Origin of the sequence: Corallincola platygyrae (genome assembly GCF_039544265.1) — a bacterium.
Classification (GTDB): domain Bacteria; phylum Pseudomonadota; class Gammaproteobacteria; order Enterobacterales; family Neiellaceae; genus Corallincola; species Corallincola platygyrae.
In genome coordinates this window covers 516,697-574,367 of the sequence record NZ_BAABLI010000008.1, presented here as the reverse complement: position 1 = coordinate 574,367, position 57,671 = coordinate 516,697, and the positions used below count along the sequence as shown (strand labels likewise).

At 50.0% G+C, this 57,671-nt stretch carries 51 protein-coding genes (2 of these 51 only partly in view); 31 read left to right on the top strand and 20 right to left on the bottom strand.

Features of this window, described 5'->3' with window-relative positions:
* Positions 1–1,827, top strand: partial view of a penicillin-binding protein 1C gene (gene pbpC, locus ABEA14_RS07975; RefSeq protein ID WP_345339385.1) — the 3' portion only. It extends 453 nt beyond the left edge of the window; 1,827 of the gene's 2,280 nt are visible here — the last part of the coding sequence; its start codon lies off the left edge, out of view; it ends in the stop codon at positions 1,825–1,827.
* Here the strand turns inward: pbpC and ABEA14_RS07970 are convergent, their stop codons facing one another.
* The 3 genes from ABEA14_RS07970 to ABEA14_RS07960 are packed head-to-tail and all read right to left on the bottom strand — an operon-like array spanning position 1,828 to position 3,158.
* A complete protein-coding gene (locus ABEA14_RS07970) occupies positions 1,828–2,253 on the bottom strand; it encodes a hotdog fold thioesterase (RefSeq protein WP_345339383.1) in 426 nt (141 codons plus the stop codon).
* On the bottom strand, positions 2,250–2,618 hold the full coding sequence (locus tag ABEA14_RS07965; protein ID WP_345339382.1) for a hypothetical protein: 369 nt from the start codon (positions 2,616–2,618) through the stop codon (positions 2,250–2,252). Before ABEA14_RS07965 ends, ABEA14_RS07970 begins: the two co-directional genes overlap by 4 nt.
* Before the next feature lie 27 nt (positions 2,619–2,645).
* Positions 2,646–3,158 (bottom strand): LEA/WHy family protein, encoded by a 513-nt coding sequence (locus tag ABEA14_RS07960; RefSeq protein WP_345339381.1) that lies wholly within the window; start codon positions 3,156–3,158, stop codon positions 2,646–2,648.
* Positions 3,159–3,359: 201 nt separating this feature from the next.
* On the opposite strand from ABEA14_RS07960, the gene ABEA14_RS07955 reads away from it, so the two are divergent.
* Together ABEA14_RS07955 and ABEA14_RS07950 are read left to right on the top strand one after the other, a co-directional pair.
* Positions 3,360–3,719 (top strand): energy transducer TonB, encoded by a 360-nt coding sequence (locus ABEA14_RS07955; protein WP_345339380.1) that lies wholly within the window; start codon positions 3,360–3,362, stop codon positions 3,717–3,719.
* 152 nt (positions 3,720–3,871) lie between these two features.
* On the top strand, positions 3,872–4,525 hold the full coding sequence (locus tag ABEA14_RS07950) for a 7-cyano-7-deazaguanine/7-aminomethyl-7-deazaguanine transporter (protein WP_345339379.1): 654 nt from the start codon (positions 3,872–3,874) through the stop codon (positions 4,523–4,525).
* Positions 4,526–4,624: 99 nt separating this feature from the next.
* On the opposite strand, the gene ABEA14_RS07945 is transcribed toward ABEA14_RS07950, so the two are convergent.
* Positions 4,625–6,166 carry a methyl-accepting chemotaxis protein gene (locus tag ABEA14_RS07945; RefSeq protein WP_345339378.1) on the bottom strand — a complete coding sequence of 514 codons (1,542 nt, stop codon included), beginning with the start codon at positions 6,164–6,166 and terminating at the stop codon, positions 4,625–4,627.
* A 227-nt stretch (positions 6,167–6,393) separates the two neighbouring features.
* A complete protein-coding gene (locus tag ABEA14_RS07940; RefSeq protein ID WP_345339377.1) occupies positions 6,394–7,359 on the bottom strand; it encodes a M14 family metallopeptidase in 966 nt (321 codons plus the stop codon).
* 263 nt (positions 7,360–7,622) lie between these two features.
* Between ABEA14_RS07940 and ABEA14_RS07935 the strand changes: the two genes are divergently transcribed.
* The 5 genes from ABEA14_RS07935 (at position 7,623) to ABEA14_RS07915 (ending at position 12,106) form a co-directional block, all read left to right on the top strand.
* Positions 7,623–7,940 (top strand): hypothetical protein, encoded by a 318-nt coding sequence (locus tag ABEA14_RS07935; protein ID WP_345339376.1) that lies wholly within the window; start codon positions 7,623–7,625, stop codon positions 7,938–7,940.
* 64 nt (positions 7,941–8,004) lie between these two features.
* Complete coding sequence (locus ABEA14_RS07930) at positions 8,005–8,376, top strand: hypothetical protein (RefSeq protein ID WP_345339375.1); 372 nt, start codon at positions 8,005–8,007, stop codon at positions 8,374–8,376.
* A 478-nt stretch (positions 8,377–8,854) separates the two neighbouring features.
* The gene (locus ABEA14_RS07925) at positions 8,855–10,066 is read left to right on the top strand and encodes a serine hydrolase domain-containing protein (protein ID WP_345339374.1); all 1,212 of its coding nucleotides are present in this window, start codon (positions 8,855–8,857) and stop codon (positions 10,064–10,066) included.
* A 128-nt stretch (positions 10,067–10,194) separates the two neighbouring features.
* Complete coding sequence (lepB, locus tag ABEA14_RS07920) at positions 10,195–10,857, top strand: signal peptidase I (protein WP_345339372.1); 663 nt, start codon at positions 10,195–10,197, stop codon at positions 10,855–10,857.
* Between the two features lie 232 nt (positions 10,858–11,089).
* Positions 11,090–12,106: a zinc-binding dehydrogenase gene (locus ABEA14_RS07915; RefSeq protein ID WP_345339371.1), complete on the top strand. Its 1,017-nt coding sequence runs from the start codon at positions 11,090–11,092 to the stop codon at positions 12,104–12,106.
* Between the two features lie 127 nt (positions 12,107–12,233).
* Here ABEA14_RS07915 and ABEA14_RS07910 read toward each other — a convergent pair whose 3' ends face one another.
* The 3 genes from ABEA14_RS07910 to ABEA14_RS07900 form a co-directional block, all read right to left on the bottom strand.
* Complete coding sequence (locus ABEA14_RS07910; RefSeq protein WP_345339370.1) at positions 12,234–13,103, bottom strand: hypothetical protein; 870 nt, start codon at positions 13,101–13,103, stop codon at positions 12,234–12,236.
* Positions 13,104–13,310: 207 nt separating this feature from the next.
* A complete protein-coding gene (locus ABEA14_RS07905; protein ID WP_345339369.1) occupies positions 13,311–14,021 on the bottom strand; it encodes a TSCPD domain-containing protein in 711 nt (236 codons plus the stop codon).
* 27 nt (positions 14,022–14,048) lie between these two features.
* Positions 14,049–16,214 (bottom strand): adenosylcobalamin-dependent ribonucleoside-diphosphate reductase, encoded by a 2,166-nt coding sequence (locus ABEA14_RS07900; protein WP_345339368.1) that lies wholly within the window; start codon positions 16,212–16,214, stop codon positions 14,049–14,051.
* 450 nt (positions 16,215–16,664) lie between these two features.
* Between ABEA14_RS07900 and ABEA14_RS07895 the strand changes: the two genes are divergently transcribed.
* The 10 genes from ABEA14_RS07895 to bshA all read left to right on the top strand — a co-directional run bounded on the left by ABEA14_RS07895 (position 16,665) and on the right by bshA (position 30,132).
* Positions 16,665–18,011 (top strand): isochorismate synthase, encoded by a 1,347-nt coding sequence (locus ABEA14_RS07895; RefSeq protein WP_345339367.1) that lies wholly within the window; start codon positions 16,665–16,667, stop codon positions 18,009–18,011.
* Positions 18,008–19,906 (top strand): 2-succinyl-5-enolpyruvyl-6-hydroxy-3-cyclohexene-1-carboxylic-acid synthase, encoded by a 1,899-nt coding sequence (gene menD / locus ABEA14_RS07890; protein ID WP_345339366.1) that lies wholly within the window; start codon positions 18,008–18,010, stop codon positions 19,904–19,906. Before ABEA14_RS07895 ends, menD begins: the two co-directional genes overlap by 4 nt.
* The gene (gene menH, locus ABEA14_RS07885) at positions 19,899–20,696 is read left to right on the top strand and encodes a 2-succinyl-6-hydroxy-2,4-cyclohexadiene-1-carboxylate synthase (RefSeq protein ID WP_345339365.1); all 798 of its coding nucleotides are present in this window, start codon (positions 19,899–19,901) and stop codon (positions 20,694–20,696) included. The genes menD and menH overlap by 8 nt, the downstream gene beginning before the upstream one ends.
* Positions 20,689–21,534 (top strand): 1,4-dihydroxy-2-naphthoyl-CoA synthase, encoded by an 846-nt coding sequence (gene menB / locus ABEA14_RS07880; RefSeq protein WP_345339364.1) that lies wholly within the window; start codon positions 20,689–20,691, stop codon positions 21,532–21,534. Before menH ends, menB begins: the two co-directional genes overlap by 8 nt.
* Before the next feature lie 47 nt (positions 21,535–21,581).
* Entirely contained in the window at positions 21,582–22,532 is a 951-nt protein-coding gene (gene menC, locus ABEA14_RS07875) for an o-succinylbenzoate synthase (RefSeq protein WP_345339363.1), read from the top strand.
* Positions 22,520–24,019, top strand: a complete 1,500-nt coding sequence (gene menE, locus ABEA14_RS07870; protein WP_345339362.1) for an o-succinylbenzoate--CoA ligase — start codon at positions 22,520–22,522, stop codon at positions 24,017–24,019. Before menC ends, menE begins: the two co-directional genes overlap by 13 nt.
* 202 nt (positions 24,020–24,221) lie before the next feature.
* Positions 24,222–26,177, top strand: coding sequence for a DUF4382 domain-containing protein (locus ABEA14_RS07865; protein WP_345339360.1), 1,956 nt, complete (start codon positions 24,222–24,224; stop codon positions 26,175–26,177).
* Between the two features lie 190 nt (positions 26,178–26,367).
* On the top strand, positions 26,368–27,483 hold the full coding sequence (locus ABEA14_RS07860) for a phosphoserine transaminase (RefSeq protein WP_345339359.1): 1,116 nt from the start codon (positions 26,368–26,370) through the stop codon (positions 27,481–27,483).
* 98 nt (positions 27,484–27,581) lie between these two features.
* Positions 27,582–28,748: a 3-phosphoglycerate dehydrogenase family protein gene (locus ABEA14_RS07855; protein WP_345339358.1), complete on the top strand. Its 1,167-nt coding sequence runs from the start codon at positions 27,582–27,584 to the stop codon at positions 28,746–28,748.
* Between the two features lie 244 nt (positions 28,749–28,992).
* Positions 28,993–30,132, top strand: coding sequence for an N-acetyl-alpha-D-glucosaminyl L-malate synthase BshA (gene bshA / locus ABEA14_RS07850; protein ID WP_345339357.1), 1,140 nt, complete (start codon positions 28,993–28,995; stop codon positions 30,130–30,132).
* Positions 30,133–30,138: 6 nt separating this feature from the next.
* On the opposite strand, the gene ABEA14_RS07845 is transcribed toward bshA, so the two are convergent.
* Positions 30,139–30,654, bottom strand: a complete 516-nt coding sequence (locus ABEA14_RS07845) for a YbjN domain-containing protein (RefSeq protein WP_345339356.1) — start codon at positions 30,652–30,654, stop codon at positions 30,139–30,141.
* Between the two features lie 260 nt (positions 30,655–30,914).
* Between ABEA14_RS07845 and ABEA14_RS07840 the strand changes: the two genes are divergently transcribed.
* The 5 genes from ABEA14_RS07840 (at position 30,915) to ABEA14_RS07820 (ending at position 34,881) form a co-directional block, all read left to right on the top strand.
* On the top strand, positions 30,915–31,121 hold the full coding sequence (locus tag ABEA14_RS07840) for a hypothetical protein (protein WP_345339355.1): 207 nt from the start codon (positions 30,915–30,917) through the stop codon (positions 31,119–31,121).
* Positions 31,102–31,674 carry a PDZ domain-containing protein gene (locus tag ABEA14_RS07835; RefSeq protein WP_345339354.1) on the top strand — a complete coding sequence of 191 codons (573 nt, stop codon included), beginning with the start codon at positions 31,102–31,104 and terminating at the stop codon, positions 31,672–31,674. Before ABEA14_RS07840 ends, ABEA14_RS07835 begins: the two co-directional genes overlap by 20 nt.
* 148 nt (positions 31,675–31,822) lie before the next feature.
* The gene (locus ABEA14_RS07830; protein WP_345339353.1) at positions 31,823–32,149 is read left to right on the top strand and encodes an antibiotic biosynthesis monooxygenase family protein; all 327 of its coding nucleotides are present in this window, start codon (positions 31,823–31,825) and stop codon (positions 32,147–32,149) included.
* A gap of 106 nt (positions 32,150–32,255) precedes the next feature.
* Complete coding sequence (locus ABEA14_RS07825) at positions 32,256–34,409, top strand: cation:dicarboxylate symporter family transporter (RefSeq protein ID WP_345339352.1); 2,154 nt, start codon at positions 32,256–32,258, stop codon at positions 34,407–34,409.
* A 16-nt stretch (positions 34,410–34,425) separates the two neighbouring features.
* Positions 34,426–34,881, top strand: coding sequence for a methylglyoxal synthase (locus ABEA14_RS07820; protein WP_345339351.1), 456 nt, complete (start codon positions 34,426–34,428; stop codon positions 34,879–34,881).
* Between the two features lie 79 nt (positions 34,882–34,960).
* Here the strand turns inward: ABEA14_RS07820 and ABEA14_RS07815 are convergent, their stop codons facing one another.
* From ABEA14_RS07815 to ABEA14_RS07800, 4 genes are all read right to left on the bottom strand, one after another.
* A complete protein-coding gene (locus tag ABEA14_RS07815; RefSeq protein ID WP_345339350.1) occupies positions 34,961–36,004 on the bottom strand; it encodes a GMP reductase in 1,044 nt (347 codons plus the stop codon).
* A 171-nt stretch (positions 36,005–36,175) separates the two neighbouring features.
* Positions 36,176–37,585 carry a Re/Si-specific NAD(P)(+) transhydrogenase subunit beta gene (gene pntB / locus ABEA14_RS07810; protein WP_345339349.1) on the bottom strand — a complete coding sequence of 470 codons (1,410 nt, stop codon included), beginning with the start codon at positions 37,583–37,585 and terminating at the stop codon, positions 36,176–36,178.
* A 12-nt stretch (positions 37,586–37,597) separates the two neighbouring features.
* A complete protein-coding gene (locus ABEA14_RS07805) occupies positions 37,598–39,154 on the bottom strand; it encodes a Re/Si-specific NAD(P)(+) transhydrogenase subunit alpha (RefSeq protein ID WP_345339419.1) in 1,557 nt (518 codons plus the stop codon).
* A gap of 282 nt (positions 39,155–39,436) precedes the next feature.
* Positions 39,437–39,637 carry a hypothetical protein gene (locus ABEA14_RS07800; RefSeq protein WP_345339348.1) on the bottom strand — a complete coding sequence of 67 codons (201 nt, stop codon included), beginning with the start codon at positions 39,635–39,637 and terminating at the stop codon, positions 39,437–39,439.
* Between the two features lie 175 nt (positions 39,638–39,812).
* On the opposite strand from ABEA14_RS07800, the gene upp reads away from it, so the two are divergent.
* Positions 39,813–40,442: a uracil phosphoribosyltransferase gene (gene upp / locus ABEA14_RS07795; protein ID WP_345339346.1), complete on the top strand. Its 630-nt coding sequence runs from the start codon at positions 39,813–39,815 to the stop codon at positions 40,440–40,442.
* A gap of 76 nt (positions 40,443–40,518) precedes the next feature.
* Here the strand turns inward: upp and ABEA14_RS07790 are convergent, their stop codons facing one another.
* From ABEA14_RS07790 to ABEA14_RS07780, 3 genes are all read right to left on the bottom strand, one after another.
* Entirely contained in the window at positions 40,519–41,730 is a 1,212-nt protein-coding gene (locus tag ABEA14_RS07790) for a uracil-xanthine permease family protein (protein WP_345339345.1), read from the bottom strand.
* 169 nt (positions 41,731–41,899) lie between these two features.
* Positions 41,900–42,391 carry a cupin domain-containing protein gene (locus ABEA14_RS07785; protein WP_345339344.1) on the bottom strand — a complete coding sequence of 164 codons (492 nt, stop codon included), beginning with the start codon at positions 42,389–42,391 and terminating at the stop codon, positions 41,900–41,902.
* A gap of 167 nt (positions 42,392–42,558) precedes the next feature.
* The gene (locus tag ABEA14_RS07780) at positions 42,559–46,008 is read right to left on the bottom strand and encodes an acyl-[ACP]--phospholipid O-acyltransferase (RefSeq protein WP_345339343.1); all 3,450 of its coding nucleotides are present in this window, start codon (positions 46,006–46,008) and stop codon (positions 42,559–42,561) included.
* Between the two features lie 120 nt (positions 46,009–46,128).
* Here ABEA14_RS07780 and ABEA14_RS07775 point away from each other — a divergent pair, with 120 nt between their 5' ends.
* Together ABEA14_RS07775 and ABEA14_RS07770 are read left to right on the top strand one after the other, a co-directional pair.
* Positions 46,129–46,860, top strand: coding sequence for a helix-turn-helix domain-containing protein (locus ABEA14_RS07775; protein WP_345339342.1), 732 nt, complete (start codon positions 46,129–46,131; stop codon positions 46,858–46,860).
* Between the two features lie 130 nt (positions 46,861–46,990).
* On the top strand, positions 46,991–48,658 hold the full coding sequence (locus ABEA14_RS07770) for a flagellar assembly protein A (RefSeq protein WP_345339341.1): 1,668 nt from the start codon (positions 46,991–46,993) through the stop codon (positions 48,656–48,658).
* Positions 48,659–48,665: 7 nt separating this feature from the next.
* On the opposite strand, the gene ABEA14_RS07765 is transcribed toward ABEA14_RS07770, so the two are convergent.
* Entirely contained in the window at positions 48,666–49,535 is an 870-nt protein-coding gene (locus tag ABEA14_RS07765) for an SMP-30/gluconolactonase/LRE family protein (RefSeq protein WP_345339340.1), read from the bottom strand.
* Positions 49,536–49,668: 133 nt separating this feature from the next.
* Here ABEA14_RS07765 and ABEA14_RS07760 point away from each other — a divergent pair, with 133 nt between their 5' ends.
* A complete protein-coding gene (locus ABEA14_RS07760) occupies positions 49,669–50,382 on the top strand; it encodes a pseudouridine synthase (protein ID WP_345339339.1) in 714 nt (237 codons plus the stop codon).
* Between the two features lie 9 nt (positions 50,383–50,391).
* Positions 50,392–51,255, top strand: coding sequence for a DUF3530 family protein (locus ABEA14_RS07755; protein ID WP_345339338.1), 864 nt, complete (start codon positions 50,392–50,394; stop codon positions 51,253–51,255).
* A 16-nt stretch (positions 51,256–51,271) separates the two neighbouring features.
* On the opposite strand, the gene djlA is transcribed toward ABEA14_RS07755, so the two are convergent.
* Genes djlA through ABEA14_RS07740 form a run of 3 tightly spaced genes read right to left on the bottom strand, consistent with a single transcriptional unit; the run spans position 51,272 to position 53,789 of the window.
* On the bottom strand, positions 51,272–52,111 hold the full coding sequence (gene djlA / locus ABEA14_RS07750) for a co-chaperone DjlA (RefSeq protein ID WP_345339337.1): 840 nt from the start codon (positions 52,109–52,111) through the stop codon (positions 51,272–51,274).
* A gap of 14 nt (positions 52,112–52,125) precedes the next feature.
* Positions 52,126–52,794 (bottom strand): N-acetylmuramate alpha-1-phosphate uridylyltransferase MurU, encoded by a 669-nt coding sequence (gene murU / locus ABEA14_RS07745; protein ID WP_345339336.1) that lies wholly within the window; start codon positions 52,792–52,794, stop codon positions 52,126–52,128.
* On the bottom strand, positions 52,791–53,789 hold the full coding sequence (locus ABEA14_RS07740) for an aminoglycoside phosphotransferase family protein (RefSeq protein WP_345339335.1): 999 nt from the start codon (positions 53,787–53,789) through the stop codon (positions 52,791–52,793). The genes murU and ABEA14_RS07740 overlap by 4 nt, the downstream gene beginning before the upstream one ends.
* Positions 53,790–53,937: 148 nt before the next feature.
* Here ABEA14_RS07740 and lptD point away from each other — a divergent pair, with 148 nt between their 5' ends.
* The 3 genes from lptD to pdxA all read left to right on the top strand — a co-directional run.
* Positions 53,938–56,226, top strand: a complete 2,289-nt coding sequence (gene lptD, locus ABEA14_RS07735) for an LPS assembly protein LptD (RefSeq protein WP_345339334.1) — start codon at positions 53,938–53,940, stop codon at positions 56,224–56,226.
* An 80-nt stretch (positions 56,227–56,306) separates the two neighbouring features.
* Entirely contained in the window at positions 56,307–57,617 is a 1,311-nt protein-coding gene (gene surA, locus ABEA14_RS07730) for a peptidylprolyl isomerase SurA (RefSeq protein ID WP_345339333.1), read from the top strand.
* 3 nt (positions 57,618–57,620) lie between these two features.
* Positions 57,621–57,671, top strand: partial view of a 4-hydroxythreonine-4-phosphate dehydrogenase PdxA gene (pdxA, locus tag ABEA14_RS07725; protein WP_345339332.1) — the beginning only. It continues 966 nt past the right edge of the window; 51 of the gene's 1,017 nt are visible here — the first part of the coding sequence; it begins with the start codon at positions 57,621–57,623; the stop codon falls past the right edge of the window.

Genomic DNA, 57,671 nt, shown 5'->3' with positions numbered 1-57,671 from the left:
TACCTGAATCTGGCCCCCTTTGGTGGCGCTTACGAAGGGGTTGAAAGCGCCAGTTACCGCTACTTTGGCAAATCCGCTGCTAACTTAAGCCGCGCCGAGGCAGCACTGCTCGCGATTATGCCCCAGGCCCCCAGTCGTTATCGTCCAGATCGTTATCCTGAACGCGCCCGCCAAGCCCGTGACAAGCTGGTGCAACGGCTGGTAGACGATGGCGTCTGGCCAGCAGATGCTATCACCGAGGTAGCGATGGAGCCGGTACTAGTGCAAAGTCAGTTCAGACCCATGTGGGCGCCGCTTTTGGCTCGAAAACTGGTGAACCAACATCCTCACCAACCATTAATCAAAACCACCATCGAACTGCCTCTGCAGCAAGCTCTGCAACAACTAGCCGTTGATTACCTGAGCCAATATCCCAAATACACCGGGTTAGCCATGATGGTTTGGGATAACCAGGCGCATGCTGTTGTTGGTTACCTGGGCAGTGGTGAGTTTGGCTCGGAGCAACGTTTAGGTTACGTCGATATGGCTCAGGCGAATCGCTCGCCCGGCTCGGCATTGAAGCCGTTTATCTACGGCCACGCCATTGACCTGGGCCTGATACATTCCGAAAGCCTGTTAGTGGATGCCCCCAGGCTGTTCAGTGCTTATCGACCGGCCAATTTTAGTGGTGGGTTTGTTGGACCGGTGAGCGCCTCTGATGCGCTGACCCGCTCACTGAACGTGCCTGCGGTTGAGCTGCTGGCCAATATATCACCAACCCGATTTTACACTTGGCTAAGCAATGCCGGGGCGCGCCTGACACTACAGGAGCAACCCGGTTTACCACTGGCGCTTGGCGCCGCCGGTATTAACCTGGAGCAATTGGTCACTTTGTTTGCGGCTCTAAGCAGCCAAGGCCAGCTTTACCAGCCCCGCTATCAAGCTGAACAACCAGTGAAAAATCGCCAATTGCTATCACCAGAGGCCGCCTGGATCAGCTATGAAATACTCAGGAGCCAGCAACGCCCGGATCAACCCTTCAGCAGTGATGTTACAGGAAAGCGCAATAACCTGGCTTGGAAGACCGGCACCAGTTATGGTCATCGCGATATGTGGGCGATAGGCACCACGCCGAAATACACCATAGGAGTATGGGTGGGCAGACCCGATGGCACTCCCATGCCCGGTCATTACGGTGCCAAAACAGCGACACCACTATTGATGCGGGTCAGCAGGCTGCTCGATGATGACTCATCGCCACCACTCGCACTGGAGAAAGTAGCCAAAACCAACATCTGCTGGCCACTGGGTCTGGCCCAATCCGCTACCCCGCCCACTCTCTGTTATCAGCAGCGCCAGAGCTGGCACATTCGGGGACAACTGCCCCCGACCTTATTGAGTGTTGATGACAACAGTGAGCCGTTGCGGCAACAGGTTTGGTTTACCGAAAAAGGTAAAGCCACGATGCAGCGATGTGAAGACGCGGTGAGTTCAGAGAGTGTCGCTCTGTGGCCGCGTCTGGCTGAATCCTGGGTTCCTAAATCTCAGAGGCGCGCTCAGTTGCTACCCGACAAACAATGCGACGAGCAGCCGATTAGCCGGGCGATTGATATCACTTACCCCAGAGCAGGCTCACGGCTGCAAATCACAGGGGCCAGTGAGCCACTGGTGATTAATGCCAAGGTGCTCGGAAGTGGAGTTAAGTACTGGTATATCAACGGTACGCTGACGGCGTCGGGGAGTGAGAATCAACAGATGATTTCGTTATCGCGATTAGGCCAGCAGCAGTTGTTGGTGCTGGATGATCACGGCAACAGCAGCATCTCTCAGTTCGAATTGATTGAGTAACTATGTTGGCTCGGGGATAACCGCAAGGGTCAGTCGCACGCTGCAACAGAGCCTCTGATGCTCGTCTTCGACATCTATCTGCCAGAGCTGGCTGGTACGCCCCAGATGGATCGCAAAAGCGACACCGGTCACTTCACCACTGGTTACTGATCTCAAATGGTTAGCACTCACCTGCTGTCCCACCACAACCATGCCTTCGGCAGCAGCAAGGTAACCCGCCATACTGCCTAAGGTTTCCGCCAGGGCAATTGACGCTCCACCATGGAGTAATCCCATCGGTTGGTGGGTTTTGCTATCCACCGACATGGTGCCAACCAAAGTATCGTCACCAAGCTCGGTAATCTCTATCGCCAGATGCTCAGCCAGGGTGTTTTTATTAAATTGATTCAGTTGCGCCAACGTCGCAGGTTTGTTCCAGATACTCATGACTGTTGCTCCAACCACTCCAACGCCTCTCTACGACTGGTAAACACATCCAGGTGCCAGGGATTCTTTTTAGGTTGCTGCTGTAACACCTTCATCGCTGCGTAGCTGGCTTTACTGTATACCAGAACCGCCATGGCACTGATCTCTGGTAGGTCTGCCAGTTTTTCCTGTGCTTCAAAGGTATAGGTGTACTGATTGGCTTTATTGATTAGCAGTTTAAGTGGAGCTGAAAAGTTGTCTAACAGACAGGCATGGTAGGCTTCAACGTCTGCCAGGGTCATTTCGACACCTTCATCAACAATCACTTCAGCCAGATGCTCTGAGAGCGGAATAATTGAGAGAACCGAAGTTCGTAATACAGCCATAACACCTGTCCTATCTCGATGGTCGAGCTAGATCTTCTTCGGCTTCATATCGTCCAATGTTAGTTCGCCACTGTTTTCGAACGGCACCTTAACGGACAAGCCCAGGCTGGTATGAAGGTATCCTGTCACTTCATAACTCAGCGCCTTGTCCTGCTCATTGATAAACTTGAGCAATACTCCAGCACCCTTAAACATATTGGTAGTCAGATAGAGACTGACTTTCTCTTCACTCAGCGGTTCGATCACCACACTGGAAGCGCCTACCCCCGTGGCTACCTCTTTGCCTTCAACTTCCAGCACCAGATCAATACCATTAATGGGAAGAGCCTGATTGTTTGGGTTTTGCACGTTTAGAACAACTAAGAAGCGCTGCTCAAACAGGTCTCCCCCCAAACTCTTAATGCTGGCCAAGCTAACCCGCGGACTCTCCAGTGAAAAACTGGCACAGCCAGATAGCAATAGTACAAACAGCCAACTGTAGCGAAGAACATTCATATCGAAAATCCATTCAGTCTTCGAGACTGCACCAATAGCAGTCACTCTCTAACTCCTTCCGTCAACCGAGTCTACTATCAGCGGCCAGTAAAAGCTTCTGACAATTACGCGCAGTTGAGTCATTAAGCTCACATTTTTGATTCACCGACTCTTATTCGAAGACAGCTGGAGTAAACTGGTTTAAACATGAATAGACGCTAATAAAAATCTATGTCTCTCAGACAGTTTTCCACCGCTGCATTTTGCTTGTTCATAATCTCTGTTGCCTGCTTTGCGGACGAATCAGGAGGAACTGCCTCCGACAATGAGAATAAATCGGATTCAGTCAAACCCAGGCAGACGCTCCTCCCTATCGTTCGTATTGAGCCAAAATACCCAACACGCGCAGCCAGAGAGGGCATTGAAGGATATGTGGTACTCAAGATTGTCGTCGATGAAACCGGCAGTACGAAACATGTCGACGTTATCGAATCCTCCCCAGAAGCAATATTTGATAAAGCTGCCAGAAAAGCCGTGATGAAGTGGAAATGGAAACCTGCAATCGTAAATGGCAAAGCCGAAGAGCAATCCACCAGCGTCAAACTCACTTTTGAGTTGGCCGGGTAATTTCCCTTTTTACTAAAGCAACACGACATTAGCAAAGAAGTTAATTCACGACGCTACAACGACTGTTTATTGACCTGATACCAACGGTTATGGAATACTCCGCCGCCCTTGGGTTCTCTCACCCCAATCAACAAAAAGACACAGGTCATTTTATGCAGTTTTTACAGCTCACCGAGGCGCAGCGCCGCGGTGTTTTTATTCTGGCAATGTTCCATATTGTCACCATTACCGCCAGCAACTATCTGGTGCAGCTACCGTTCACCATCTTTGGTTTTCATACCACCTGGGGGGCGTTCACATTCCCATTTATCTTCCTTGCAACGGATCTGACCGTCAGGTTAGTGGGTGCGACACGGGCACGACTGGTGGTCTTTCTCGCCATGTTCCCGGCCCTGATCGCCAGCTACCTGATCTCCGTGTTGTTTTTTGAAGGCTCATATCAAGGCGCAGCAGGCCTGTATGAATGGAATGGATTTGTCGCCCGTATCGCCCTGGCCAGCTTCCTGGCATTTGCGGTAGGACAACTGCTGGATATCTTGGTATTCAACCGACTGCGCCAACTCAAAACCTGGTGGATAGCGCCCGCTGGCTCAAGCATCTTTGGAAACGGTATTGATACCCTGCTGTTTTTCTCGGTTGCCTTTTACGCCAGCTCCGATGCCTTTATGGCTGAACACTGGCTGGAGATAGCCTGGGTCGATTACGGTTTTAAACTGATAGTGAACCTGGCGCTGTTTGTGCCGCTGTATGGCGTACTACTGAACTACCTACAGCGACGATTTTTCGCTTTGCAGCCAGCATGCTAATTCAGCCTGTCAGCAACTTGATGGCTTGCCATTGCAGCTAGCACCAAACAAACATAAAAAACCGAAGCGCTACGCTTCGGTTTTTTATTTCACTGATAATCAAGCTTCAAACGACAAACCTAGCCCAGCCAGTTTTTCAGCCCTCGATTGAATAGAAACAGCCATAGAAGACACATCTTTAGCCTGCTCCAGGTTGTCCTCAGAGGAATCCTTAATGCCAGTGATGCAGCGGTTGATTTCCGCCGAAGCAGCACTTTGCTCTTCTGCTGCGGTGGCGATCTGAATGGCGGCGTCTTTTACCACCATCATCACATCAGAAAGCTCATCAATGCGCGTTACCGTCTCTCCCGTCAGAGTGACACTTTTATTGGCTGCTGATTCTCCTTTATGCATGCTGCGACTCATCAAGTTAAAAGACGCCATCACATCATCCATCGTACTTTGTATCACCTCGGTCGCTTGGTGTGTTCTTTGACTTAATGCCCTCACCTCATCAGCCACCACGGCAAAACCACGGCCGTTTTCACCAGCTCTGGCGGCCTCAATTGCGGCATTAAGTGCCAGAAGATTAGTTTGCTCCGCAATACCCTGAATCTCCAGCATCACCTCATGGATCTGCTGCACCTTATGCTCTACTACCTCCGCGCTGGACGAAGATTTTTTCACTTCTGAAGCAAGCTCGGATATCTGAGTAGAGTTCTGTCCGATGCTCGACTTCAGCTTTTGGCACAACAGATTTGCCCGCTCAACTTGATCAGACGTACGTACCGAACTGGTAGCGACCTCATTGATGGTTGCCACCATCTCTTCGACGGCTGCAGCAATACTTTCCAAGGCTAAATTCTGCTGCCTTGCACCTTCGTTAATCGTCTGCGCCGATGACTCAAGGTGATTGACCGCAAACAACAGCCCTTTACCACTGTCAGAGGCCCGCCCCAGAATAGTTCTCACCCTCCCCTGCTCCATTCTCAGGTGAAACTCCGAGGCGTTACTGGGGTCAGAGCAGTACACATAACGGGAAACACTGTCATAAAGCTGCTTAAGATGTTGGTTGAACTGGACCTTGGTAACAAGTTCACCATAAAAAACAGCCAGTACAAGAATCGGGAACAGACAGCTAATTAAGGGATGAACCAGATAAGACCCGGTACACACTGCCGCCGATAGTACTAACAAAAGCAAAAGTTTTATCCGGCTATCAAACTGAAAGGCGGCAAACCTGCCGGGATGAAAACCTACATTGATTTTGGCGTACAGTACCTCTGCCTTTTGCCTTTCAGACTGCCCAAGGTTACGTCGTACCGATTGATACCCTATCAGTTCACCCTGCTCATAGATGGGGGTAACAAAGGCGTCAACCCAGTAATAGCGCCCGTCTTTACAGCGGTTCTTAACCGCACCACGCCAGGCCTTTCCTTGTTTAAGATGAGCCCACAGGTCGGCGAATGCCGCTTTAGGCATATCAGGGTGTCGAACAAAGTTATGGTTTTTCCCCACCAACTCTTCGGCGGTATACCCTGCAATGCTGCAGAATTCAGGATTTGCGTATTGAATGACGCCGCGTTTGTCAGTGGTCGACACCAACTCAGCACCTGAGGGGACTTCTACTTCCTGATCTATAAGGGGTTGATGTTTGCGCATAGCCACTGCCTCCTTGCAAGATAGGTCTCACTCTGGAGTTTAGAAGCTCCACATATGGCCGCCGCTCAACTCGGCAATGACACGCAAATAAACACCTGCCCTTTGACCTGTATCAAGCTCTCGCAGCTGCCCGTAAATCGCCCATCTCGAAACGAATCAGCAAACACAAAAAAACGAAGCGCTCAGCTTCGGTCAATGGCTTTGTCCATACTCAGAAAAAGTAACTCTTACTCAGCGTTACTCTCCTTCGCGAGCAGGTAATCCAAGCCACCCGTCACCGCTGCGACTTGTGCCTGAACACAGTTTTCATCATCCACTTGTGGACTATCTGGATACACTTCCGTGGTGGTGACAAAAGGCGCTTTAGAAAACCCGCCACACAGGCCCAGTTTAGTTTTGGCGTAATTGATAACGCCTTTTTGCTCTAACGGTGCGCCAATGATCATGCCGTTCTCATCAGGCGGCGCGATATGGGTGACTTTCTCAACCGCTTCAATGATTGCTTTCTGAAACGCTGGCACCGGCTTCTCTGTATCACCCACCAGGTAGAACCCATCGGGGATATTCCAGTTGTCCTGGGTGATGCCATCTCTCGCGGCTCGAGCAGGACGAAACTCAGAGTTATCTGTATCAGTTGTCTCATGAAGATCAAAGTGGGCGTAGATATCCACAGCCAGTGACTCTATGTACGCCATCAACTGCGCCGCTTCTGGCGAAGGCGAATCGGCGGTGAATGAACGGTTGGGATCGACCGCATCAGGATTCCAGCGGTTAATGGTTTCATAACCCCAGGGGCTGACACAGGGGGCAATCAGGATATTGAAATCTTGCTGGTACTTTTCAATCTCGGTTTGCGCAAAACGGAGCGCGCCTTGTACCCCACTGGTCTCATAGCCATGCACACCACCGGTAATCAGTACCACAGGCTTGTCTGACTGCCACACGCGGCTTTTGATAACAAACAAGGGGTAGGCGTCGGCCTTCTTGTGTTCGGCATAAGAAGGCTCAATTTTATGTGGTAAGGCTCCGTACTTAATCAGTTCACAGCTCTCACCAAGCTTGGTTAACTTTGCCAGCACCTCAGCCTGATAGGAGCGCTTCACACGCTGCGCCTGCAGCCACTGGGCCTTTTCTACTGCTCCCCAGGCTTCGCCCGGTGTACCGATCGGATAATGGGATGTTTGTTCTGTCATAGGACACCTCTGCTAAGGCGTCACAGAGTAGATAGGTAAGTTGTATTGTGCAATCTGAGAGGCGAAAAACGCCTGCGCCCTAGTGGAAGGCCTACGAACCAAGGTTTCTGTTTTGTATTTCACAATCAAAAAACCAAGAGGAGAAGGCGTGATGTAACACATTGATACTTAGAAGTGCAGAGCTCTATAGTGGACTGGATAATCGAAGATAGAGTGCTGCGGGCCAGACAGATTTCAGGTTAAAACGCTGTAAGGTTTCAATGATGGACTTAGAACACAACGACAAGAAATACTATGCGTATTCTTTAGGTTTCATGGAACAATTCGCCAAGAATGTTCAAGAAGTAGTTACGCAAAATGTCCAATTGCCTCCTGAACAGGAACAAGAAATGGTGCACAGCATTGTCTTTGTACTGCTAACAATGCTTGATGGCAGCGCTCACGGAGGTAATTCTGGTAATGAGCTTTTATACCCAGTTCTTGGTTTTTACCAAGAGACTGAAGAGTCAATTTTGCACACCGAAGATGGCTCAAGTATGCATGAGTACTTCTATGAGGTATTTGATCGCTTATATGAATAACATGAAGAGTAATTAAGTGTTTTTTACAAACCTCTAGCCGCGTTCTAAACGAGTTGTCCATACCATGACCAAATTCAAACTCTCTAGCATCACCTTACTTGCATTGCTGGTTACAGGCTGTCCAGCATTGATGTATGGACACTTAAAAAACAGTAGCCAATCTGATTTGGTGGTGATTCCTCCAAATGTCCCTGAAAACCCTTGGATAATTGACTCTGGTGAAACAGTAAGGATTGTCTGGCATCAGGAGTGCATCATTATTCGTGATGGTATGGAAACAAAGTACTTTTTGAGTTGGCCATTACCTGAAAACACCGTTACATCGGGGGTATTCAGTTCAAGCATCAATGCAGTGTACTCAAATGGCTCTTTGTATATTGAAACAAAGGATGGAGCGCTAGTGCAAACCAAGGAAACCAGTAGTTGTGCCCAGTAATGCAACACAACTGACTACCCCTCGCTTCCTAGAGCATGAGTGAAGTGGTGCTCTCGCTTCTTCTTATTTTCTCAATCTGCATACTCCATACAGGGGTTAGTTTTGAAATACTGTTGCGCCTGCAAAAAAATAAGGAAAATTCTGGCTTAGGGTTGGTGTTTAGAGTGCTGACATGGTTGCTTGGAATGCTGACAATCGCAGCACCACTTTTGCTCGGAAGGCTCTTTCTTGAGCAGGTAGGGGGTGGACTATTCAAAGTCATTTACATCTTGTACGTCTTAGCCTTCTTGCTATACCTCTTTTGCAGGTACTTCAAAAAGCAGGCTTTCATACCCACAAAGAATCCAAACCAAGCTGTTCAGAAGAAATAGGTTCTCAGAAACACTACGCTTTCGAGCGACGCACCTACAGCAAACGCTCCATGGACATTTCAGTATCACGCCGTATTATTCTAGTTTTTCAGCCTCGGCCTTCGATAATGAGACTCTCCTTTTTCGCTATTTTCTCTCTGCTCTCAACTCTTCTCTCTTCTGCTTACGCTGCAACCGGCGCCCCAGAGGAGCAGCAGGCGCAGTTTCTCAAAAGCTTTAACCAACATGTGAAAGCGTTGCTTTCCGAAAGAAGTATTCCCGGTGGTGCGTATGCCATTATCAAAGATGACCAAGTGGTTGTCGTGAAGACCTTTGGCCACCTGGATATGAAGTCCAAAAAGCCAGTGACACCTGATACCGTATTCCGCTTGGCCTCAGTTTCAAAACCCTTTGCGGCTACCATCACTACTATGCTGGCCCATGAAAAGCGGTTAGATCTTGATGCGCCTATCACCCAATATGTACCGGATTTTCACCTTGCAACACCCGGTGCGGCCGAAAAAATCAAAGTAAGACATGTGCTGAGCCACACCACAGGCCTGGTACCCAACGCCTATGACAACCTGCTGCATGAAAGGTGGAGCATGGAGAAGGTTATTCGGCGCTTTGAACAGGTTGAACCGTTGTGCCAGCCGGAAAAGTGTTATGGTTATCAGAACATTGCCTATGGCTTCTTAGAGCCTGCGATCGAACAAAGCCAACCTCAAAGCTATGAAACCTTACTTGAACAGCGCCTGTTTAAGCCTCTGGGAATGGATAACGCGTCAGTAGGGCTGAAACAGTTTAGCCAAGCTGAAAACCGCGCTAAGCCCCATGTGCTGATTAACAAAAAGAATACCGGCAAAAAAGATGCGAATGGCAAGGCGATTAAGGCTTACGTGTGGCGCACCGTGAAAGTCACCCCGGATTATTACAAGGTGCCTACCGCCGCAGGGATCAATGCCAGTATCACTGACCTGAGCAAATGGTTAATCGCCAACCTTGGCTACTCACCAGAGGTGCTAACACCTGCTTTAATCGCTGATATGACAGAACCTCGTATCCGCACACGTAAAGACTTAAAACGTAGACATTGGCGCACCTATTTAAAGGATGCGCACTACGGTTACGGCTGGCGCATCTACCAGCTCAAAGACTACCCAGTTGTATATCATTCTGGCTGGGTACAGGGGTTCCGGGCCGATATCGGCTACTCACCGACACTCGGTGTGGGGTTTGCGGTACTGATTAACGCCGAATCAAATGCGATCAGCGAGATCTCCGCAGAGTTCTGGTCACAAGCGTATAAATTAACGGATGAAGCCCCCGCAAAGACTTAGCGGTTGGAGACTAAAAACAGCGACTCAACCGCTCTAACAAACAAGACAGTCCCAACTCCCAGGGAACTTTTAACGCATTGCTATGCCTATTTAACGGAGAGGAAGCCCCTTAACTACATGGAGTAGCAATGAAAACTATCATCTCTTTTTGGAAGAACAATCGACTGTTTTTCTTCTTTGTCATGCTCATGTGTGTTTTTCGTAGCGCCGTAGCCGACTGGTATACCGTACCGACAGGATCTATGCAGCCAACCATTGAAGTAGGTGATCGCATAACGGTGAATAAGATGGCATACGATATACGCCTTCCCTTTAGTGACATTTCTCTGCTTCAACTTGATGAACCGGTAAGGGGAGATATCGTTGTATTCGAATCAGAACAAGCATCTAACCGACTGATAAAGCGAGTGATTGGTCTTCCCGGTGATCAGGTCTCTATGCGAAACAATAACCTCTATGTAAATGGGCGCTCTCTGAACTACCAGCTAGAAAAGCGCACAGAAAGAGAAGTACTCTTAACCGAACAGCTCGGTGAAAACACCCACCAAATACGCCTCGACACCCAAGTGAATACACCATTGAAAAACTTCAGTACGGTGACCGTGCCGGAGGATTACTTCTTGGTGCTAGGAGATAACCGCAACAATAGCGCCGATTCACGTGTTATCGGCTTTGTGCCCCGCCACGAACTCAGAGGCAAGGCCGGTTATGTCGCGTTTTCGCTCGATTATGACGACCATTACCTTCCCAGAAAAAAGCGATTTCTTACCAATCTATATGAGCAGCCCTGATTTAGTTGGGCGAGATACCTCTCTCGCCCGCATTCAGCTTACATGATCAAGTGGCAGCGACAGATATTCGGCTAACACCCAGCACACAAAAAACCGAAGCACTCATCTTTGCTTTCTTCATCTCCTCGGATTCCCCCATTCACTCTGCTACTCTTTTCGTCTTTCCTGACGATCGCTCGCAACCAACAATAAACACGTCAACGACCGCAGCTATTGGGAACACGGATATTTCATGAAGCGATATTGGCAAACTCCAAAAGCCGGCGCCATTAGCGACTTAAAGTTACAGCAAGCCCCGCTGGCTGCACTCGCCTCCGATAAAATCAGCGTGGAAGTTAAAGCAATTGGACTTAACTTCGCTGATATCTTTGCGCTCACGGGTTTGTATAGCGCCACACCTAAAGGGGCTTTTACACCCGGATTAGAGTTCTCTGGCGTGATATCGGCATTAGGCAGCGAACATATCTCGCCTTTTAAAGTGGGCGATCGCGTTATGGGCGTCACCCGCTTCGGCGGCTACTGCGACACCATAGATATAGCGCCAGATTATCTGGTGCCACTACCGAGCGATTGGCGTCATGAACAAGGTGCCGCCTATCTGGTGCAAACCCTGACCGCCTGGTATGGCTTAACCGAACTCGGAAACCTTAAACCTGAACAAACGGTATTGATTCACAGCGCGGCTGGTGGAGTTGGTCTACAAGCAATGAAACTTGTGAAAGCCTTAGGTGGAACACCTGTAGGCACTGTAAGTTCGGAACAGAAACAGGCGTTTCTCAACACCCAAGGCTTCGATGACGTGATCGTTCGCCAAGGATCGTTCGGCAAACAACTGAAACAAGCAGAACGCACATTTGACTTGGTGCTAGACGCCATCGGCGGCGAAGTGCAAACCGCCAGCTTCAACCATTTATCACCCATGGGCCGCCTGGTGGTGTTTGGTGCGGCTGAGTTTACCCCAGGCAAAAATCGACCTAACTACCTGAAAGCAGTCTGGCGATATCTGAAGCGCCCCAAGTACGACATTATGCCGATGATCAGCGACAACAAATCCGTAATGGCATTTAACCTGATCTGGCTTTGGGAGCAGAAAACACTGCTCAAAGAGCAACTCGCGGCCATGCAGAAAGTCCACATTGCCCCACCCCATGTCGGCCATACCTTTGCATTTGAAGATGCGCTGAATGCCATTGAATGCCTGCGCAGCGGAAAGAGTCTGGGGAAAGTGGTGTTAGTCGTGAAAAAGTAACACCAGAACCTGATACTCAGCTATTTTCGGCAATAAAAAAAACCGAAGAGCTGAGCTTCGGCTTTTTTTATTGATGCTAGTGTCATGGCGTTGCAGCTAAAAAAAGCCTCCGCCTGAGATTAAAAACCTAGGGCGCTTTCTCCAGATATAGAGACAAGTGCTGCCCCCACCGGCTGTAAACGTCAGAGAAATCATCTGAGTTGATATCTAATACCGCATGACCTGCAAGATATAGTTGATTTTGCTGAGTTGAACACTCGCCTAACGATCCCGCCAGTATCGAGTAAGAACCATTAGCAATATCAAACTCTTCCTCAACCGAACGAACTTGCTCAGAGGCACAAGATTCCTCTTCGGTTAGAACGGGCACCATACGCAAGTCATTCAGAGGTGACCCAGACGTCCAATCGATATGTAAGTCATCTGCGAGCGAGTCATAAGCATTGACGATGGATTCATCATAGCTAATTTGAACATGCTCAGGAATCACTGCCGAAGCATAGTAATCTGCGCCATTTATCTGCAGCATGACTTCCAGCAACTTCTCTTGCACCGTAGTGGTTTCAAGCACTAACGTGTACATGGTCCCTGATACGTCTGGCAAAAAAGCGGGTATCATGCCTTCGTCAACTTCTGTTACGTAATCGTATAAGTCGTATTCAACACCATCGATGGCAATGATAAATTGGCCAGGTTGGTCCAACTGGAGATCATAGAGAGAAGTTTCATACTGGGTGCTTTCTTCATTCTCCATATCGACACCCAACTGAATTTGTAGCGTGTCGGCCAACAGATCTGGTTTAGCACCTCGATGAGCTTCCCAGGCAACTAACAGATCAATCTGAATGGGTGATAAAGCAGATACCTCGGAGACTTGCACAGTAGACGCATACGGGGACTTCCCAAAGTTCTCTAAAAAACCATCAGACGAACCTGAGCCACAAGCAGTCAATACAACAGCAGACGAAATGATTAGGGTACTAAACTTAGTGAACATTAGCCTTCCTTGATGATTAGTTCAGTTTGACGAAAACTATCACTAACGTATCCCAATTTTCGTGATTTCAATCTATTTTCAATAAGTTAATGTCAAGCTGCTGCCATAGCGAAATGGATACAGAGACTACTGATAAGATTTACAGCAATAAAAAAACCGAAGCACTGGGCTTCGGTTTTTTTAGCTCTTTAAGCGTGGTTTAAGCGTTTAGCCGCACTTAGAGTCACCGCAGTTCAAGCAGGTCATGCAGCCATCCATCTTGATAACGGCTTTTTGATGACACTTGTTACACAGCACGGCTTCCGGTGGGAACGAGGTGCTACCTTCGGCGTCTGACGTCTTAGCTGCAGTTTCGTGGGCTTTGCGCTTCTCTTCGATCAACGCTTTTTGACGCGCGTCCATCTCGCCACCACCCAGCAGGCCGATTCGCTGCATATGACGTTCAACCACCTGACCGATCTCAGCCACCATAGATGGCATGTAAACACCGGTGCCCGGCTGGAAGTAACCGCCTTTCGGGTCGAACACTGCTTTTAGCTCTTCTACCAGGAAAGTCGCGTCACCACCTTTGCGGAACACCGCTGACATTACACGTGTCAGGGCGACAACCCAGGAGTAGTTCTCCATATTCTTCGAGTTGATAAAGATTTCGAACGGGCGCTGATGTTCGTGATCCGTACCTTCGTTGAGCAGGATGTCGTTAATGGTGATATAGAACGCGTGCTCAGATACCGGCGGCTTGATCTTATAGGTGCTGCCGATCAGCATCTCAGGGCGATCAATCTTCTCGTGCAGTGTCACAACGTTATCCGTTTGCTCCTGCGCCTGTTCTTGAGCGGGTGCAGCCTGCTCTTTCGGCTGCTCCTGGTCGCTACATACTTTGTAGCCAACGATTTTCTTATCAATCTTGATAGTCATCTTTTTCTCCAGTGTAGTCGACGTCGCTTAAAACTTGCCGTAGTAGCCTTCTTTCAAGGCATCAAACAAGTTGGCGGCAGTATGCACTTCACCGTCGTATTCAATCTCTTCGTTACCCTTGAGTTTGACTGTAGAGCCATCGTCCAGGGCAAATTCATATTCGGTATTTTCCAGGTCGGTCTCTTTCACCAGTACGCCCTGGAACGCTTCCGGGTTAAAGCGGAACGTCGTACAGCCTTTCAGGCCTTTCTCGTGAGCATACAGGTACAGATCCTTAAACTCGTCGTAAGGAATATCTGTCGGTACGTTAACTGTCTTAGAAATTGAGCTGTCGACCCACTTCTGTGCCGCCGCCTGAATATCTACGTGCTGCGGAGGTGTTACGTGATCCGTGGTGACAAAGTAATCTGGCAGTGAGTCACCGTCCGGCTCGGCATTGTTGTCGATCCACTCGCGATAAGCCAGCAGTTCATAGCTGTATACCGCTACAGGCTCTTTGGTCTTCTTACCTTCGCGAATCACGTTACGGATGTACTTGTGGCTGAATGAAGGCTCAATACCGTTAGATACGTTGTTAGCGATCGACAGTGAGATCGTACCGGTTGGTGCGATTGAGCTGTGGTGAGTAAAGCGTGCGCCCTTCTCTGCCAGCTGTTCAACCAACTCCGGGTCGATATCGGCGATCTGCTGCATGTAGCGGCTGTAACGTGCGTGCAGTACTTTACCCGCCAGCTTGTCACCCACCTTGATGCCGTCCTCACGCATTTCAGGGCGGTTCACCAGCATATCTTCAGTGACAGTGAACTCCTGGTCCATGATTGGTGCCGCACCTTTCTCTTCGGTCAGGCGCAGCGCTTCACGCCAGCCTTCCAGTGCCATTTCACGGGCCACTTCTTCAGTGAACTGAACGGATTCAGCATCGCCGTACTTCATGCCCAGCATGGTCAGGGTTGAGCCCAGACCCAGGAAGCCCATACCGTGACGACGCTTGTTCATGATCTCGTCACGCTGCTTGCCGAGAGGCAGGCCGTTGATCTCAACCACGTTGTCCAGCATGCGGGTAAATACCGCAACCGTTTCACGGTACTTTTCAAAATCGAAAGACGCTTTGTCTGTGAATGGGTCAACCACGAACTTAGTCAGGTTCACAGAGCCCAGCAGGCAGGCGCCGTATGGAGGCAGTGGCTGCTCACCACAAGGGTTGGTTGCACGAATAGTTTCGCAGAACCAGTTGTTGTTCATCTCGTTAACTTTGTCGATCAGGATGAAACCTGGCTCGGCATAGTCATAGGTAGAACTCATGATCACGTCCCACAGGCGCTGGGCGCGAATGGTGTTGAAGATGCGGCAACAAACATCACCGGCGTCATTCAGCACATATTCCTGCTCACGTGCGTAGTTGATATCGAATGGGCAAGGACGCCAAACCACCTGCTCTGGGTTATTAACATCCAGCTCGTCGGTATCAATTTCAACTTGTGTCAGTGGGAATGACAGAGGCCAGTCAGCATCCGCTTTCACCGCTTCAATGAAGTCAGCCGTGATCAGCAATGACAGGTTGAACTGGCGCAGACGACCGTCTTCACGCTTGGCGCGAACAAAGTCCATCACGTCGGGATGAGAAACGTCGAAGGTACCCATCTGTGCACCGCGGCGACCGCCCGCAGAGCTTACGGTGAAACACATCTTGTCAAAGATATCCATAAAGCTCAGAGGACCTGAGGTGTATGCACCGGCACCTGATACGTATGCGCCTTTAGGACGCAGCGTAGAGAATTCGTAACCGATACCACAACCCGCTTTCAAGGTCAGACCCGCTTCATGAACCTTGTTCAGGATCCCATCCATTGAGTCCTTAACGATACCGGATACGGTACAGTTAATGGTCGATGTTGCAGGCTTGTATGCCTCAGCACCGGCATTAGACGTAATACGGCCAGCTGGGATAGCGCCATTGCGCAGTGCCCAAAGGAATTTTTCATACCACTCGTTCTGCAATTCAGGCGTTTTCTCTACCGACGCAGTTGCTTTGGCAACACGACGGAAGGTGTCGTCCAGATCTTTATCCAGAGCAACGCCCTGCTTGTCTTTCAGACGATACTTCTTGTCCCAGATATCGTAAGACGCAGGTTGCAGAGCTAATTGAACATCCGCGTTTTCTTGTTGTTTTGCGGTTGCAGTGGCGCGGGCCATACCGTATTCCCCTCTATGGATGACTTATTCACAGGCTATACACAAGATTCCCACTGGAAACACAACATCTAGTGCTCCAGCAATTCGAAAAGTATATATCTAGTGGTTGGGAATTACAGTATTGACTTTCGTCTGTTGTGGACGAAAACAGGGCCTATTTTGGGGGTAGCCCTTTGGCAATGCGGAGTTGCTAAAAAAAATAAATTTTAGAAAATGTGAGATTACACACGAAACCCACAATGGTGTGACCAAGAAAGCATAAAAACACTACATCTAGTGGGTGTTAGTCTGCATGGCTACCAACAGAAAGTAAAACTCTTTTTAAATCAATGACCCATTCTTAGAGAGCTTTGACTTGGTTTATATCAACTCAATCTCAGTAGGGAGTTGCAGGTATCTGAATTTGCTTCAAAATGCTCTTTAGCATACAAAAAGGAAAGTTAGCCTGATATGGCGGTACGGCCATTTCCGCAGTCAAAAGGGTTATCCACAACCCGCAGTTTAGCGCAGCAACTGGCAGATTTAGGACCATTTTCAGGTCCCAAACAGCTGGTACAAGAGCTTGATGCCAGCACCGCATTGCCTTGGTTAGCGGCACAACAGGACTACCCCAAAGCTTATTGGCAACGACGAGACGAACAGCTTGAGTTGGCAGGCGTCGGTGCAGTGACCACATTCACCAGCGCTGAAGACGCCTCTGACGCACTCACGGCGTGCGCCGCCTTCCCACTGCTGCTGATGGCAGTCGTGCCGTTTGACCCCACAAATACCGAATCCACACAGCCGCCCTGCTTCTTCCTTCCCCGCCTGTTGTGGCAGCGAGAGCCTGATCAAAATCGCGACCCAAACAGTCACAAAATCACGCTGAAACTCAACCTTTGGGTGGATGACCAGCGCCCTTTTGAGCAGGAGCTAAAAGCAGCAAAGAAAGCGTTGGCACGGATTAAACCTGCAACGCTGAACACCACGCTGCCCGAGGTCTTGGCTGAAAACAATGTGCCAGCCGAAGGCCAGTGGACACAACAGGTTGAGCAGGCACTGGCGGAGCAACCTGCGCTATCAAAAGTGGTGTTAGCAAGAAGGCAGCAACTGACGACGGCAACCCCCTGTGATCCCTGGTACCTGCTGGACCAGTGGCGAAAGGCTAACCAGCATAGCTCGCCCTTTGCGTTTCAACTGGCACCTGAACGCTGCTTTATCGGCTGTACGCCAGAACGCCTGTTTCGACGAGAAGGCCACCAGCTCACCAGCGAGGCGGTCGCGGGCACAGATGTCAGACCGAAAGACCCCTTGCATGCACGTATTATTGCCATGGCACTGCTCGGAGACGGTAAAAACCGGCGGGAAAACCGCATTGTGCTGGACGATATTTTGTCGCAGCTGGGCCCACTGTGTGAGGCACTGAGCTACGACGACAAAGCCCGTGTTCTCAAACTTAACCGCCTGCAGCACCTTAAACGTGAGATACGTGCACGGCTCCGGCCAAAGGTTCGGGATGACCAATTGCTTGAGCGGCTTCATCCTACGCCCGCGGTTGGCGGCACGCCCAAAGCCGATGCACTGCAGTTTATTGCTGACCATGAACCGTTTCAGCGAGGCTGGTATGCCGGCGCCATCGGTTACATGAGCCACGCTCACAGTGAGTTCAGCGTGGCTATTCGCAGTGCCTTGGTCGACGGCTGCCAGTTAGCCCTATTCTCTGGTGCGGGGATCGTAGAAGGCTCAGATGCTGGCAAGGAGTGGCAGGAGCTGAACAATAAGCTGGCCACCGTGCGCAGTTTGATGGATCAAGAATGAGCCAATACTCCACAGCACAGCGAAACCACTTGTGGGCCAGCGACCTGATCAACCTTCTATCCGGGTTGGGTGTCGAACATCTGGTGGCTTGCTCTGGCTCGCGCTCTGCGCCTCTGGCGATCCAAGCCGAGCAACAATCTACGATCAAGCTACATACCCACATAGATGAACGTGGTGCCGGGTTTTATGCGCTTGGGTTAGCAAAAGCATCTCAAGCCCCCGTGGCTGTGATTGTTACCTCCGGCTCTGCCGTCGCCAACCTGTTGCCCGCGGTAGTTGAAGCACACCAAACCCAGCAACCGCTGATACTGCTAACGGCTGACCGCCCTGCGGAACTGATTAACTGCGGAGCAAACCAGGCGATCGATCAGACAGAGATCTTCGGTTCATTTGCATCTGCGCACCACCTGCCACCACCTGATGAACTCACCACAGAGAAGCAGGCTACTTTGCTGAATGAACTGGCTGAGCAGTTACCCAAGCAGCTCTCACTTGGTCCAGTGCACCTGAATATCCCATTTAGAGAGCCTTTGTACCTCTCTCGCGAAGAACAAAAGGATCTCGATCAGTCAGTAGGGAAAAAAAGCCACAGCAGTGCCTCTAAAACAGCCTCGAAGGCACTGTGTGAGACTGCTGTTTCCTTGCTACCGAACTGGCCAAGTCAGGCATCTAAGCCTGGGATTATTATTGCGGGTGCATTGCAGCCTGACGAAGCGATAGCTGTCGTTGCATTCGCCAGGCAGTTGGGCTGGCCAATATTGGCCGATCTGCAATCACACTGTCGTCATTCTGAGCTGGCCGCCAGCCACTTTGACCTTTGGCTGGCAAACACCGAAGCACAGCAGGCACTAGCCAAAGCCGAAGTCCGACTTCAATTTGGCGCGCGTCTGACATCGAAACGTCTGTTGAACTGGCTATCAGAGTATCCAATTAGTAGCGACTACCTGATCCACAGTGCGCCTCACCCAATGGATTTTCAGCGTCGCGGCGCTATCGAAGTGACTGCCGGTATCTCAGAGTGGGCCACCTCACATGGCGAGATTCAGCGAGGCTCAGAGCTGAACAGGGAAAAACTATCTGGCAAGAATGCGCAGCATCCAGTTCAAGCAACGGTCGAGGCATGGGAGATTCGGGCGAAATCACTGTTCGCAAAATCATCGTTCGCTAACTCACTGCCGACACCAAAACCGACGCCAGAACTTAAGCCAGAAAACCAGAGTAGCGCCCTAACGGAGTTAACCAGCTGTGCGCTGGTTTATCAGTTTGCCTGCGAAACCACGAAACTCGCTGCTAACGATGAAGCAAATCGTGAAACTAATCATGAAGAGCACGGTGAGCCGCCTATCCATCTGATGGTCGGCAACAGCATGCCAATACGGTTGATGGAGATGCTGGCCACCCCCAATGACAAGAACACCTCAAGTTTCACGCCCAATATCGTGACCAACCGAGGTGCCAGCGGTATCGACGGTTTGCTTGCAACGGCGGTTGGCGTGGCGACTCACAAATCAACACCTACGATACTCCTGCTTGGGGATATGTCATTGCTGCATGACCTCAACTCGCTGACACTTCTGGCCAGACATCGCGGCCCTATGGCAGTGGTTGTTCTAAACAATGGCGGCGGCAATATCTTTAAAATGCTGCCTGTGCCAAAGCGACAATCCACCGCCTTGTTCGAACAGCCTGTCGCATTCGAATTGGCGCCAATTTGTCATGGATTTGGGCTAACCTATTGTCAACCCAGCACAAGTGAGCAACTGTTTTCAGCGTTGAGCGAAACAATGCAAGGCGATCAGCCTCGGGTGATAGAAGTGATTACCCCCTCTGGCGAGGGTGTAGAACAGATGAAACAACTGATAAAAGATATTCAGGAGCTGACAACCCATGTCTGAGTCCCGTACTCCCACATTGGTATTCCTGCACGGATTCCTCGGCAGTAGTCATGAGTGGGATGTCGTCGCCAAACAGCTGGCGCAAGATTATCCGGTGCTCTGCCCCGATCTCCCTGGACACGGTTTACCCGCCGCCAACCTGCCTGATCAGGTGGACTTTGACTCGATAAACCAATGGCTAATCACCTATTTGAAGCAACATGAGGTGACCCACTATATTCTGATCGGCTACTCACTGGGCGGCCGCATCGCGCTTCATCATGCCGTTCAGACGGCTGAACTGGATGATCATGATTCAGGTGAACTGGTTGGCCTGATTTTAGAGGGCGCCAACCCCGGTTTATGTGATGCCAAATCCCGTCAGGAACGCCTGGCCTCGGATATCGACTGGAGTCGAAAACTGGCTCGCAAGCCGATCACCCACGTTGTGAAAGAATGGTATCAACAGCCGATGTTTGCCGATCTGGATGACGCCCAGCGCAAGCAATTGATCCGAGAACGCGGCAAAGCCTGGGGCAATAGTCTGGCGACAGTCATCACCGGCCTAAGCCTGGGCAAGCAGCAAGATTTTCGAGAATGGCTGACCAAAACCCAGTTACCTATCCACTATATTCATGGTGAAAAGGACAGTAAATTTGCTGACATTTGCAGCGAAATAAAGCAACTCAACTCTAAAATTGTTGAACACAGTATTTATGGTGCCGGCCACAACACGCACCGCGCCGATCCGGTACACTTTGTTCAAACGTTAAACAATGCAATTCAATCGATAGAAAACGACAATGACTGAACAGGAACTCTACGCCCCGATCCAATGGCAATCCACTGACCATGACTTTGAGGATATTCGCTATCAAAAGGCGGAAGGTATCGCCAAGATCACCATTAACCGTCCCCAGGTAAGAAACGCGTTTCGCCCCAAAACCGTGATGGAGATGATCAAAGCGCTGGAAGACGCCCGCTTTGATGCCAAAGTTGGCACTATCATTCTGACCGGCGAAGGCGATCTGGCATTCTGCTCTGGTGGTGATCAAAAAGTACGTGGTGACTACGGCGGCTATAAAGATGACCAAGGTGTTCATCATCTCAACGTGCTCGATTTCCAGCGCCAGATCCGCACCTGTCCCAAGCCGATTGTTGCCATGGTGGCAGGCTACGCCATTGGTGGTGGCCATGTACTTCACCTGATGTGCGATTTGACCATCGCGGCAGATAATGCCCGCTTCGGCCAAACCGGCCCCAAAGTAGGCTCTTTTGATGGCGGTTTTGGTGCCAGCTACATGGCTCGCATTGTGGGTCAGAAAAAGGCGCGTGAGATATGGTTCCTATGCCGTCAGTATGATGCACAACAAGCCTTGGACATGGGTCTCGTCAACACAGTCGTACCTCTGGCAGAGCTGGAGAAAGAGACGGTGCGTTGGTGCCGTGAGATGTTGCAGAACAGCCCAATGGCGTTGCGCTGCCTGAAAGCAGCGCTGAATGCCGACTGTGACGGCCAGGCCGGGCTGCAAGAGCTGGCAGGCAACGCCACCATGATGTTCTATATGACCGAAGAGGGTCAGGAAGGACGTAACGCGTTCAATGAAAAGCGGGCGCCTGACTTTGATAAGTTCACCCGTAATCCGTAACGTTCAATAACTCACGCTTAATCTGTTCCAGTAAGAGAAGGTGGTTTATGGCTCACCCCATTGCAGCGTCACTCTTTTACAGCAAGGTTCCCTTGACCCAGCCGCTTACCTGGCGAGGTGAACAAAAAGACCAGCGCGAAGCTGCCATCGTGCAACTCAACTGGGACAACGGTGAGGTGAGTTGGGGCGAGATCGCCCCGTTACCCGGATTTAGCAAAGAGAGCCTGCAACAGGCTATCGACAGTGCCCGATATCATCTGCGGGCACTATTAGATCAAACCAATCATGTGGCTCCTGAGCCATCGGTTGCCTTTGGTATCGACTGCGCCCTGCAGTCCATTGATATCGCTGCTGAGCCAAGCCAGCGCGCTATGCTGTTGCAGGGTGAACCAGCGGAGATTCTCGAGAAAATCGAACTGATGCCAAAGCTGCCTCGTTGTATCAAGCTCAAAGTCTCCCGTGCTCCTCTCCCTCAGGAGATCAAACTGCTGGAGGCGATCCAGGCGCAAATGCCTGTGACTCAGATACGACTCGATGCCAACCAAGGTTGGAAGTTTGAGGATGCGCTGAGCTTTTTCCGAGGCATCAATGCCGAACAACTCAGTTTTATCGAAGAGCCCTGTGACACCCTGGCAGCCACTGTTTGTCTGGGAGCCAGCGGCTGTCCGGTGGCACTGGACGAGCATCTTCAGGATGAGATGTTTACTCCAACAGCATTTGAGGGCCTTAGGGCGCTGGTTATTAAACCAACTCTCGTTGGAAGCCTGGCCCGTTGCCAGCAGTTAGTTGACTGGGCAAAACAGCATAAGATCTCTGTGGTGGTCAGTGCCAGTTATGAGTCCAGTCTGGGCACCAGTCAGTTAGCAGCCCTGGCTCAACGTTGGGCGCCGAGCGAGATCCCCGGCCTCGACACCCTGCATTACCTGCAACCCCATGCCCTGCCTGATACCGCGGGGCAAAACCTTCCCAGCCATTGGCAGCCGCTTTGGCAAAGCTAAGTGCAAAGCCAAGTGCAGAGTTAGCAGCAAAGGCAAGTGCAGACCTAAACGCTGAGCTAATCCCCTGCCCGCTCAGAAACCAACGCCTGCAACACCCAAACGAGATCGCATTGGTCTTGGCCGATGGCACAGACGTGAGTTATCAAAAACTCGATCACTGGGTTACCCAATATTGTCAGCAGCTAGCGGAATCAGGACTGACGAAGGGCGACCGACTGGCATGGATAGGCCCAAACACACCAGAGTTGATCGTCGCCATTCTCAGCAGTATGCGGTCAGGCATTGCAGTTATTCCCATCAACTATCGCCTGCCTGAATCTGTTCAGCAAAAGATGCTGAAAACCATAAGCCCAATAGCCACATGGGTTGATGAACAAGCGAAAGTGGAGAGGCGCTCAGCGAGCAAGCTGTCAGCACAACTGGCGATGCCAATTCAAGTGCCAAAGCTCAAGACTGACGTCCCAATGGACTCTGCAACCACGCACCCGATCATGGTTAACAGCAAACAGCCGATCAATATGCTGTTTACATCGGGCAGCAGCGGCAATCCAAAGGCCGTGGTCCATTGCCTTACAAACCACCTTACCAGTGCCAACGCCAGCCAACAAAACATCCCGCTTAAACCCGGTGATCGCTGGTTATTGTCTCTGCCACTGTTTCATATTGGTGGTATGGCGATCTTGTATCGCTGCCTGAATGCAGGCGCGACACTGGTACTTCCCGATAACGAGCAAGGCACTCAACCTTCGACAGATGGGTTGTCCCAACGTGGCATTAGCCATCTTTCATTGGTGAATACACAGCTTTATCGGCTGCTAAAAGCCCAGCCAAACAAACCCACTCACCTTAAATACCTGCTGCTCGGTGGCAGCGCTATTGATGACAGCTTGTTGGAAAAAGCCAAAGCCGCAGGGCTGCACTGTTTTACCAGCTACGGCATGACAGAGATGAGCTCACAGATTTGCACGGGAGCAGCCCAGGGCAATAACTGGGTAGGTCAACCACTGGCATGCACTGAACTTCAGCTCTCTGAACAAGCAGAGTTACAGGTAAAAGGCGATAACCTAGCGCTGGGCTATTACACCCACCCAACGATTAAACCACTCACTGACGACAATGGCTGGTTTAATACCGGTGATCTGGCCGAATATGCTGACGGTGGGTACCGAATTACTGGTCGCCGTGACAACCGTTTTGTTTGTGGCGGTGAAAACATACAGGCAGAAGCGATTGAGCGTTGCTTACTGAAACACTCGGAAATTACCCATGCTGTCGTGGTCCCTGCACCGGATGCTGAGTGGGGACAGGTGCCTGTGGCATTTACCAATGCTGTATCCGGCACGATCCGAACCAAGTTAATCGAAACGGTAAAAGACCAACTAGGCGCTTTGGCAGTGCCCAGACAATGGTGTGAGCTGACAACCCCAACAGGGATCAAGCCCAACAGAGCTGCATTACAAAAAATCGCCAGAACAAAAATATGCTAACAAGTTGTTAGGATCACACCTTCCTCGCATCGCCTACCAAACGTCATAGCAATTTTCAGCTTTACTGGTTAGCACAATTAATAACCCCATACTAGGCTGGGTCATTACATATCACGCTGTTTAAACGCCAGCGGTTAACACTTTCTGCCCCTGGCTCTGTGCAGCGGAACAATGACAAACGCATAAAGCGTGGGGTACGAGTATGAATACAAAATCCTGGATCTGGTGCTTGATGTTGGCCACAGGAGTTGTGGTCAGTGGTTGCAGCGATGATGACGATGATGAAGATGGCGGCATTGAAGAGCCCATTGGTTTCACTTTGGGTGTATCAGATGCCCCGGTCGACGATGCCAACAAAGTCGTGATCACCATTGATACCGTCACACTGAGGCGTGAAGGAGAAGAGGACCTGGTATTTGAAACCTTCTCTAATGAAGATGAAGGGATTGATGATGTCGAAACCATACAGATAGATCTGCTGGAATTTCAGGGTGGTAGCCAGTTCATCATCATTGATGACGAAGAAGTTCCTGCCGGCAGCTACTCCGATATGCTACTAGAGATCTTGGATGAGGATGTAGAACTCTCCTACGTAGAAGAGACAGATGGTGCGATCAAATCCATCAAAGTACCCAGCGATGAACTCAAGCTTGGTGGCTTCGAAGTAGCAGCAGATGCGCCACAAAGTTTCACCATTGAGTTTAACCTCAGAAAATCGATGACCTATAAACCGGGTCCGGATGAATACAACCTCAAACCTCGCGGCGTCTCCCTGGCAAACAATGCCGATACCGGCACCCTGATGGGCACAATAGACTTGGATGCCGTACTGGCCGATCCCATGTGCGCTGATTCCGGCCATATTGTTTACCTGTATGCAGGGGCGGGACTGGATGCGTCAATGCTGGCTGATGAATTTGATCCTGACGAAGCCAACAACGGCGCACCAGATGGCGCCATTGCGCCGTTTGCCAGCACTGGCATAGCGATGGATGAAGACTCAGGTGATTATGTCTACGAACTTGGCTTTGTCCCTGCAGGTACTCATACCCTGGCCTATGCCTGTGATGCCGGAGAGGAAGGAGATGATCCCGATATCTATGATGGCATCACTATCCCACTGCCTGAAGGAAACGTTGTTGAAGTCACAGTGACGGCAGGCCAAGACACAGTGCAGGATTTCCCTCTCACTATGGAAACGCTCACTCTGGGTATCTCTGATGCACCTGTTGATGATGCAGATGAAGTGGTCATCACTGTGGATCTCATCACCCTGAAACAGGAAGGTAACGACGACCAGATGTTTGATTGCTTCCTGGTAGATGCTGAAGAGGGCGATATGGACGACGAAGGCTGCGATGCATCATCTGAAGAGGGTAAGGTGAACAAGGACACTGTTACTCTGAACCTGCTGGACTATACCGGTGGCGAACAGTTTATTCTGCTTGATGGCGTTACCGTGAATCCTGGTGATTACAACGATGTCTGGCTTGATGTCATCGATGAAAACACCGACTTCTCATACGTCAATGAACAACTTCCAGAGGGTGATGCTCCTCAGGATGAAGCCTTCATCAAAGACCTGAAGCTTCCCTCAGGTACCTTAAAGCTGGGTGGATTCAGCCTGGGTGATACAGGTTCTAACCTCACCATCGACTTTAACCTACGCAAATCGATGACCTATAACCCGGGTCCTGACCGCTACATTTTGAAGCCTCGCGGTGTGAGTTTGGTGGACAACGCAGGTACTGGCTCTATCTCAGGTCTTGTCGGCGATACACTTGCAGCCAGCAGCGAATGCAGTGCCGTTGATGCCATGAGTGTGGTTTATCTTTACGCTGGCAGCCCTGAGGGCACCTTGGGCGATGAGTACGATCCAGAACTCAACCCAGACGTCACTGCCATAGAGCCCTTTGCCAGTGTCGCCACGGATGAAAGCGGCGCATTCAGCTTTGGTTTTGTTCCTGTCGGCACCCATACGTTGACTCTGCACTGCGGCGACACAGAGGATGATCCGGATAGTTTTGAAGGCTTGACCATTCCACTGCCAGTCGACGCAACCATCCCTGTGACCGTTGGCGAAGCGACCGAGACCAGTTGTAACCTGTCAACGGATGAGAGTTGTGCACCAGTCGGAGAGGTAACCGCAATTCAATAACTTGAACTAGCTCACTAAAACGACCCGATAAGAAAATTGTCGGGTCGTTTTTTATTATTTAACATCAACAAACTCTCAGCTTTATTCCAATTCTGGGTTTTGCTCGCAAGACAAACTCAAAAAGGTGCGGTAGAGTGCATTCAGTTTGCACAAATAATCACCTATTTTGAATTGTTATGCAGGTAACCCGATGACACCTATAACTAAACCCAGCAACCCTAACTTTTCTTCAGGCCCCTGTTCTAAGCGCCCTGGCTACGATATCAGTGCATTAGATACCAGTATTCTTGGCCGTTCTCACCGTTCCAAGCCGGGTAAAGCCATGCTGAAGCAGGCAATTGAGAAAACCCATGAATTGCTTGGCCTGCCTGAAGGCTACCGCGTTGGCATCGTACCCGGTTCAGACACCGGCGCGATGGAGATGGCGATGTGGTCGCTGCTGGGCCAGCGTCCCATTGATGTTTTTCACTGGGAGTCGTTTGGTAGTGGCTGGCTGACCGATATCGTCAAACAGCTCAAACTCGAAAATGTGAATAACTATCTGGCCGATTATGGCCAGCTGCCAGACCTGTCCAAAGCCGACTCAGCAAACGATGTGGTATTCACCTGGAATGGCACAACCTCTGGTGTCAAGGTGCCGAACGGTGACTGGATCGCAGCAGACCGTGAAGGCCTGACCCTTTGTGATGCCACCAGCGCCGTATTTGCCATGGAGATGCCTTGGGAAAAAATCGACGTTGCGACCTTCAGTTGGCAGAAAGTATTGGGCGGCGAAGGCGCACACGGTGTGCTGGTACTGAGCCCTCGTGCAGTTGAGCGCTTGGAGAGCTACACCCCAGCATGGCCACTTCCGAAGATCTTCCGTCTGACCAAGGGCGGCAAGCTTATCGAAGGTATTTTTGAAGGTGCCACCATCAACACCCCTTCCATGCTGTGTGTCGCTGACTACATAGATGCAATGAACTGGGTTGAGCAGATTGGTGGCCTGAATGCAGCCGTGGCCAAGAGTGAGCAGAACCTGGCAGTCGTTGAGAAATTTGTTGCCGAAAACAATTGGATCGACTTCCTAGCGACAGACAAAGCGATCCGCTCAAACACTTCTGTGTGTTTGACCTTGGATGCCACTGCAGACCAGGTCAAAGCGATCATCAAACTGCTGGATGAAGCCGCTGTGGCTTATGACATCGGTGCGTACCGCGACGCCCCTGCAGGTCTGCGGATCTGGTGCGGTGCCACGGTCGAAGCGTCAGACCTTGAAGCGCTGATGCCTTGGCTTAAACACGCCTACGAGACTGTTACCGCTTAAAAGGCGGCGACCGCCTAAAAACTGAAGTTGGCGCAGAGCCCCCTGTTCTCTGCGCCAATAGAACACGCCTCAAGAATAAAAAAGATTGGATGGAGTCAATGCGAAAAATACGTACCTACAACCAAATCGCCAGTCGCGGTCTGGATCGTTTCAGCCGTGACAGCTATGAAGTAAGTTCTGAGATCTCTCAACCAGATGCCATTCTGCTTCGCAGTCACAAACTGTCTATCGATGAGATCCCGCAGTCAGTCAATGCCATCGCCCGTGCCGGTGCCGGTGTAAACAACATTCCTATTGATGAATGCACCCGTGAAGGTGTTGTGGTATTCAACACGCCAGGTGCTAATGCCAACGCGGTAAAAGAACTGGTACTGGCAGGTCTGTTGCTCAGTAGCCGTGGTATTGCCGAAGGTATGCAGTATGTCAAAGGCCTGGCAGACACCGCACCGGAACAACTGAACAAAGAAGTAGAGAAAGGCAAAAAAGCCTATTCGGGTGTCGAATTAACCGGCAAGGTGCTGGGTGTTGTGGGCTTGGGTGCGATTGGTGCCAATGTCGCTAACATGGCCCTGGAGCTGGGTATGGAAGTGATCGGTTTCGATCCTGCCATCAGCGTCGAAGCCGCCTGGCGTCTATCCAGTGATGTGCAACGTGCTGAAAACCTGGCTTCACTGCTATCCCGCTGCGACTATGTCACTCTGCACGTTCCAGCCATTGATGCTACCCGCGGCATGATCAATTCTGAAGCACTTGCCGGAGCCAAAGCAGGCCTGAAACTGCTGAACTTTGCCCGTGGCGAGATTGTCGACACAGATGCGCTGGTAGTGGCGCTGGAAAATGGCCAAGTCGGTCGTTATGTCAGTGACTTCCCGTCACAACTATTGATGGCCAATGACAAAGTGATGCAGTTGCCTCACCTGGGTGCCAGCACGGTGGAAGCCGAGGAAAACTGCGCTGTTATGGGTGCCAATCAGCTGATCGACTTTTTGGAAAACGGCAACATCAAAAACTCGGTCAACTTCCCGCAGATCCGCATGGAGCGCACCAAGGGCTATCGAGTGACCTTTGCCAATGACAACGTGCCCAAGGTCCTGAGTAACGTATTGGCGTTGCTGGCAGATATGAACATCAACGTAATCGATCTGCTGAATAAGAGCCGTAACGATGTGGCTTATACCATTCTCGATATTGAGCAGGCACCAGACAATGAACTGCTGGCTGCGATTGCTAATGTCGAACATGTGTTCCACGTCCGCGCCGTATAAAAATACCACTCCGACGACAAAAGCCTGCTGAAAGCAGGCTTTTCTTATTTTATACACACATATAACTGCAACATTTGGCAGTTAATTTTCTCATCACGGAACTCATACGGCTTGCAGCCGTCAATACTGATATCACGCGAATACTGACGCCAGTTAGGCGCCAGGCAGGTTTTCAGGTGAATTCAAATTTTCCTGCTACTCTCAAAAGGTTAAGCGGGGATTTGAAAGCACAAAGGAGTAGGATGTGGTGGAACAAAAGCAGTTAAAAATTGCGATAATCTGCAGAGCTGGCATGGGTGGCTCCAGCATTATGGCAACCACGCTTGCAATGCGCCTTGCTGAACGTGGACATTTAATACATCTATTTGCTACCAAATCCCCCTTTGCACTGGACAAAGCGCCTGAAAATCTCACTTTTGTAAAGATTGACCTGCCCGCTACTGAGTTGCTTTCTGGTCCACCTGAAACCCTTGCAACAACGGGCACCCTTGAGCGTTTTGCCCGTGAACATGAGTTCGACATCATCCACAGCCATTACGCCGTGCCTTACGCAGTAAGCGCTGAAATAGCACGCCAGGTCGGTGACCTAAAATGCAAACTCGTGATAACCCTGCACGGCACCGATGTGTCACAGCTGGGGCGTACCCCCAGTATGCGCCCACCTATTAAATGGGCATTGAAGAATGCCGATGCGATCACCGCGGTTTCTCATAATCTCAGAGATATGGCCCTGGAAACCTATGGCGAAGAGCTCAATATTCAGACAATCAACAACTTTTTAGTGGAGAAGCTTCCCAAGATAACGCCTGAAGAACGCAAAGAGATGCGTGCATCGCTGGGGATATCCGAAGCGGAGAATGTACTGGTACATGCCTCTAATTTCCGTACGGTTAAGCGCACGGACGATATCATCGATGCGTTTTATCGCGTATGCCGTACCCATGACGCCAAGTTGGTAATGTTCGGAGACGGCCCACAGAAAAAGCACTGCCAATACCTGGCACATTATTTAGGCATCTCCGACAAAGTGATATTCCCAGGTAAGGTTAAGCAGTGTGGTCGTTGGCTGGGCATTGGTGATATCAACTTGTTACTCAGTGCAGAGGAGAGTTTTGGTTTAGTGTTGCTGGAGGGTTTTGCTCAGAACGTGCCCACAGTTGCAACCAAAGTCGGTGGTATACCTGAAGTAGTGATTGAAGGTGAAAACGGCCTGCTTTGTGAGGCCACCAACCCAATCGATGCGGGACGAAAAATACGCTGTCTGCTAAACAACCCGCCGAAGCTGAGAGAGATGAAGGAAAACGCCCCCAAGATTCTGGAGGAGTTTTCCGAAGAGGCAATCATGAGCCAATACGAAGCGCTCTATTACAGCCTTGTTGATTAGTAGCTTTTATTGGCTCCGCTCGCGAATATACTCTTCAAAGGCTGGAGCAGACGTGTTTACAAACACGCCAATAAACTGCTTCACAATCTCTTCTGACAGGCCACCGTTGGCAAGCAGGTCAGATTCCAGTCCAGGATCGCCATCACTGTCGATATAGGCACGAGAAAGCCGTTTACTGACATTCCATTCGTTCATATCGTGCACCGTTACAGACAGTCCAGATGCGCCATAATAGAGCTGTAGATCGCCATCATCATAAAGCTGCAACATGTAATTGGTGTCGTCATGGGCAAAGATGATACTGCCACTCTCACGGACACGAATATTCTTATAGCCTTCAGCTCTAATCAGATTTTCCAGCTCCGCCAAAGAGTAGCGTTTGACTAAGCCTGAGCCTCCCATGTCATCCACAGCTTCCTGCAAAACTTCGAGGGCAGCTTTCACCTGCGTTTTAGAGGGCCCCGCCCAACTCGGAGCGGCAAATAGCAGGGTGATTAGCAACGGGCAAAAAATACGCCACATAGAGACTCCTTTAGATCAATCAGATTCAATTTAGGAAAACAACGACTAAGAGAAAAGATTAGGGCAACAGGTGTTTGAAATATGTGATGAAACAAGCGCTTCTCTGACACCAAGTGAAGAATTTCGCCCATCGCTTTGTAAGAGATCTCTGAAACTCTTGTGAGCCTATGATTTTGGCTGGCTAAATTCCAACTGGAGCGCTATAACAAGCATAGGCGCAGGGTGGCGCAGGAAAGCCGATAACAAAGGAGTATGTTATTGTGAGTCTCTATCTCGTTGACGAAACATTGTCTCTTCTTCGCTTAACCTTCTCAAAGGTTGATCCCAGCGATCCTTGGCCACTCGAATACACCATGACCCCGGAGGATGTCCGCGAGGTTATCAGAGAGTGTAACTCCCTCTATCTAGCCGAAGGCCGCGGCAAAGTCGAACTGAAAGAGATCACCAATGGCTATTTATCCAAATAATAGGGCGACGAGCTCAACCTCTTCTGTCAGAGCAAGAGTATCAACACTGTTTTTGGTCGCTTGGACCACTTTTGCCTTGACCGTGATGAGCTCTGTTGCCCTTGCCAGCTCAGATAGCGAAGACCCCAGCGCTAAAGCGGCAACACCTACTTATCCGTTCTGGGGCGTGATCCTGCAAAGCCACTATTCAAATCAGTTTAGAGAAAAGTATGATTTCTCTTACCGTGGCATCTTGGTAAATGCCATTGTCCACAACAGCCCCGCAGAATTGTCTCGCCTGCATCCCTGTGACGAAATCACCCATATCGACGGTATCAGGTTTGATTCGACGGACGAAATGATTGCCTATGTTCATTCACAACCGGCAGAACATTACTTCGAAGTCACCTTGTGGCGGGAGGGCAACGAAATCCAAGTCGAGAGTTTTATCCGTTACTTCGACCCCAATCGTGGTAGCGCCAGGTCCTTTTCTAATGCCAATCGACAGAGTTATGGTCAGGATCGATGTGATTTTGAAGCACACCTTCGGCTACCAGAAACCATTCACCGCTGATCCTGCAAGAGTTATGTAATGCATTGATCACATGAAGAATTCCCTCATGATGCTATGTTTAGTATTACCACCCTGTAAAAACATCAGCAAACAAGCTGTTCTGTTTACAGGATGGTACGACTAACCGTCAGGTGTAAAGGAGTGGATGATGTTTATAGTGATTAACCGATGGCAGCTCAAGGAAGGCAAAGAACAGCAATTCGAGCAGGGATGGAGCGAGATTATCCAGCGTAATGTCACCCACTATGGCGCGCAGGGTTCCCGACTACATAAATGCAGTGATGGCACATGGTGCTCCTACTCTATCTGGCCAACAGAGGATCATTGGCAGGCGGCCCACAGCATAGACGACAGCGATCAGGAAGCACGCTTAAAAATGGTAGACGCCATCATCAGAGTCTACCCCCCTCAAACCATGGTACCCATGCTGGATCTGATTCAAGATAAACAGCCGGAAATGGACTCTCTTATTTAGAACTTTTCCTTTCGCCAAATATACTTAATGATTGATTTTATTGATTCAAGCCACCGTTTAAGACGGTGGTTTGTTTGGCTAAAGGTCGCATTCTCAAGGACACGACATGAAATTTAAGCTCTCCCTGTCTTCCCTGATTCTTCTCGCCATGTTTGCCGGTATCGCCGTCGGATTGTTTTTTGGCGAGATGGTAGGTTGGATGGAGTGGATAGGCACAGGCGTGATCTTGCTGATGCAGATGACTATTTTGCCCTACGTCACCGTGTCACTGATCAGTGGCATCGGGCGTCTCGAGGGGAAAGCAGCCAAACTGCTTTTTTCTCAAGCAGGCATCGTGATGTTGATTATCTGGGGGCTGGCATTGGTTGGCATTTTGGTACTGCCCTTTGCTTTCCCTGAAGTCACTACAGCCTCATTTTTCAGCACTTCCGTGGTCACCTCACCACCTCCGGTCAACTATTACGACCTTTATATCCCAGCCAATCCATTTAAATCGCTGGCGATAGGTGCAATTCCTGCGGTGGTGATCTTCTCCATCGCTTTGGGTATCGCATTTATCAATATGGATGGCAGGGAATCGGTGATCTCATTGATGGATGTGATAGGAAAGGGTCTGTCTCGGGTAACAACCTTTATGGTTAAAACCTTGCCCGTGGGCGTATTTGCCTCGGCAGCAGGCGCGTCGGGCACCCTGACCGTCGACGAGTTTGCGTCGCTGCAGGTGTTTCTGGTCGCTTATGCCCTGCTCTGCCTGGCGTTGAGTTTCTGGATATTCCCGGCCATTGTCGCGGCCATCACGCCATTCAGTTACCGGGAAGTAATGAAAGTCAGTCGAGACTCGCTGGTGACTGCATTTGCTACCGGCAATATATTCATTGTCCTGCCTGTACTAATTGAAGGCTCGAAAAAGCTTTTCGAAGAGAAACAATTAAAAGGTAAAGAGACCGACGGCCATCTGGATGTATTGCTGCCTATTGCGTTTACGTTCCCCAATGCAGGCAAGCTCACCGTTATTTTCTTCGTCCTTTTCTGCGGCTGGTTTACCGGCAAAGATGTCGCGTTCTCCGACTATCCCATGCTGGCATTGAGTGGCTTGCTGAGTCTGTTTGGCTCGGTACACGCCGCTATTCCATTTATGCTTAACAGCCTGCAACTACCTGCGGATTTATATCAGCTGTTTCTGGTCTCCTCCTTTATTACCGGCAAGTTCAACAGCCTGGTAGCCGTGATGCACCTGCTTATCTTTGGTCTACTGACAACGGCACTCATCCAAAAGCAGTGGAAAGTTGGAACCGGACACTTAATCAAAGCAGGCATCACGCTAGTGGCAGGCTTGGTACTAATGATTGTGTCCACCCGAATGATGGCCGGCTTTATTATCAGTGAAGGGGAAAATACGTCCGAGTTGCTCGAACGCATGAGTGTTGTCAAAGAGGTGCCGACGGCGGTTAAAGACAGTTACCCGAAACTGAATCAAGCATCAGGTCCGGTTGCCAACCTACAAGCCATTATTAAACGTGGCGTGTTAAGAGTCGGTTACCTGCCTAAAAATGCGCCTTTCACCTACTTCAACGAACAAGAAAACGTCGTAGGCATGGATATCGCACTGATGAACAGCTTTGCTGATGAGTTGGGTGTCGAAATTGAGCTGATCCCTTATGACCCGCAGAAAATAGATATCACGCTGAATCAGGCTCACATCGATATTGCGGTCTCTGGCATTGCGATGGATGCGGCGATCATGGATAAGCTGCAGTTCTCTGATCCAGTGCTGGATCTTCACATGGCGCTGGTGGCGAAAGATTACCGCCTCAAGCAATTCTCCAGTCTGCAGTACCTGAGAGAAACCAGCGGACTGAAAATAGCCATTGTCGGACAGGAACAATTCCGCGACCGTATTCAAGCAGCACGGCCGGATATCAAGGTTTTCCAACTTAACAGCTATCTGGAGTACTTCAACCAGCCCAAAGAGATTTATGACGCACTGCTGATATCTGCTGAAGCGGGTTATGCCTGGAGCATTCTCTATCCTGATTACGGCGTGGTGGTACCTGAAGGCTCTGATTATAAGTTCCCAGTCGCTTACGCAGTCGCGAACGGTAATTACAGCTTGCTGTATTACCTCAACAGCTGGTTGGCGCTGAAGAAAACAGAAGGTTTGGTCAATACCGAGTATGAGTTCTGGATCCTCGGTAAAGGGGCTAAACAACAGGTTCCGCGCTGGTCAGTCATTAAAGACGTATTGGGCTGGGTGGAGTAAAAAGGACAAGCAAATCATGCAGAAAACTGAACGTGAGCTTCCGGCACACAAACGTGTCGCTCTGGTTGCCCACGACCATATGAAACCCGAGCTATTGGAATGGGCTTTGTTACGCAAAGCCCAGCTATCGGAGCACAGCCTGTTGGCGACAGGTACGACAGGAAAGCTGCTGGAGCAAAAGTTGGAGTTGCCGGTCAATAGTTTGCTGAGTGGCCCGATGGGGGGAGACCAGCAGCTGGGTGCCCTGATTGCCGAAGGCAAAGTCGATATGCTGGTGTTCTTCTGGGACCCACTGGATGCGGTGCCCCACGACCCAGATGTCAAAGCATTGCTGCGCCTCGCGGCCGTATGGAATATTCCGGTAGCAACCAATCAGGCGACGGCGGACTTTCTCATCGACTCCGATTTGATGAAACACGCCTACAGCACCAGGATCCCTGATTATCAGAGTTATCTGGATAAGCGAACCTAGACGCTTTTGTTTTGAGGCGCGCCAAAAACCAAAAAGCCAGGCTTATTGCCTGGCTTTTTTAATTAATCATCAGCAAACATTACTCTTTGCCGAAGATCTGGTTTTCTTGCTCTTGTACGCGAATGAAGGTCATACGCTTGGTCAGCTCTTTAAGCTGGCGTGCACCCACATAAGTACAGGCACTGCGCACACCACCAAGAATGTCCTGAATGGTTTGAATCACCGGTCCACGGTAAGGCACTGATACTGTTTTGCCTTCTGACGCACGGTATTCAGCGACACCACCAGAATGGCGCTTCATCGCTGTCGCGCTGCTCATGCCGTAAAACTGTTTGTACTGTTTGCCGTCACGCTCAACCAGTTCACCACCTGACTCATCATGACCCGCAAACATGCCGCCAATCATTACGAAGTCAGCACCGCCGCCAAAAGCTTTGGCTACGTCACCAGCACAGGCACAGCCACCATCTGAAACAACATGGCCACCCATACCGTGAGCCGCATCTGCACATTCGATAACCGCAGACAGCTGAGGATAGCCGACACCGGTCTTAACACGCGTAGTACAAACTGAACCAGGACCAATACCGACTTTGATGATATCGGCACCTACCAGGATCAGTTCTTCAACGATCTCACCCGTCACAACGTTGCCCGCCATGATGGTGATCTCTGGATAGGTTTCGCGCACGCTGCGCACATATTCAATGAAAGCTTCTGAGTAGCCGTTGGCAACATCGATACAGATGAACTGAAGCTTTGGATGATTTGCCAGGATCTCACCCAGCTTGTCAAAATCAGCTTTAGAGGTACCCGTGCTGACCATGATGTAGTTGTAAATAGACTCGTCGCTGTTGGCCAGGAACTCTGCCCACTGCTCGATAGTGTAATGCTTGTGGATAGCTGTCAGCATTTGGTGCTCCGCCAATGCTGTCGCCATTTCAAATGTGCCCACTGTATCCATGTTGGCCGCAATCACTGGTACACCTGTCCACTCTTTACCACTGTTGTGGAAGCGATAGGTGCGCACAAGCTCGACTTCAGAACGACTTTTAAGCGTAGAGCGCTTAGGACGGATAAGAACATCTTTGAAGCCTAACTTGATGTCAGATTCAATGCGCATGGTAAAACCTCTGGTAAGTAAACAAACCGGCGGACTGTAGCAAAGAGTAGCAGCTGGAAGAATTGAGGCAGAACAAACAATCAATATATTTCAGCAGGGGTCTAACCGCCGTTTCATAGGCCCCCATAAAAAAGGGGCCCTGAATAGGGCCCCTTTTCTGAAGGAATTTGCTTATAGCGCTTTGAGGATATTATCCACACTATCCTTCGCATCGCCAAATAACATTTTGCTATTGTCGTTGAAGAACAGTGGGTTTTGTACCCCAGCATAACCCGTTGCCATGGAACGCTTAAATACAATCACGTTCTCAGCTTCCCATACGTGCAGTACCGGCATGCCTGCAATAGGGCTGCCAGGCTCTTTTGCCGCAGGGTTTACTGTATCGTTGGCGCCAATCACCAATACCACATCAGTATCGCCGAAATCATCATTGATCTCGTCCATCTCCATAACCACGTCATATGGCACTTTCGCTTCTGCCAACAGAACGTTCATGTGGCCAGGCAGACGACCCGCAACCGGGTGAATACCGAAGCGAACATCAATACCTTTATCACGCAGTTTCTTGGTGATATCAGCAATTGGATACTGCGCCTGAGCTACCGCCATGCCGTATCCTGGGGTGATAATCACGCTCTTGGCACCGTTCAACATATCAGCCACATCTTCGGCTGTGGTTTCGTGGTACTCGCCCACTTCACCATCACCGGCCATGGTGCCACCTTCGGTACCAAAACCACCCAAAATCACACTGATGAAAGAGCGGTTCATACCCTTACACATGATGTAAGAGAGGATCGCACCCGAGCTACCAACTAAGGCACCCGTGATAATCAACAGGTCGTTTGACAGCATGAAACCTGCGGCTGCTGCAGCCCATCCTGAATAAGAGTTCAGCATGGAAACCACGACAGGCATATCAGCTCCGCCGATAGCGGCAACCAGGTGATAACCAAACACAAAAGCGATGAAGGTCATGATAACCAGCGGCAGCATGTTACCCGTCTGCATATACCATGCGCCCAAAGCGATAGATGCAATGACCATACCCAGGTTCAGGAAGTGTTTACCAGGCAAGCTCAGTGGCTTGCTGCTCATCACACCGTGCAGTTTACCGAAAGCAACGACAGAGCCAGTGAAGGTCACTGCACCAATGAAGATACCCAGGAAAACTTCTACATCGTGAATCGTTTTCTCTACTGAAGACTGAGTCAGCGTCTGCGCCAGCGCGGCAGCTGAGCCTGGCTCAGGGTGGGCAGCAATTGCACTTGAGAAACCAACCAGTACCGCAGCCAAACCTACAAAGCTATGTAGGATAGCGACCAGCTGAGGCATCTCAGTCATTTCAACTTTCAGCGCCAGTACAACACCGATAGCCGCACCTACCAGCATCGCGCCGGTCAGCCAGGTGATGCCGCTCATCTCTACGCTGGCGAAGGTCGCCACGATAGCGATAATCATACCGGCGATACCATAAAGGTTACCGGCTTTGGCTGTTTCATGCTTGCTCAGTCCCGCCAGGGACATGATGAATAATACAGCTGCGATCAAATACGCAGCTACCAACAAACCTTGTGACATGCGTATTTCTCCTTAGTCGCGCTGGAACATCTTCAGCATGCGCTGCGTCACGGTAAATCCACCAACGATATTGATCGTGGCGATCATGATTGCGAACCCAGAGAGCGCCAGAATTAGCGGACTGTCAGAATTCATCTGCACCAAACCACCAAGGATGATGATGCCCGAAATCGCGTTGGTTACACTCATCAACGGCGTATGCAGTGCATGGGCAACACCCCACACCACGTAGTAACCCACGATGCAAGCCAGTACGAATACAGTGAAATGAGCAAGGAAGTCTGCCGGTGCGCTGTGCGCGACCAAACCAAACAGGCCAGCACCTACCGCCAGCAGCAGAGGTTTAACCCATGGTTTCGACTTAGGCTCTTCATGAACGATTGGCTCTGCCTGCTCAGCGGGTTGTTGTGGCTGAGCACTCACCTTGATCGGTGGCGCAGGCCAGGTCACTTCACCCTCTTTAGCAACAGTCACACCACGCAACACTTCATCTTCGAAGTTGATATCGATGGTGCCGTCTTTTTCCAGGCACAGCAGCTTCATCAGGTTAACCAGATTAGTACCGTAAAGCTGACTGGATTGTGCAGGCAAGCGTGATGGGAAGTCGGTATAGCCAATCAAGGTCACACCGTGCTTAACCACGGTTTGGCCGGGTTCGGTCAATTCACAGTTACCACCGGTCAACGCGGCCAGGTCAACAACCACGCTGCCAGGCTTCATTGCTTCAACCATTTCAGCGGTGATCAGCTTAGGCGCTGGTTTACCTGGAATAGCGGCGGTGGTGATGATGATGTCAACTTCTGCAGCCTGTTCTGCGAACAGCTTCATTTCAGCTTCGATAAAGGCCTTGGACATCTCTTTGGCGTAGCCGTCGCCTGCACCAGTGTCTTCTTCTTCATAGTCCAGCGCGAGGAAGGTGCCGCCCATGGATTCGATCTGTTCAGCCACTTCAGGGCGTGTATCGAATGCGCGTACTTCCGCCCCCAGGCTGCCTGCGGCACCGATCGCTGCCAGACCGGCAACACCCGCACCAATAACCAAAACTTTTGCTGGAGGTACTTTACCGGCCGCTGTGATCTGACCGGTGAAGAAACGGCCAAACTCGTGTGCCGCTTCAACCACTGCACGATAACCAGAGATATTGGCCATTGAGCTCAGCGCATCTAACGACTGCGCACGGGAAATACGTGGAACGCTGTCCATCGCCAACAAGTTAACTTTCTTGTCAGCAAACGCTTTCAGGCGGTCTTCATTCTGCGCAGGCCAGAAGAAACTCACCAGGGTCTGACCCTCTTTAGTGAGTTCGATTTCATCTTTACCCGTTTCCGGGTCGATCATAGGTGCATTTACTTTGAATATAATATCTGCACCTGACCATAGCGCTTCGGCATCTGCGACGACTTCAACGCCCTCAGCCTGATAGGCCTCATCGGTGAAGCTGGCAGGTGCACCGGCACCCGACTGAATACTGACTTCAAAACCAAGCTTTTGCAGCTTAGTTGCGGTATCCGGGGTCAAAGCAACTCGCTGCTCGCCCGGGAGAACTTCGCGTGGCACACCGATTTTCATAGCCATGAAAACCTCCTGAACATTCGTTACAATCCCGTAGTAAGCTGGTTTTGAAATCACCTAAACAGGTCAATTTCACACCAACTTTTAATTTAATATGCAAAAAACCTGAATATTTATACACTCAATCAGGAAAATTTCCTACCGTTTTTCCAAGATTTCACTAAAAAGACAGTAGTTTTTGAAAATTTATTACAGCGCACTCTATATCGACGCATCTGGTCAGCAAACTAGACCAGTAACAAATTGATAGCTGAGGGTGAATTCACCCTCAGCTCCTGATTAGAGACAGTAGCCGTAATCTGCCGCTTCAGGTTTAATACACATGCCATAATCGGTCTTACAATCACTATCAACCTGGCACGTCGCCTTCTCTTGTTTTGCAGTAGGTTTCGCCTCAGCCGCAGGCGCTTCTTGCTCAGATGTACCGGCACAAGCCGTCATCAATCCAACAGCCATCAACATAGCCAATAGTTGTTTCATTTCAATCTCCGTGTGCTAACAAAATCACGATATACTCGTGACCGTCACCAAAGTGTAGACGGCTGGCGCAGGATACCTAGTCAATCGGCGGATTGTCTTGGGGAAAATCAAAGTGATGGCCAACCAACTATGCTATTAACTCGCACCGTAACAATTTATCTCTGGAGACGCTGAAATGGCGGTTTATGAAATCCAACATCCTCTGGTAAAACACAAACTGGGGTTGATGCGGGTAAAAGATATCAGCACCAAACATTTTCGTGAGCTTTGTGGTGAGATCGGCACCCTTCTGACCTATGAAGCAACACGCCACTTAGAAACTGAAACTATTGATGTGGAAAGCTGGAGCGGCGCAAGCGTTCCGGTGACGAACATCAAGGGTAAAAAGATAACACTGGTTCCTATTCTGCGTGCAGGTCTTGGCATGCTGGACGGAGTTATCAGCCTTATTCCTAACGCTAAGGTGAGCGTTGTTGGGCTTTATCGTGATGAAGAAACCCTGGAGCCTGTGGCTTACTTCGACAAGATCGTTGCCGATGTTCCAGAGCGCACAGCGCTGATCCTCGATCCCATGCTGGCAACGGGTGGCACACTTATCGCAACCATCGACCTGCTGAAGCAGAAAGGTTGCACCCAAATCATGGGCTTGTTCCTGGTCGCCTCTCCAGAAGGTATTGCCAAGCTGGAAGCTGCGCACCCAGACGTCGACATCTACGTCGCATCTGTGGACGAATACCTGAACGACAAAGGCTACATCATGCCTGGCCTTGGGGACGCTGGAGACAAGATCTTCGGAACCAAGTAACCAACACAGAAACTAAAAAGCCGCCTGCAGATAAATTCTACAGGCGGCTTTTTTATCGTATTTTAAAGCAAGTCGATCAGGCTTTCTCTTTTGGCAATACTAGATTCAGTATAATCGCCACGATACCGCATAGGCCGACACCTTTCAGGGTGAAGTCACCTGCACTGATGCTCATCCCACCGATACCAAATACCAAGGTGATAGAAACGATCGCCAGATTACGTGCTTTCGCCAGGTCAACTTTATTACGTACCAAAGTATTCATACCGATAGCGGCAATAGAACCGAACAACAGGCAAAGAATACCGCCCATCACAGGCACAGGAATGGTCAGCAGCAGTGCACCGGTCTTACCAACGAATGCCAGCGCAATGGCAAAACAGGCTGCCCAGGTCATGATGACTGGATTGAACGCCTTAGTCAGAGCAACCGCACCAGTACACTCACCGTAACTTACCACCGGTGGTCCACCGAAGCTGGCGGCCGCCATAGTTGCTAAACCATCACCTAAAAGAGATTTATCGATACCCGGTTTTTCGACGTAATTTTTGCCTGTCACATTACTGATCGCGAGGATGTCACCAAAGTGTTCCACCACAACAATCAAGCCTACAGGTGCAATCAGCAGGATAGCGCGCCAATCGAATGCAGGAGCCGTAAAATCTGGCACCGCAAGCCAGGCAGCTTCACCAACGGGTGCAAAATCAACGACACCAAGAATAAGTGCCAGTACATAACCAACGACGGCTCCAGCAATAATTGGCATCAGCTTCAGCAAACCTTTGGCAAACACTGCCACGCCAACGGTCGTCAGCAGCGCGACTGTCGAGATAATTAGGGCAATATCCAAATCAACCAATTGAACTGCACCATCACCCGTTTTACCCAGTGCCATATTGACCGCCACAGGTGCCAACGCGAGACCAATCACCATAATCACCGGACCAACTACCACAGGAGGAAGCAACTTCTCAATCACCTGTATACCACGCAGACGCACTAAACCACTGGCCAAGACAAATACAAAACCAGCAGCCATCAAACCACCCAGGGTGGCCGCCAAACCAAACTGGGCGACACCCAACTGAATAGGCGCGATGAAGGCAAAGGAACTTCCTAAGAAAATAGGAATCTGACGCTTGGTACAAAGTTGAAAGATCAAAGTACCAAGACCTGCGCCCAACAGCGCAATATTGGGTGACAGACCAGTCAGGATCGGTACCAGCACAAGTGCACCGAACGCGGTCAGCAGGATCTGCGCCCCCAGCAGAGGCATAGTAAAGTTCATAACGCATCCCTAATTAACAAAACCGGTCAAGGGTACCAGAATTGTTAACGTTTCCAATTGAGATATATCAGATTGGTAACTTTAGTGGCATTTGTTCTGCTCAGAGGCGGGGAACGCAGCTTTCCGAATAATCCGAATAAAAAGCTGCGAAATGATAAAGCTGATTGGGTTAACGCGTAACACTCACGGTAACAATGCGCGCGCCTTCACTGCTGGCAACAGCGGCATGAGACTGGCCAAGTTTAACCAGATGCGCATCACCCGGCATCAGGGTCACTTCAGATGAGCCGTGCTCAGGATCTTCAACCAACATTGTGACTGAACCTTCAAGCACATAGTAGATCTCTTCCTTGTCCGAATGTTGATGCAATCCAATGCTCGACCCCGGCTCCATATAGAAGTCGGCAAACATGTTGATGCCACATTCCGACAACCCTTCAGCTTTATTGGCATCTTCACTGAAGAGCCACTTGGTCCAAACTGTGCCCTCACCTTTGCGATAGTCTTCAAAGTCAGGATTTGGATGGCAAGGGTGATACTTAACCGTAGCGACCTCTTCACCGCGTTTAAATACAGCGCTATCAACGGCTTGGTGATAGACAGGCGTTTCATCTATTTGGTGGAACTCCTGCTCGGTATAAACATAACGGGAAAGTTTCATACGAATCACGACCTAGGCTTATTAATTTTGAGTAAATATGCATTAAAAGACGGCTAATGCGCATAAATACAGATCAAACAACAATAAACTATTCACAATTAAAAACGGGAGTACTCAATAGTCTAGCTGAGCAGCTCCCGTTTTAAATGTCAGTTTACTGACTTGGTTTAACTTTCTAACGCTAAGCGTTTCGCTGACTGATAGTCCAACTTACCACTGCCCAGCTTAGGCAGCTCAGGCAGCTGAAGCACCTTGGTAGGAAGATAAAGGTTTGTCAGCGCCCCCTGCTTTACTCCCTCACGAATAGATTCAAGGGTGATCGTCTGTTCACTCAGGAGGACTAACTTCTCGCCTTTTTTATCATCTGGAACACTCACGACCAGTAAAGACAATTCATCATTTTGCTCCGTCAGATAATCAGTGAGAGCCTGCTCAACCGCAGACAAGCTGATCATCTCCCCAGCGATCTTGGCAAAACGTGAATACCTGTCGACAACGGTCAAAAAGCCATCTTCATCCAACTTGCCTTTATCTCCAGTGATATACCAACGGATCCCATCCAGTTCAATGATGGTGTTATTGGTTCTTTCTTGGTCATCCAGATAGCCTTTCATCACCTGAGCGCCACCAATCAGAATCATACCCTCTTCATTAACCCCTAAGGTCTCATGACTTTCTGGATCAACGATGCGGAAACTACTGCCGGGTAAAGGCATGCCTACGGTGCCGGGTTTGTTACCTTTCTGCACATACCAATAGCGGGTATCCAGCTGATCCGGAATATTCACACTGGCGACCGGCGTCGTTTCTGTGGTGCCATACCCTTCCACGACATCCAAGCCATACTTCTGCTGGAACCCTTCACGCACTTTGGGATCCAAACGCTCAGCACCAGAAACAACCAGTCGCAGAGATTTCAGCATCAATGGATGAGACTGGTTACTTCGGGTCATCAGACGAAGCAGGCTGGAGGTGGCACAGTACATGGTGGCACCATGCCGAGCGATCGCTTTACTGATACGTCCCACATCCGTCGGATCTGGATGTGACACCAGAGGGATCCCCTCGATCATCGGCATAAGCGTGGTTACGGTTAAGCCAAATGCATGGAACAGAGGTAACGAGCCCATCATTACATCCTGATCCTGGGTATTGAGCAGATCAGATACCTGTTTGATATTGGCCATCAAATTCTTATGAGTAAGCTGTACACCTTTTGGCTCGCCTTCACTGCCAGACGAGAATAGGATGGCGGCAACTTGTTCAGGCGCAACGCGAGCGACCATCAGCCGCTGCAATAGCGGTACAGGCAGTAATTTAATCAAACCCAGTCGACATAAGATGCCAACTTTCGACATTCCCGCGAACAGTTGCTCCAGGTAGATAACATCCACCTGTTCCAGTAATGCCTGAATTGCTATGCCACGCTTTTCCAACTGACGGACGAACCGCTGTGACGTCACAATACGCGTCAATCCGGCTTTTTCAGCACAGTTCCGCATGGTCGTTACCGGTGCCGTATAGTTGAGGTTAACCACCTCTTTGCCCTGCATCAGTAACGCCATATTGGTCAACGCACCGCCATTGCTGGACGGCAAAAGCACTCCAACCCGGCTGTGCTTAACGCCTTTCACCAAATTACTACCTAACCAGCTGGTGACCGCCAACGCTTTATGTCCGGACAAAGCCTTGCCATCACTGTCTATCAGGAGGTTTTCAGAGCCCATGCGCGCAGCGCTGCGAACCCATGCGGCAGGCACTGATGGTAAATGCTGCGTATAGTCATCCCACGCGGGGACAGAAAGCTCCAGCACCCGCTGTTTCAGTTGTTCTGGTTGAGTAGTAATTGGCATGGGCTGACCAAAACAGACCATTACATCTCGACGGCGACCTTGCTGACGGCTGTCACGAAGTTTGTTGCTGGCGCGGGAGAAACGACTTCCCCACATACCACGCAGGTAGAACGGCAGGATCTTCACCTCTTCATCGGCTTTGGCCGCGGCTTTGGTGTAACCGTGTTTAAACTCAGCCAACTGACCATTACGACTGATGGTACCTTCCGGGAACAGGCAGACCACTTCCCTTTGATTCAACAGCTCAGAGATACGCTCAACTGATTTGCGATAGTCGCCCTTGGCGATAGGCACCACATCGAACAGACGGAAAAACCAAGTCAGATACCAACGGTTGTAGATGCTTTTTTCCATCACAAAGCGAACTGGGCGTGGGCTGGCGATCTGGATCAGCGCCCAGTCAATCCAACTGATATGGTTGCCAAGCATCAGCACGCCGCCCTGCTCAGGAATATTTCTGAACCCGTTAACGCGCAAGCGGTAGCCAGACGATGCCAGCACCAGCAAAAGGTACCGAACAAGCGATTGCGGCAGCTTAGCGACTGTATAAATGGCGCCTAAAGTCGCGACACCACACAACAACCAAATCAGAGCAGCCCCATCTATACCAATGGTCGCCAACAGAATAGTGAGAATAAGGAAGCTCAACATGCCCACGTTTTGGACAAAGTTGTTACCAGCAAGAATTCGGCCGTTTTCCTCTTCCGGCGCATGGAACTGAATCAGCGCATTCAGGGGAATAATGAACAAACCACCTGCCATGCCGATCATGATAAAGATAAGGCCAAATGCCATGGTAGAGTCAAAGTGAGGGATCAGAAACAGACCCAACGCAACGCCCGCGGCCCCCATCGGAATGGTGCCGGTTTCAATATGATGTTTTGAAATTTTGCCCGCTAGCAATGAACCAAGCATGATGCCAATACCTGAACACGCCAGCAGCCCCTGGATCACCACGGTGTTATCTTCACTTAGTGTTTCTTTGGCAAAGGCTGGAAATGCCGCCAGCATCACCTGCGACACCGCCCAAAATACAGTCAAACCAACAATCGATAGCCAGATGACATCGTTCTTTTTTATCGTTCCCAGATTGCGCAGCAGGTACTGCCCTTTTCGGTAGGCCTTAAAATCAAACTGCATTTGGGTATCTGTAGGTTGCGTTTGAGGCAAACGGTAAGCCATCAACAACTCAACAATAGAAAACGCCACCAGACTCCAACCTAACGGTGCAATCTCTTGTAACAGCTGACTTTTCTGTTGGATATCGACACCACTCAGACGCATTTCAAACAGGATCGAGTAGGCAAAAATGCCCCCGAGGATACTGATCGTGGTGATCGCCTGCACAGCGCCATTGCCGCGTGCCAGTCGCTCTTTACCCAGCAGCTCTTTGATGTAGCCATACTTGGCGGGTGAATAGATGGCACTTTGCAGCGCCAGTAGGAAGGTGAGCGCGAAAGCGGCCCAAAACCACCCAAGGTAATAACAGGCCGTGATCCCTAAGGTGACAACCACCGCGGCCCAGGCGCTGAACTGCATGACTCTGTGTTTGGGGTATTTATCTGAAATAAATCCGGATGGCGAAAATAGTAAGATAAAGGGTAATAAGATCAGCGCGTTGATAATGGCAGTTAACACCACTTGTGTAGTGCCATCATAGGTTTTGAAAATGGTGTTCTGAATAACAATCTTATGCCCTAAGTCGACAAAAGCATTCAGAAACACCATAACCAAGTAAGGTAGGTATCCCTTAATTCGCATCATTTGCTAGCTCCATGACCAAATATATGAGGTCAGATTAAGGAAATAAGACCAAGAGCAATACATCTCTCTTCCAAACGCCTTATCTTACGACCATTCGTATCACTATTTGATACTTTCAAGATGAATCAAACTAAACAGCTCCACCTGGCACTGAAAACCATACTTAAACAGCAACAAAAAACCTACGCCGATGTTGCACAATGCCTGCAATTGTCGGAGCCATCGGTCAAACGTCTGTTTTCTCAGGGCGCTCTAACCGTTCAGAGAATCGAAACGATTTGCTCCTGGTTGGGGACTGATCTGTTTGCCCTGCTGGAAACGATGGAACACCTTCGTCCCAAACTCGATCAATTGAGCTTTGAGCAGGAGCAGACACTGGTCAGTGATCCCTTACTTCTCTTGATTGCTGTCAGTGCACTGAATTTCTGGCAATTCGAGGAGTTGCTCGAACACTACGATTTGGACAGCCATACGTTAATCAACAAATTGGCGGAGCTGGATCGCATGGGGATCATCGAGTTGCTGCCAGGAAATCGCATCAGGATCCTGGTCAGCACCACTTTCCGCTGGTTATCCCGGGGGCCCATCCAAACCTTCTTCAGAGAAAGTGTTGAAAAGGAGTTCTTTCAACATGGTTTTAACGACAACACCAGCCAACTGGTTTGTATTAACGGCATGTTGAGTGATGACGCCCTTTATCAGTTGAGTGAAGAGTTAACAAAAGTAGAACAAAAGTTCGTACAACTTAACCAGACACAGCGCCGGTTACCTATCTCCCAAAAGCACGGCACTACGCTGGTAATGGCCTATCGACGCTGGCAATTCAGCGAATTTAATAAGTTTAGGAAATAACGTTTTAAATTGTTTACAACTCCTTAAAGTAAAATTTTTGTAAAGCGGGTCGCGATTTAACTACTCCCTGCTGGATCGAATGTTTTTAGAACAGTAGCTTATACTGTGAGATGTATAGCGTGGGGCGGCAATGTTTAAGCCAAATGAAGATGCCAGCAAGGTAAGCTGGCTGATCGAAAATATTGAAGAGACGGACCTCCCTACACTTGAAGAATTGAAAGAGGCGTTGAGCACTTCGCCTTTTGCCGCCTACTATTTTCTCGAAACCTCCGTAGAAGAAGCGATCGAGCAGCTCGCGCTGCAGCTCACGCAGCCCCCCTCAGACGACAAATCATTTGAGATTCCCGTAGCAGAGAAGCGTGACGCCCAGCTTCGCGTTGCAATAAGCGATGACCGCATGATTGCAGGCATTGAAGTCACGGGTGCATTTGGCGGAAACCAAATCGACCTGGAAGCGCTTCACTACCAACTGACTGCGGAAGAGGTCAGCTTCGGAATTAACCAAACCAAACTTGAAAAAATTGCTGCTCACCTTAAAACCATTGCACCAGGTGAAGTGTTCCAGTCTGTTGTGGCACATGGTAAGCCACCCAAGGCTGGTGAAGATGGTGTCGTCAAACAACTAGCCAGAACGGCCAAAGATCGTGTGCTCCGCCCTCGAGAAAAAGAAGATGGCAGTGTTGATATGCGCGACTTGGGAGATCTGGTCACTGTAGCCACTGGCACCCCGCTGATGGAACGAGTACCCGCCACCGAAGGCGCAGCAGGCACCGATGTTTGTGGTAAGCCCATACCTCCAGTCCCAGGCAAACAACCCCCGCTCAATGCGGGTAGCGGCACAAGATTTAATGACGCCAACCCCAACCTACTCGAGTCAGATAGAGAGGGTGTACCTGTCGAAATTGAAAACGGCATGATGGTTGATGACGTACTAGTCATTGCCAAGGTCGATGTCACCACAGGTCATGTCCGTTTTAAAGGCTCTGTCATCATCGAGGGTGATGTTGGCGAAGGAATGGAAATCGAAAGTGGTGGAGATATCACCGTTGGCGGCAGTGTCAGCTCAGCAACACTCAATGCCACAGGCAGTATAACCATCGCCAAGGGCATCATTGGCCGTCCAATCGAACATGAGATTGAAGAAGGCCAAAGTCATATGGACCACCTCAATTGTCATGTCACAGCGAATGTCGACGTTGCGGCAAATTTTGCACAATATGCCTCACTTAAGGCAGGAAGGAATGTAGCCCTGAAAAGACAGGCCAGCCATTGTGATATCAAAGCGATGGAAACGCTGCTGCTTGGTGACGAAGAGATGCCAAGAGGAAAGCTATTGGGTGGCAAAGCTCAGGTGGGCGAAAGAATCATCTCGGGAGAGATAGGTACCACCGCTGGCGCCAAAACCATGGTAGACATGTCCTACAAACTCTCGGCCATCAAAGCACACGTGCAGGAGTCTGCCAGAGAGCTGAAACGAGTCTCATCTGAAGTGGTTGAAAACGCCACCATCATTAAGCAGCTCAAGTCTGCTGGAAGCCCCGATATGCTGCCAATGCTGAAAACCGCCGTGGATGAATACAAGGCAGCCAAGGCGGAAGTTGGTCAGTTGCAAACTGAAGTAGACCAATTAAAGCGCGAGCTAATCCGTCTGCAACAAGAGTGCAGAGTAACGGCCCATAGCAAACTGCACTCACGACTGACCGTCCAGTTTGGTCGTTCCCGTGTTACCAGCGAGCGAGATTATGGCCCCTCGACCATCAAACTGACCGCCGAGGGATTGCAGATTACGCCACTTTAGGTTGCTTTTAGCCCTTGAACTTGGGCTCTGCGAGCCCGGCGACTGGCACTTCGACCGCGAAAATACTGCCAGACAGTGGATACTGCGCCTTTTCCGGTGAGTAGGTGGTATCAGCCGTGGTGATATAAAGTGTTTTAAGATCTGCACCGCCAAACGCCACCATAGTCGGATTCTTGGCTGGCACAGCAATGGTGTTAACGATTTGACCTGATGGACTGATCCGAACCACACGACCACCACCATAAAGCGCACTCCAGTAGTAACCTTCACTGTCGACTGCTGCGCCATCAGGACGGCCCCAACCATGGGGAAAACGAATAAACTCTCTTTCGTTACTTACCTGTGCCGTGGCAACGTCATAATCACAGGCAAACACCACATGGCGAGGTGTATCTGAGTAATAGAGGGTCTTTCCATCAGGACTAAACGCCAGGCCATTAGAGGTCCAGTTGTTTCCCACTAATTTACTCGTTTCCAGCTGTGTATTCAGGCTGTAGTAGTGGCCACTGTAATGGTCTTTGTTCGGATTCAGCGTACCAGCGAGAAAGCGTCCCGCTGGATCGCAGCGACCATCGTTAAAGCGTTGATGAGGCTTGTCAGCCTCCGGGTCGGCTATCGGAGTTATACCCCCAGCCATCGAATCAATAAAGACAAAACCGGAGCGCAGACCAGCGACAAAGCCACCTTTTTCGCGTAGTGCAAAACAACCGATCTCTTCCTCCAGTTGAAGAAAGGTATTCTCGCCAGTCGCTGGATCAAATTGATGAAGTCGTCCCGCATCAATATCTACCCAGTACAACTTGCTCTGCTCATGATCCCAGCGTGGACACTCTGCCAATTGGGCGCAGTTAGCCAATACAGTTACCACTTCACTCATATTTATTCTCCATGCGGGAACAGAACAATTTCAGAACCGCACACTATAGCCCACCGGGCTACACTGGCAAACCGCAATCACTCGCAGTATCATTCAGGCCGTTTTTTGACCTTGGGTACAACACACCAAACTGATGGCGTTAATTGAATATCACCCACCAACATTCCCTGCCTTTGAGCTGATCTATCAAGACGATGCCTTGCTGGTTTTTAATAAACCCAGCGGGCTTTTGACCGTAGCAGGTAAAGCTATAGAGCATAGAGATAGCCTGGCGGTCAGAGTTCAACGCGTTTGGCCTGAGGCTCGTATCGTGCATCGATTGGATATGGCGACTTCAGGCTTAATCGTGATTGCTTTGGGGGCAGATAATCATCGCGCACTCAGTCGGCAGTTTGAAACACGGGCAACGAAGAAAACTTACCATGCCCTTATCTGGGGGCATCCAGAACAGAGTGAAGGCACTGTCGACTTACCACTGATCTGCGATTGGCCCAACCGCCCTAAGCAGATGGTAGATCATGAGCGCGGCAAACCCTCGCAAACTCTCTGGCGGGTTATTGGCGAAGGTGAAAAACACTCCGAAGTGGAGCTAACCCCGATAACAGGGCGAAGTCATCAGTTACGGGTACATATGCTAAGCCTCGGCCACCCCATTTTGGGCGATCGCCTTTATGCACACGAAGACGCGCTGGCTCTCGCCTCTCGCCTGCAACTTCATGCGTCAACCCTGGGCCTCTACCACCCAATCAGCAATGAATGGCTGACTTTTGAGGCACCGTGCCCGTTTTTGGGTAAACCTTTACCAACTTCGGTCGATAAACAGATAGGGTTTGTTGCAAATCACTAACAGATACGGATGCTAATACGCGCTATCGTCCCAATCCTGGCATGGACAATCAGCTTTTTGTCCTACTCCGCTTTGGCGAGTTCGCTCGACAATTTGTCGCGCTATGATCGTGATGGCGAGTTGATCACATTGGGACAGGGCGACAATGCATTCCAGGCTTTAAAACGAGACGCACTCACACCACAAACCAAGGGCGTTGCAATTCTGGTTCCCGATTGGAGTGTCCCCCCCAGCCAGCAGCAGGGTGTGGGCTACCTAAGCGAACTGATGCCAAACCATGGCTGGGTTACCATTGCCATAACGGCGCCACCACAACTGCACAACCCCAATTACACGTCTCCTTTGGAAAAACCTGAAGAGATAGACACAGCCAGAGAAGCCCCGACACCAGCTCACCCTATTCAAGCTGACGAATGGCTGAACGATGAGATCCGAGAAGAACAGTCTGAAGCCTACCTGACTCAAATTATTGCAAGAATGGACGCGACAGTTGAGGAGTCCTCTAAACACCCAGGATTTTATCTGGTGATAGCCCAAGGCAGCAGCGCGGGCTGGTTAACTCAGTTGTATGAAGCTAAACGCCTTGGGCCACCCGATGCCTTAATCAATATTGGTGCTTACCTTCCCCAGCATCAGATGAACATTGCTCTGGCAGAAGCGATGGCCAAAACAGATATCCCCGTACTGGATATCTACACTCGTTATGACAACCGATGGGTACAGGACACGGTTACCCTGAGGCCTCAACTGGCGAACAAACACTTCAAACTGCATTATCGCCAGCGGGAGCTGTTTGGTGACGTCGACATGACTCGGACAGACGAACGACTTTGGAAAGAGATCTACGGTTGGTTGACCTATCTGGGCTGGTAGTAGAAGGTTGGCTGCATTAACTCCGTGATTTACGGTGCTGCTTAATCACTTCGTAGGCAGCCTGAATGTCCTGAGACTTCTGCTTAGCCAATCGCATCACCTCTTCTGGTACATTTTTACCTGCCAATTTGTCTGGGTGATGCTGAGCCATCAATTTGCGGTAGGCCTTCTTAATCTTGCTGTCATCATCTGTACGCTCTACCCCCAGCAACCTATAAGCCTGTCGTAACGCACCATGTTGAGCGCTGGGTGTTTTTGCTCGCTCTGAACGATCCTGTTGCTGCCGAAAGGCCATCTCGGCCTCGATCATCGTCAGTAAGCGATTAAAGCTATTGGTGTCAAACCCCAGTACGCGCGCGACTTCTGCCAAGAGTTTGCGCTGCTCCGATGCCAGTGGAGGCTCGGCATACGCAACCTGAATCTGCGCTTCCAGATATACCTGCAGTACATCGTGCCGGCCGGCGCAGGCGTAGCGAAATTCAGACAGAGTGCGTTCAAGTGGGAAAGCAGGATCTTTACCTTCGCGAAATGCCGCCTGAGCCTCTTTTTGTGCTTCCTCCGTTAACTGCATCTGGCGGATAACAGCGGAAACCGCTTGGATCTGCTTCGGCGTCACCTGTCCACGCGCTTTAGCAATGTGGCCCATGACACTGAACATGGCATAGAAATAGAACGCTTGTGAAGCAACCTGGGGTTGACCAAAGAGCGCGGAAAAGCCCCCCGCATGATCAATCTGTTTCGCCAGGGAACGGTCAAACAGGTGGCCTAATGCGGCGCCAAATACCATGCCTGGAAACTTGCCCAGCACAAAACCAATGGCCGCACCAAATACCTTTCCCCATATCCGCAACTTCACATTCGCCCCCATCACTATCTGCCGTGACGTTGCTGCAATTCAGCAAGCCTTTGCGGTGTACCCACATCAGTCCAGCTTCCTGTATGCAACTGCCCAGACACTCGCCGCTCGGCTATCGCTTTCTTTAATAGCGGCGCCAGCGGTGACTTACCCTTAGGCTGACCCGAAAACAATTCTGGATGATAGATGCCAACACCGGCAAAGGTATGTTTTTGACCTTCACTCATTCCAACCAGTCCCGCTTCAAGCGAAAAATCCCCTTCAGGATTGTGTTCTGGATTTGGCACCAAGACCAAATGGGCGAGCTTATCCTGCAGGCTTAAATCTCGCAGTAGCCCAAAGTCGATGTCAGTAAAAACATCCCCATTGACCACCAGAAAAGGTTCTTCACCGAGCAATGGCATAGCATTAATAATCCCACCAGCAGTTTCCAGCCCGCCGGTGGTTTCACGAGAATAGCTAATGGCGACGCCATACTTGTCACCATTGCCCAGCTTCTCTTCAATCATATGCCCAAGGTGAGCATGATTGATCACCACTTCGTCAAATCTAGCCTCAGCCAACGCGGTGAGATGATGCTCGATTAAACTAAGTCCACCGACCTCCAGCAAAGGTTTAGGAACCATATCAGTCAAAGGCCGCATTCGTTCTCCACGTCCTGCAGCCAGGATCATTGCCTTCATGATTTGTTTAGCTCCGAAAGCACCCGCTGCTCTACCCAGTTTGCAAACTCGCTTAGCTCAGGGTAACAGCCAGCAATATCCACGATATACTGGACGGTACGGGGTACATCGGGCAGATATCCGTCTTTGCCATCCCTATGGTAAAGACGTGCAAAAATACCCGCCGCCTTCAGGTGACGCTGAACTCCCATCAAATCAAACCAACGCCGAAACGTATCTTCATCAATCTCAGGGGCAAGCAACTCTTCAGCGACCAACAGGTCTTGCCAACGTGCCAGCAACTCATAAACAAGCGCGTCAGGCCAACGCACATAGCAATCCCGCAACAGTGAAACAGCGTCATAGGTAACTGGACCCACTACGGCATCCTGAAAATCGATCACACCGAGGCCATCTTCACACACCATCAGGTTGCGGCTGTGATAGTCACGATGAACGCCTCCCTGCGGCTGTTGTAAAGAGTTTTCAATCAACAAGGCAAAGGCCTCATCAACCAAGTCACGCTCTTCATCATCAAGTGAAATACCTAAATGCTTGTTTAACAGCCAGTCAGGGAACAGCGCCATTTCTCTGGCAAGAAGCGCTTCATCGAACGGGGGTAACTGCCCTTCAGCAGTTTCAGTGACCCGAATGACCTGTGGTAACAGTTGCAGCGCATGGCTATAGAGGAAACCAGCGGTTTGCTCATTCAGCTCCGACAACAACAGCGTGTCGCCAAAATCCGAGAGCAACATCATGCCCTGTTCAAGGTCGACAGAGATAAGCTCCGGCACCTTAATACCAGCCTTTAGATAGGCTTCAGCGATGGCAACAAAGGGTCGGCTGTCTTCATGAGTCGGCGGCGCATCAACCACAATGTAGCTTTGTTGATTAACCTGACAACGAAAATAGCGACGAAAACTGGCATCCCCAGAAACAGGCGAAAGTGAAATATCTTGGGTATCAAGCTGTTCATTTGCCCACTTTTCGAGCAAATCGAGACGTAGATCGGTCATTTTGCAAAATAATTCTCAATAAAATTGCTAGCAAGGTTAACAGAGTCAAAAGCGGTCAAGTATCATATCTTATTAAGTAACTTTGAATTGATGCCGAATACGTGATCGGCTCGATATCCTGCCGGACCCAATAATAAAGAGAAAACGGATGCGTTTTTTGTTGTTAGCACTGCCTCTTACGGCATCTATGTGGGCGTATGCAGAGCCGCAAGCACCTGTGGTACAACAGGAAGATATTGCTCAATTGCCAATGTCCCAATGCTACACCACTGCGGCCAAACCGCCGACCGATAGAAAAACTCTGGGTAACCTGCCTTTGGAGATCTCCGCTGGCCGCGCCGCTGGAGATGGCCAGGAGGCGAGTTTTCAGGGGGACGTTCAGTTAAAGCAGGGAGACAGAACCCTGCAGGCTGATCATGTTTCCGTCGACAGAGAGCAACAACGGGTCAATGCCGAAGGGGGCATTCGCTACTCTGACGGCTGGTTAGATATCAGCAGTGAAAAGCTGTCAGCTGACGTTACTACGGGTACCGCTGAATTGACCAAAGCCGAATACCAGTTTTCAGGTCAACTCGGGCGGGGAAAAGCTGAACGCATCGCGTTAGAGAGCGGCAACCTGGTTGTACTCGAAGAAGGCTCATTTACCACCTGTCCCGAGGGCGACAACAGCTGGGAGCTGAGAGCGGACGAAGTCATTATCAATGGTGACGAGGAGTGGGGCGAGAGTTGGGGCTCTTGGGTATACATTAAGGATACACCCGTCATTTATGTTCCCTATTTCACATTTCCCGTCAGTGACAAACGCAAAAGCGGCTTCCTTTTTCCAAGCGTAGGCAATAGCTCTGACAATGGTTTTGAGATGCAGACCCCTTGGTACTGGAACATCGGCCCCAGCATGGATGCCACCATTACTCCGCGTTACATGAGCGATCGAGGTACCCAATTAATCACTGAGTACCGATATCTGACAGAAAGACATTATGGCCAGTTCAACCTGGAATATATGAATAAAGATGACAGCCTGATCAATGAAGATGAGCGTTATCTATTTCATTGGGAACAAGAAACACGTTGGAACAAACACTGGCGTGGCTACTTTGATTACACCACCATCAGTGATGACAACTATCTCAATGACTTAGGATCTGATGTTGCTTCCAGTACAGATAACCGCTTAGAGCGCACCGCAGATGTGGGTTACTACGAGAAAGACTGGCAAGTAAACATTCGCTTACTTGATTACGAGGAACTGGGTGACTCTCTTAGCTCTCACCGTATGCTACCTGCCATTGAAGCAACCTTTAGAGAGCCTGAAGTACTGCCCTATGTAGATTTCGATCTTTATAGTGAAGTGGTTTACTTTGACCACAGAGATAGCGACATCCCAACAGCTTCTCGATTGCATATTGAACCAACTCTAAGTGTGCCACTGGGTGGGCCAAGCTACACACTGCTGACTGAAGCCAAGCTTTACCAAACGTTCTATGAACAGAACACCAAGGATGAACCATTCAATGAAATTTTCGACTCTTCTGTAAGTCGTACTCTGCCGAGTTTTCGCATGTTTGGCTCACTTAACTTCGAACGTGATGCCTCCATCTTTGGTGATAGCTATCTGCAAACCCTTGAGCCAAAAGCGCAGTACGTCTATGTACCTCATGAAAACCAGGACAATATCGGAATTTATGACACCAACCAATTGCAGTATGACTATGATTCTCTATTCCGGGCTCGCCGTTACGTTGGCCTTGATAGGATCGCAGACGCCAATCAGTTAACTCTGGGTGCAACAACCCGATTTATAGATGAAAGAAGCAGAGAAAGACTTCGTTTCAGCCTGGGCCAGATCTATTACCTGTCTGATAGTGAAGTAACGCTGACTGACGACACCACTCAGGTGACAGAGAGCCATTCGGCGCTCGCTGCAGAGTTAGATGTGTTCCTGGATCAGAACTGGTATTTCCACAACGAAGTGCAGTATGACACTTCCGAAGGCAAAACCCTGAAGAACGCGTCGATGATCAACTACCAACCTGAGCCCAATAAACGTATCCAACTGAATCACAGATATTTGCCAGAAATTACTGAGACCGACAAAGTAAATCAGCTGGGCGTGCTAGCGAGTTGGCCCTTGACTGACGGCATTCAAATGGTGGGATCTTGGTATAAAGATCTAGAAGAGAATCGCTCCATTGAAACTTACTTAGGGTTGCAGTTTGAGTCTTGTTGCTACGCGATTCGTGTTGGCTACCACAGGTACCTCAATACCAACTTCCCTGATGATGATGCCCCCGCCTCATCTCGCGATGAGTTCGATAGTGGAGTATGGGTAAACTTTATTATTAAAGGCTTCGGCGGCGCCAGCACACCTGGTTATCAGGAAATGGAGTCAGACTCTCTGTTCGGCGACTTACGAAACGAGTATATCAACAACTAGCAGCCCCTGTGATAGACTGTCAGGCCCGCCAACATAGGCGGGTCTGCTCACTTGAGAAAAAAACGAAAGAAGAACTCCGTATGAAACTCCGTCATCTGAAACAAAGCCTGCTGCTTGTTGTGGCTCTTTACTCCACGGGGCTGGCAGCTGAGGAACCTCAGCTTCTTGATAAGGTTGTAGCCATCGTCAACGAAGGTGTTGTTCTACAAAGTGAAATTGATGAAATGATGGGTGACATCAAACGTAACGCCAAGGAAGCTGGCCAGACGTTGCCATCAGATCGCGCACTGCGAGTTCAGGTACTTGACCGCTTAATCATGACAAGTTTGCAGCTGCAGCTCGCAGAAAGAATGGGGCTGCAGATCGCTGACGCACAACTGCAGCAAACGTTAGAGAATATTGCCAAAGACGATGGTCTGACCCTAGAGCAGTTCCGCCAAAAACTGGAATCTGAAGGTCAAAGCTATGAACACTTCCGTCTGAAAGTCAGAGAAGAGCTAACCACGGGTGATGTCCGCCGCATCAACGTTCGCCGCCGCGTTAATATTACACCACAAGAGATCGACAGCCTTGTGCGGCAAATGAACGAAGAAGGAGCTAAAGAAGTTGAATATCACGTGGGTCACATCATGATTGGGCTCGAAAACGAAGCCAGCTCAGAACAGATGACTCAGGCAGAAGAAACTGCCAACAAGGTACTGAAAATGCTGAACGAAGGGGCCGATTTTGCCCGCACAGCCATTGCCAGTAGTTCAGGCCCTAAAGCGCTGGAGGGCGGTGATTGGGGTTGGATGAACCTAAATGAAATGCCAACGCTTTTTGCTGAGATCGCTGGCGATGCCAATAAAAGTGAAATCATCGGCCCAATTCGCACCAGCCGAGGCTTTCACCTAATCAAAATCTTTGATATCCGCGGCGCAGAAAAAGTAGAAGTTGAAGAGATCAGTTCTCGACATATTTTGATCAAACCTTCCATCATTCTGAGCGAAGAGAAAGCGGAACAAATGCTGAATCAGTTTGCAACCGATCTGCGAAAAGACGATGCAACCTTCCCTGAACTGGCTAGCCGATATTCAGATGACCCAGGCTCTGCTCCCAACGGGGGGGAGCTGGGATGGAGCGATCCCAATGCCTATGTGCCAGCATTTCAACGCGCATTAGCTGAATTGAAACCCGGCCAGATATCAAATGCATTCAGAACACAGCATGGTTGGCACATCGTTCAGTTACATGAACGCCGAATTAATGACGCTACTGAAGATAGACAAAAAGACAAAGCTTATCAGTTGATATTCAACCGTAAATTTATCGAGCAGCAAGGTATTTGGTTGGGTGAAATCCGTGCTGAAGCCTACATCCAGATCCTGGATGAAGAATCAGAACAGGGATAAGCAATGAGCCTAAGTAAGGTGAAACGCATCGCTGTGACGGCAGGCGAGCCTGCA

Excerpts from the sequence above, each read along its gene's own strand:
- ABEA14_RS07970 (WP_345339383.1), bottom strand. The coding sequence starts at position 2,253 with ATGAGTATCTGGAACAAACCTGCGACGTTGGCGCAACTGAATCAATTT.
- ABEA14_RS07965 (WP_345339382.1), bottom strand. The coding sequence starts at position 2,618 with ATGGCTGTATTACGAACTTCGGTTCTCTCAATTATTCCGCTCTCAGAG.
- ABEA14_RS07950 (WP_345339379.1), top strand. The coding sequence starts at position 3,872 with ATGCAGTTTTTACAGCTCACCGAGGCGCAGCGCCGCGGTGTTTTTATT.
- ABEA14_RS07945 (WP_345339378.1), bottom strand. The coding sequence starts at position 6,166 with ATGCGCAAACATCAACCCCTTATAGATCAGGAAGTAGAAGTCCCCTCA.
- ABEA14_RS07940 (WP_345339377.1), bottom strand. The coding sequence starts at position 7,359 with ATGACAGAACAAACATCCCATTATCCGATCGGTACACCGGGCGAAGCC.
- ABEA14_RS07935 (WP_345339376.1), top strand. The coding sequence starts at position 7,623 with ATGGACTTAGAACACAACGACAAGAAATACTATGCGTATTCTTTAGGT.
- ABEA14_RS07930 (WP_345339375.1), top strand. The coding sequence starts at position 8,005 with ATGACCAAATTCAAACTCTCTAGCATCACCTTACTTGCATTGCTGGTT.
- ABEA14_RS07925 (WP_345339374.1), top strand. The coding sequence starts at position 8,855 with ATGAGACTCTCCTTTTTCGCTATTTTCTCTCTGCTCTCAACTCTTCTC.
- lepB (WP_345339372.1), top strand. The coding sequence starts at position 10,195 with ATGAAAACTATCATCTCTTTTTGGAAGAACAATCGACTGTTTTTCTTC.
- ABEA14_RS07915 (WP_345339371.1), top strand. The coding sequence starts at position 11,090 with ATGAAGCGATATTGGCAAACTCCAAAAGCCGGCGCCATTAGCGACTTA.
- ABEA14_RS07910 (WP_345339370.1), bottom strand. The coding sequence starts at position 13,103 with ATGTTCACTAAGTTTAGTACCCTAATCATTTCGTCTGCTGTTGTATTG.
- ABEA14_RS07905 (WP_345339369.1), bottom strand. The coding sequence starts at position 14,021 with ATGACTATCAAGATTGATAAGAAAATCGTTGGCTACAAAGTATGTAGC.
- ABEA14_RS07900 (WP_345339368.1), bottom strand. The coding sequence starts at position 16,214 with ATGGCCCGCGCCACTGCAACCGCAAAACAACAAGAAAACGCGGATGTT.
- ABEA14_RS07895 (WP_345339367.1), top strand. The coding sequence starts at position 16,665 with ATGGCGGTACGGCCATTTCCGCAGTCAAAAGGGTTATCCACAACCCGC.
- menD (WP_345339366.1), top strand. The coding sequence starts at position 18,008 with ATGAGCCAATACTCCACAGCACAGCGAAACCACTTGTGGGCCAGCGAC.
- menH (WP_345339365.1), top strand. The coding sequence starts at position 19,899 with ATGTCTGAGTCCCGTACTCCCACATTGGTATTCCTGCACGGATTCCTC.
- menB (WP_345339364.1), top strand. The coding sequence starts at position 20,689 with ATGACTGAACAGGAACTCTACGCCCCGATCCAATGGCAATCCACTGAC.
- menC (WP_345339363.1), top strand. The coding sequence starts at position 21,582 with ATGGCTCACCCCATTGCAGCGTCACTCTTTTACAGCAAGGTTCCCTTG.
- ABEA14_RS07865 (WP_345339360.1), top strand. The coding sequence starts at position 24,222 with ATGAATACAAAATCCTGGATCTGGTGCTTGATGTTGGCCACAGGAGTT.
- ABEA14_RS07860 (WP_345339359.1), top strand. The coding sequence starts at position 26,368 with ATGACACCTATAACTAAACCCAGCAACCCTAACTTTTCTTCAGGCCCC.
- ABEA14_RS07855 (WP_345339358.1), top strand. The coding sequence starts at position 27,582 with ATGCGAAAAATACGTACCTACAACCAAATCGCCAGTCGCGGTCTGGAT.
- ABEA14_RS07845 (WP_345339356.1), bottom strand. The coding sequence starts at position 30,654 with ATGTGGCGTATTTTTTGCCCGTTGCTAATCACCCTGCTATTTGCCGCT.
- ABEA14_RS07835 (WP_345339354.1), top strand. The coding sequence starts at position 31,102 with ATGGCTATTTATCCAAATAATAGGGCGACGAGCTCAACCTCTTCTGTC.
- ABEA14_RS07830 (WP_345339353.1), top strand. The coding sequence starts at position 31,823 with ATGTTTATAGTGATTAACCGATGGCAGCTCAAGGAAGGCAAAGAACAG.
- ABEA14_RS07825 (WP_345339352.1), top strand. The coding sequence starts at position 32,256 with ATGAAATTTAAGCTCTCCCTGTCTTCCCTGATTCTTCTCGCCATGTTT.
- ABEA14_RS07820 (WP_345339351.1), top strand. The coding sequence starts at position 34,426 with ATGCAGAAAACTGAACGTGAGCTTCCGGCACACAAACGTGTCGCTCTG.
- ABEA14_RS07815 (WP_345339350.1), bottom strand. The coding sequence starts at position 36,004 with ATGCGCATTGAATCTGACATCAAGTTAGGCTTCAAAGATGTTCTTATC.
- pntB (WP_345339349.1), bottom strand. The coding sequence starts at position 37,585 with ATGTCACAAGGTTTGTTGGTAGCTGCGTATTTGATCGCAGCTGTATTA.
- ABEA14_RS07805 (WP_345339419.1), bottom strand. The coding sequence starts at position 39,154 with ATGAAAATCGGTGTGCCACGCGAAGTTCTCCCGGGCGAGCAGCGAGTT.
- ABEA14_RS07800 (WP_345339348.1), bottom strand. The coding sequence starts at position 39,637 with ATGAAACAACTATTGGCTATGTTGATGGCTGTTGGATTGATGACGGCT.
- upp (WP_345339346.1), top strand. The coding sequence starts at position 39,813 with ATGGCGGTTTATGAAATCCAACATCCTCTGGTAAAACACAAACTGGGG.
- ABEA14_RS07790 (WP_345339345.1), bottom strand. The coding sequence starts at position 41,730 with ATGAACTTTACTATGCCTCTGCTGGGGGCGCAGATCCTGCTGACCGCG.
- ABEA14_RS07785 (WP_345339344.1), bottom strand. The coding sequence starts at position 42,391 with ATGAAACTTTCCCGTTATGTTTATACCGAGCAGGAGTTCCACCAAATA.
- ABEA14_RS07780 (WP_345339343.1), bottom strand. The coding sequence starts at position 46,008 with ATGATGCGAATTAAGGGATACCTACCTTACTTGGTTATGGTGTTTCTG.
- ABEA14_RS07775 (WP_345339342.1), top strand. The coding sequence starts at position 46,129 with ATGAATCAAACTAAACAGCTCCACCTGGCACTGAAAACCATACTTAAA.
- ABEA14_RS07770 (WP_345339341.1), top strand. The coding sequence starts at position 46,991 with ATGTTTAAGCCAAATGAAGATGCCAGCAAGGTAAGCTGGCTGATCGAA.
- ABEA14_RS07765 (WP_345339340.1), bottom strand. The coding sequence starts at position 49,535 with ATGAGTGAAGTGGTAACTGTATTGGCTAACTGCGCCCAATTGGCAGAG.
- ABEA14_RS07760 (WP_345339339.1), top strand. The coding sequence starts at position 49,669 with ATGGCGTTAATTGAATATCACCCACCAACATTCCCTGCCTTTGAGCTG.
- ABEA14_RS07755 (WP_345339338.1), top strand. The coding sequence starts at position 50,392 with ATGCTAATACGCGCTATCGTCCCAATCCTGGCATGGACAATCAGCTTT.
- murU (WP_345339336.1), bottom strand. The coding sequence starts at position 52,794 with ATGAAGGCAATGATCCTGGCTGCAGGACGTGGAGAACGAATGCGGCCT.
- ABEA14_RS07740 (WP_345339335.1), bottom strand. The coding sequence starts at position 53,789 with ATGACCGATCTACGTCTCGATTTGCTCGAAAAGTGGGCAAATGAACAG.
- lptD (WP_345339334.1), top strand. The coding sequence starts at position 53,938 with ATGCGTTTTTTGTTGTTAGCACTGCCTCTTACGGCATCTATGTGGGCG.
- surA (WP_345339333.1), top strand. The coding sequence starts at position 56,307 with ATGAAACTCCGTCATCTGAAACAAAGCCTGCTGCTTGTTGTGGCTCTT.